42 protein-coding genes and 1 pseudogene are annotated in these 41,386 nt (G+C 69.4%); 17 read left to right on the top strand and 26 right to left on the bottom strand.

The window, feature by feature from the left end; all coding sequences use genetic code 11:
* The 3 genes from ACTJK8_RS27125 to ACTJK8_RS27115 form a co-directional block, all read right to left on the bottom strand.
* On the bottom strand, positions 1-203 hold a 203-nt coding region (locus ACTJK8_RS27125; RefSeq protein WP_440762823.1), incomplete at its 3' end, for an Hpt domain-containing protein.
* 929 nt (positions 204-1,132) lie between these two features.
* Positions 1,133-2,020: a VOC family protein gene (locus ACTJK8_RS27120; protein WP_012329513.1), complete on the bottom strand. Its 888-nt coding sequence runs from the start codon at positions 2,018-2,020 to the stop codon at positions 1,133-1,135.
* A 577-nt stretch (positions 2,021-2,597) separates the two neighbouring features.
* The gene (locus ACTJK8_RS27115) at positions 2,598-3,344 is read right to left on the bottom strand and encodes a glucose 1-dehydrogenase (RefSeq protein ID WP_012329512.1); all 747 of its coding nucleotides are present in this window, start codon (positions 3,342-3,344) and stop codon (positions 2,598-2,600) included.
* Positions 3,345-3,450: 106 nt separating this feature from the next.
* Here ACTJK8_RS27115 and ACTJK8_RS27110 point away from each other — a divergent pair, with 106 nt between their 5' ends.
* Positions 3,451-3,816, top strand: a complete 366-nt coding sequence (locus ACTJK8_RS27110; RefSeq protein ID WP_029359805.1) for an ArsR/SmtB family transcription factor — start codon at positions 3,451-3,453, stop codon at positions 3,814-3,816.
* Positions 3,817-4,469: 653 nt separating this feature from the next.
* Here the strand turns inward: ACTJK8_RS27110 and ACTJK8_RS27105 are convergent.
* Entirely contained in the window at positions 4,470-4,607 is a 138-nt protein-coding gene (locus ACTJK8_RS27105; RefSeq protein WP_164891414.1) for a hypothetical protein, read from the bottom strand.
* A gap of 353 nt (positions 4,608-4,960) precedes the next feature.
* On the opposite strand from ACTJK8_RS27105, the gene ACTJK8_RS27100 reads away from it, so the two are divergent.
* Together ACTJK8_RS27100 and ACTJK8_RS27095 are read left to right on the top strand one after the other, a co-directional pair.
* Positions 4,961-5,104: a hypothetical protein gene (locus ACTJK8_RS27100; protein ID WP_012330005.1), complete on the top strand. Its 144-nt coding sequence runs from the start codon at positions 4,961-4,963 to the stop codon at positions 5,102-5,104.
* Entirely contained in the window at positions 5,101-5,319 is a 219-nt protein-coding gene (locus ACTJK8_RS27095) for a hypothetical protein (protein WP_440762822.1), read from the top strand. Before ACTJK8_RS27100 ends, ACTJK8_RS27095 begins: the two co-directional genes overlap by 4 nt.
* 93 nt (positions 5,320-5,412) lie before the next feature.
* Here the strand turns inward: ACTJK8_RS27095 and ACTJK8_RS27090 are convergent, their stop codons facing one another.
* The gene (locus ACTJK8_RS27090) at positions 5,413-6,468 is read right to left on the bottom strand and encodes a YihY/virulence factor BrkB family protein (RefSeq protein ID WP_440762821.1); all 1,056 of its coding nucleotides are present in this window, start codon (positions 6,466-6,468) and stop codon (positions 5,413-5,415) included.
* Positions 6,469-6,804: 336 nt separating this feature from the next.
* On the bottom strand, positions 6,805-8,088 hold the full coding sequence (locus ACTJK8_RS27085; protein WP_440762820.1) for a family 16 glycosylhydrolase: 1,284 nt from the start codon (positions 8,086-8,088) through the stop codon (positions 6,805-6,807).
* Positions 8,089-8,595: 507 nt separating this feature from the next.
* Here ACTJK8_RS27085 and ACTJK8_RS27080 point away from each other — a divergent pair.
* The 3 genes from ACTJK8_RS27080 to ACTJK8_RS27070 all read left to right on the top strand — a co-directional run bounded on the left by ACTJK8_RS27080 (position 8,596) and on the right by ACTJK8_RS27070 (position 14,358).
* Entirely contained in the window at positions 8,596-11,205 is a 2,610-nt protein-coding gene (locus ACTJK8_RS27080; RefSeq protein ID WP_440762819.1) for a beta strand repeat-containing protein, read from the top strand.
* 103 nt (positions 11,206-11,308) lie between these two features.
* Complete coding sequence (locus ACTJK8_RS27075) at positions 11,309-13,033, top strand: type I secretion system permease/ATPase (RefSeq protein ID WP_440762818.1); 1,725 nt, start codon at positions 11,309-11,311, stop codon at positions 13,031-13,033.
* Complete coding sequence (locus ACTJK8_RS27070; protein ID WP_209651263.1) at positions 13,030-14,358, top strand: HlyD family type I secretion periplasmic adaptor subunit; 1,329 nt, start codon at positions 13,030-13,032, stop codon at positions 14,356-14,358. The genes ACTJK8_RS27075 and ACTJK8_RS27070 overlap by 4 nt, the downstream gene beginning before the upstream one ends.
* Before the next feature lie 751 nt (positions 14,359-15,109).
* Here the strand turns inward: ACTJK8_RS27070 and ACTJK8_RS27065 are convergent.
* From ACTJK8_RS27065 to ACTJK8_RS27050, 4 genes are all read right to left on the bottom strand, one after another.
* Positions 15,110-16,738 (bottom strand): ABC transporter permease, encoded by a 1,629-nt coding sequence (locus ACTJK8_RS27065; RefSeq protein ID WP_076728989.1) that lies wholly within the window; start codon positions 16,736-16,738, stop codon positions 15,110-15,112.
* Between the two features lie 16 nt (positions 16,739-16,754).
* Positions 16,755-17,780 carry an extracellular solute-binding protein gene (locus ACTJK8_RS27060; RefSeq protein ID WP_076728990.1) on the bottom strand — a complete coding sequence of 342 codons (1,026 nt, stop codon included), beginning with the start codon at positions 17,778-17,780 and terminating at the stop codon, positions 16,755-16,757.
* A gap of 83 nt (positions 17,781-17,863) precedes the next feature.
* Entirely contained in the window at positions 17,864-18,913 is a 1,050-nt protein-coding gene (locus ACTJK8_RS27055; RefSeq protein WP_440762825.1) for an ABC transporter ATP-binding protein, read from the bottom strand.
* Positions 18,914-19,608: 695 nt separating this feature from the next.
* A complete protein-coding gene (locus ACTJK8_RS27050; protein WP_440762824.1) occupies positions 19,609-20,112 on the bottom strand; it encodes a DUF2867 domain-containing protein in 504 nt (167 codons plus the stop codon).
* Between the two features lie 1,440 nt (positions 20,113-21,552).
* Between ACTJK8_RS27050 and ACTJK8_RS27045 the strand changes: the two genes are divergently transcribed.
* Positions 21,553-22,113, top strand: coding sequence for a PAS domain-containing protein (locus tag ACTJK8_RS27045; protein ID WP_058608123.1), 561 nt, complete (start codon positions 21,553-21,555; stop codon positions 22,111-22,113).
* On the opposite strand, the gene ACTJK8_RS27040 is transcribed toward ACTJK8_RS27045, so the two are convergent.
* A complete protein-coding gene (locus ACTJK8_RS27040) occupies positions 22,110-22,340 on the bottom strand; it encodes a hypothetical protein (protein ID WP_058608122.1) in 231 nt (76 codons plus the stop codon). The two genes, ACTJK8_RS27045 and ACTJK8_RS27040, sit on opposite strands and share 4 nt — an antisense overlap.
* A gap of 295 nt (positions 22,341-22,635) precedes the next feature.
* Positions 22,636-22,902, bottom strand: coding sequence for a hypothetical protein (locus ACTJK8_RS27035; protein WP_440762817.1), 267 nt, complete (start codon positions 22,900-22,902; stop codon positions 22,636-22,638).
* A 297-nt stretch (positions 22,903-23,199) separates the two neighbouring features.
* Between ACTJK8_RS27035 and ACTJK8_RS27030 the strand changes: the two genes are divergently transcribed.
* A complete protein-coding gene (locus tag ACTJK8_RS27030) occupies positions 23,200-23,484 on the top strand; it encodes a hypothetical protein (RefSeq protein WP_127993075.1) in 285 nt (94 codons plus the stop codon).
* 217 nt (positions 23,485-23,701) lie between these two features.
* Here ACTJK8_RS27030 and ACTJK8_RS27025 read toward each other — a convergent pair whose 3' ends face one another.
* Positions 23,702-24,085: a hypothetical protein gene (locus ACTJK8_RS27025; protein ID WP_012329990.1), complete on the bottom strand. Its 384-nt coding sequence runs from the start codon at positions 24,083-24,085 to the stop codon at positions 23,702-23,704.
* Between the two features lie 410 nt (positions 24,086-24,495).
* Here ACTJK8_RS27025 and ACTJK8_RS27020 point away from each other — a divergent pair, with 410 nt between their 5' ends.
* From ACTJK8_RS27020 to ACTJK8_RS27010, 3 genes are all read left to right on the top strand, one after another.
* Complete coding sequence (locus tag ACTJK8_RS27020; protein WP_440762816.1) at positions 24,496-24,684, top strand: hypothetical protein; 189 nt, start codon at positions 24,496-24,498, stop codon at positions 24,682-24,684.
* 285 nt (positions 24,685-24,969) lie between these two features.
* Positions 24,970-25,164, top strand: a complete 195-nt coding sequence (locus ACTJK8_RS27015; RefSeq protein WP_440762815.1) for a hypothetical protein — start codon at positions 24,970-24,972, stop codon at positions 25,162-25,164.
* A 390-nt stretch (positions 25,165-25,554) separates the two neighbouring features.
* Entirely contained in the window at positions 25,555-25,950 is a 396-nt protein-coding gene (locus ACTJK8_RS27010) for a TIGR02300 family protein (protein ID WP_012329987.1), read from the top strand.
* Between the two features lie 18 nt (positions 25,951-25,968).
* On the opposite strand, the gene ACTJK8_RS27005 is transcribed toward ACTJK8_RS27010, so the two are convergent.
* Positions 25,969-26,277: a hypothetical protein gene (locus ACTJK8_RS27005; protein ID WP_440762814.1), complete on the bottom strand. Its 309-nt coding sequence runs from the start codon at positions 26,275-26,277 to the stop codon at positions 25,969-25,971.
* Positions 26,278-26,667: 390 nt separating this feature from the next.
* Complete coding sequence (locus tag ACTJK8_RS27000) at positions 26,668-27,288, bottom strand: hypothetical protein (protein WP_409530703.1); 621 nt, start codon at positions 27,286-27,288, stop codon at positions 26,668-26,670.
* A 207-nt stretch (positions 27,289-27,495) separates the two neighbouring features.
* On the opposite strand from ACTJK8_RS27000, the gene ACTJK8_RS26995 reads away from it, so the two are divergent.
* Complete coding sequence (locus ACTJK8_RS26995) at positions 27,496-27,747, top strand: hypothetical protein (RefSeq protein ID WP_440762813.1); 252 nt, start codon at positions 27,496-27,498, stop codon at positions 27,745-27,747.
* Positions 27,748-27,784: 37 nt separating this feature from the next.
* Here ACTJK8_RS26995 and ACTJK8_RS26990 read toward each other — a convergent pair whose 3' ends face one another.
* Together ACTJK8_RS26990 and ACTJK8_RS26985 are read right to left on the bottom strand one after the other, a co-directional pair.
* Positions 27,785-27,994 carry a cold-shock protein gene (locus tag ACTJK8_RS26990; protein WP_012329983.1) on the bottom strand — a complete coding sequence of 70 codons (210 nt, stop codon included), beginning with the start codon at positions 27,992-27,994 and terminating at the stop codon, positions 27,785-27,787.
* A 92-nt stretch (positions 27,995-28,086) separates the two neighbouring features.
* Entirely contained in the window at positions 28,087-28,344 is a 258-nt protein-coding gene (locus tag ACTJK8_RS26985; RefSeq protein WP_024827420.1) for a hypothetical protein, read from the bottom strand.
* Positions 28,345-28,499: 155 nt separating this feature from the next.
* Here ACTJK8_RS26985 and ACTJK8_RS26980 point away from each other — a divergent pair, with 155 nt between their 5' ends.
* Positions 28,500-28,793, top strand: a complete 294-nt coding sequence (locus ACTJK8_RS26980) for a hypothetical protein (RefSeq protein WP_012329981.1) — start codon at positions 28,500-28,502, stop codon at positions 28,791-28,793.
* Positions 28,794-28,799: 6 nt separating this feature from the next.
* Here the strand turns inward: ACTJK8_RS26980 and ACTJK8_RS26975 are convergent, their stop codons facing one another.
* Together ACTJK8_RS26975 and ACTJK8_RS26970 are read right to left on the bottom strand one after the other, a co-directional pair.
* On the bottom strand, positions 28,800-28,973 hold the full coding sequence (locus ACTJK8_RS26975) for a hypothetical protein (RefSeq protein WP_012329980.1): 174 nt from the start codon (positions 28,971-28,973) through the stop codon (positions 28,800-28,802).
* A gap of 45 nt (positions 28,974-29,018) precedes the next feature.
* Positions 29,019-29,405 carry a hypothetical protein gene (locus ACTJK8_RS26970; protein WP_029359785.1) on the bottom strand — a complete coding sequence of 129 codons (387 nt, stop codon included), beginning with the start codon at positions 29,403-29,405 and terminating at the stop codon, positions 29,019-29,021.
* A 678-nt stretch (positions 29,406-30,083) separates the two neighbouring features.
* Between ACTJK8_RS26970 and ACTJK8_RS26965 the strand changes: the two genes are divergently transcribed.
* Entirely contained in the window at positions 30,084-30,722 is a 639-nt protein-coding gene (locus tag ACTJK8_RS26965; RefSeq protein ID WP_012329978.1) for a hemerythrin domain-containing protein, read from the top strand.
* Between the two features lie 377 nt (positions 30,723-31,099).
* Positions 31,100-31,648 (top strand): cytochrome o ubiquinol oxidase subunit IV, encoded by a 549-nt coding sequence (gene cyoD, locus ACTJK8_RS26960; RefSeq protein ID WP_012329977.1) that lies wholly within the window; start codon positions 31,100-31,102, stop codon positions 31,646-31,648.
* Between the two features lie 505 nt (positions 31,649-32,153).
* On the opposite strand, the gene ACTJK8_RS26955 is transcribed toward cyoD, so the two are convergent.
* Entirely contained in the window at positions 32,154-32,360 is a 207-nt protein-coding gene (locus tag ACTJK8_RS26955) for a hypothetical protein (protein ID WP_440762812.1), read from the bottom strand.
* An 838-nt stretch (positions 32,361-33,198) separates the two neighbouring features.
* On the opposite strand from ACTJK8_RS26955, the gene ACTJK8_RS26950 reads away from it, so the two are divergent.
* Entirely contained in the window at positions 33,199-33,429 is a 231-nt protein-coding gene (locus ACTJK8_RS26950; protein WP_012329975.1) for a DUF6894 family protein, read from the top strand.
* A gap of 250 nt (positions 33,430-33,679) precedes the next feature.
* Here the strand turns inward: ACTJK8_RS26950 and ACTJK8_RS26945 are convergent, their stop codons facing one another.
* From ACTJK8_RS26945 to ACTJK8_RS26920, 6 genes and pseudogenes are all read right to left on the bottom strand, one after another.
* On the bottom strand, positions 33,680-34,090 hold the full coding sequence (locus tag ACTJK8_RS26945) for a response regulator (RefSeq protein WP_012329974.1): 411 nt from the start codon (positions 34,088-34,090) through the stop codon (positions 33,680-33,682).
* Positions 34,091-34,107: 17 nt separating this feature from the next.
* Positions 34,108-37,599: a CheR family methyltransferase gene (locus ACTJK8_RS26940; protein WP_440762811.1), complete on the bottom strand. Its 3,492-nt coding sequence runs from the start codon at positions 37,597-37,599 to the stop codon at positions 34,108-34,110.
* A 119-nt stretch (positions 37,600-37,718) separates the two neighbouring features.
* Positions 37,719-38,741 carry a chemotaxis protein CheB gene (locus ACTJK8_RS26935; protein ID WP_012329972.1) on the bottom strand — a complete coding sequence of 341 codons (1,023 nt, stop codon included), beginning with the start codon at positions 38,739-38,741 and terminating at the stop codon, positions 37,719-37,721.
* A gap of 102 nt (positions 38,742-38,843) precedes the next feature.
* Positions 38,844-39,560: an HWE histidine kinase domain-containing protein gene (locus tag ACTJK8_RS26930; protein WP_012329971.1), complete on the bottom strand. Its 717-nt coding sequence runs from the start codon at positions 39,558-39,560 to the stop codon at positions 38,844-38,846.
* Positions 39,544-39,801: a hypothetical protein gene (locus ACTJK8_RS26925; protein WP_244413360.1), complete on the bottom strand. Its 258-nt coding sequence runs from the start codon at positions 39,799-39,801 to the stop codon at positions 39,544-39,546. The genes ACTJK8_RS26930 and ACTJK8_RS26925 overlap by 17 nt, the downstream gene beginning before the upstream one ends.
* Before the next feature lie 127 nt (positions 39,802-39,928).
* A pseudogene (locus ACTJK8_RS26920) lies at positions 39,929-40,066 on the bottom strand (IS3 family transposase); the annotation flags it as partial.
* Positions 40,067-40,123: 57 nt separating this feature from the next.
* On the opposite strand from ACTJK8_RS26920, the gene ACTJK8_RS26915 reads away from it, so the two are divergent.
* On the top strand, positions 40,124-41,344 hold the full coding sequence (locus tag ACTJK8_RS26915; protein ID WP_440762770.1) for an IS256 family transposase: 1,221 nt from the start codon (positions 40,124-40,126) through the stop codon (positions 41,342-41,344).
* Positions 41,345-41,386 lie beyond the last annotated feature (42 nt).

The raw sequence follows: 41,386 nt of genomic DNA, 5'->3' as shown, positions 1-41,386 counted from the left end.
TCGAAGTCGTGGGTGAAGGCGGCGACCTGCTCGAAGCCGAACATGGCGCCCGAGCCCTTGATGGTGTGCAGGGCGCGGAAGGCGGTGTCGATCAGGGTCCGGTCCTCGGGCCGGTCGCCGAGGTCGAGCAGGGTCGTCTCCAGGCAGGCGAGCAGCTCGGCGGCCTCGGCGCGGAAGATCTCCGCGGGATCCAGGGCAGTCATGGGACGATCGGACCCTCGCACGCGAAATGCACGGACAGAGCGGAGCGCGCGGACTGCAGCGAGCGGATGTCTCCGGTGCCGATCCGCGCGAACCTTGCCGAGACCGGGACACCCGCTGGACTGCCTTGGTCATCGTCTCCCGTCAAAGGGAGCAGAAAGCCACGCAGCTCAGAGTCACGATCTCTATAAACATCTATAAGCCGACCGCAAATTTTGAGTTAACGACATATATTGTGCGCTCTCGTCGATCGTCGCCGACGCAATGACTCGAATATATTCATGTTATACTGAGATATATGGAAAGGTGGATCACAGGATCGAGGGAGCGGCCGGCGATCTCGCGTGCCGGCCGGCGCATGGCGATCTCCGGGTTCGATGACGGACAGGCGGTCCACCGCGGATCGGCCCGATCCGCGGTGGGCGTGGATCACGGCCCGCGACGTCGGCACCGCCGGCGATGTCGGCAGTAGGCCCAGCGCCTTCTGAAGGTTGACCGCGGTGCCGGCGTCCGGCGGGAGATCCGAGGTGATCGCTCTCCGGGGCCGGACGCGCCGGTCCTCATATCTCCGACTGTTGCCCGAGCCGGCCCCGCGCTCCTCCCGCCGCTACATCTCGGCATGCCGATCCAGCATCGCGCCTTCGAGCCGAACGGTCGTGGCGCAAGCCTCTCGCGCGTTGCATGTCCGGCGCGGGACCGTGCCTCAACGCGACGGCGGCTTCGACGTCGACGAGACGGAGGACTCGGGCGTCTCGACGGGATGAACAGCGGCGATCTTCGACCAGTCAGTCACGATCAGGAAGGTTCCTGCGAAGAGGGCAGAGGCGCAGATCGCTAGACTATTGGGCTTCATCCTTTGGCGATCCTCAGGCGGCAAATATTGTTCAGATCGCGCGCCGCAGGTATCCGTCCGATCGCGCCAGCGGCGCCGTCAATCCGCGGGCACGAGCCGCACGGGGATGCCCCAAGGATCGCGGACGACGAGCGTGCCGCCGGCTCCGCCAAGCACCCCGGCGGCCTCGCGCAGCCGGTCTCTTGCCGATGCCAGGGTCGGTCCATCGACCAGCAGGGCCACCTCGGCGAGGCCCGTCAGCCCCTCGGATCGGACGGCCGCACCTCGGCTGTTCCAGACGTTGCCGGCGAGCTGGTGGTGATAGCCGCCGGAGCCGAGGAACAGGGCACCGGGATAGCGGCACATCACGTCGAAACCGAGCAGCTTCGCGTAGAAGCGCTCCGCAGCTTCGAGCGCGCCCACCTGGAGATGGACGTGCCCGACGCAGGCAGCGGCCGGCATCTCCGACCAGGGACGTGTCGCGGCCGCGACGAGCCCGGCCTGATCGAGCCGTTCGTTGCGCATCACGACCGTACCGTCCGAGGCGCGCTGCCACGCGGAGGCGGGGCGGTCGACGTAGATCTCCACGCCGTTGCCTTCCGGATCGTCGAGGTACACGGCCTCGCTCACGAGGTGGTCGGCGCCGCCGGTGAGCGCGATGCCGTGTTTCTCCGCGTGCAGGAGCCAAGCTCCGAGGTCGCCCCGGCCGGGGAGCAGGAACGCCGTGTGGAACAGGCCGGCCTCACGTGGCGCCCGTGGCCGCGCATCCGGGTCGTGCCGAAGGACGAGGAGCGTGGCGTCGCCCGTCCCGAGCTGCACGGCACCGTCGGCTTCCGAGAGGATGCGGAGCCCCAGGATGTCCCGGTAGAACCGCGTGAGCGCGCCGAGGTCGCGCACGACGAGGGTCACCGTACCGATCCGGTACGGCGCCTCGGCCAGGACGCGGTCCGGTCCGACCGGGGGCTGGCTTGAAGCTGGCGTCGCCATGGTCCGTCTCCAGAGTGCTCGGCCCGTTTGAGAGACGGGATTGCGGCCGGCCCTCAGCGGGTTCTCGTCTCCCCGGTGGCGGGCATCCGTGTCCCGGTCGGGGTCAGTTTGCTCGACGGCCTGCCGGTGCGGGCCCAGCGTCCTTGCCGCTCAACCTCTACGGCGGGTACGACCTGCCGCCGGGCCGCGTTCCAGGCCTGACGCTCACCGGCCGGGTGACCGACACGTCGGCGCAATACCACGACCGCGCCAAGAGCCAGAAGATCCCGGACGGGGCGACCCGCGATGTCGGTCTGCGCTGCGCTCCCACGTTCCGGGACCGGGCGCTGACCCTGCCGGCGAACGTCGTCAACGTGTCGGGCAACCCCACTGGGCGCCGACCGGCAAGGACGTCCTGGGCCAGGGCCCGCCGCGGACGGTCCTGCTGTCGGCCGCGATCGACTTCCGACGCCGTAGATCCGTCCGCGGCACGGTGCGGCTGAGGGCCGTCCTCGGCACCGGCCCGCTCATCGCCGCCCTGCCTCCGCCCCTGCGCGCAGTCTGCCTGGACCCTGCGCGCAGGTGTCGTCGTCGTGTATCAGCGGATGCCGCCGCTGGCGGTGATGTTCTCGCCGGTGAGCCAGCGCGCGTCGTCGGACGCGAGGAAGGCCACGACCGTGGCGATGTCGTCCGGCTGACCGGCACGGCCGAGCGGCGTCTGCGCGACGAGACCGGTTTCCATCTCGGAGCCGACGACGCCCGCTGTGTGCGTGCCCTCAGTGACCACGAAGCCCGGGCTGACGACGTTCACGCGTATCTTGCGCGGGGCCAGCTCGTTGGCGAGCACCCCCGATATGGCGTTCACCGCGCCCTTGGTGCCCGCGTACACCGCCGCCGTCGGCGTGTGCACGTGCGTGATCGCCGAGGAGATGTTCACGATGCTCGCGCCCGCGCCGAGATGCTTCGCGGCCGCCCGCGTCGCCAGCAGGATGCCGAGCACGTTGACGTCGAACTGGCGGCGATAGTGTTCCTCGGTGACCTCCTCGATCGCCGCGAACTCGTAGATGCCGGAATTGTTGACGAGCACGTCGAGCCGCCCGAATTCCCGCACCGCCGCCTCGATCACCCCCTGCGCCTCGGACGCTCTGGAGACGTCCCCCTGGACCGCGATGGCCCTGCCGCCGGCCGAGGTGATCGCCGCCACGACGGCGTCGGCCCCGGACTTGCTGGACGCGTAGTTCACCACCACAGCGGCGCCATCCTGTGCCAGCGCCTTGGCGATCCCCGCACCGATGCCCTTGGATGCCCCGGTCACCACGGCGACCTTGCCCGCAAGCTTCGACATGTGTGCTATCTCCGATATGGGCCGGCTCCGGTATGGCAGCCATCGACCCATAGTTCGGAACTTCGGAACTAACGGAGCGTCGTTCAAGACCCCATAGGGACGAAATATGAGACCGCTGTTTCACCCCGCTATCGAGGACGTGCGTCCGGAGGCGATCCTGCACGCGCTCGCCGACCCGAGCCGGGCAGCCATCTTCGCCAAGATCATGCAGGCGGGCTGTGTCGAGGCCTGCTCGGCCGTCTCGGCGGTCGGGGACCGGGTCATCCCGAAATCCTCGTTGTCCAACCACTTCAAGGTGCTGCGCGAGGCCGGTTTGATCCGCAGCGAACGCCACGGCGTCGAGGTGCGCAACCATTCCCGCTGGCTCGAGGTGGAGGCACGCTTTCCCGGTCTGCTGGCGGGGATCATCAACGCCTACGCCTCGGACGCGGGCTCCGAGCTGCAGGCCGCGAAGACCACCGCGTCGCGCTGAAGACGCGGCCTGGGTCCGCGTCGGGAACCGCTCCTGGCCCTGACCCGGCAGACCGGTCCGCGTTGAGGGCGAATTTTCGGGTGATCCCAGATCCCGATGGGGATGGATGCCGTGCCGCCCGACCACCTCGCGAGGCAGCCGATCGCTTCCGCCCTGCGGCAGGCGGGGAGCGGTGCGATGGCGGACGCGGTCTGCCGGAGATCCGGCGGCCCCGACGTGGTCTGGGTGATGGACTTCAGGTCCGCCCGTTCGACGGGCGTCCGCTCCGGATCCCGACGGTCGTCGATTGCCGCACGCGAGAAGCGCTCTCGCTCAATCCGAGAGCCGACTTCAGCCCCATTCCGGTGACGAGACTCTGGACGCGGTGGCGCACCTGCGTCCGGCGTGCCGGAAGGCCTCGCCGTTCCGACCCTGGCCGAGGGCCGTGAGGGCGCCCGGGACCGGAGGCACCCCGACAGCGACGATCGTGCCGATGCGGCTCAGGGCGGCTCGACGCCTCGCAAATTCTGACCCGGCCGCCACGGCTCGCGAGCGCGCGTCGGAGGTGGACCACTGACAGGAGCAACTCCGGGAAGTCCCGGAGGCTCCTTGACGCCCGGACCAGGTTCCGGGGGAGGCTAGATCTCACCCGCGTGAGGCGGGCTGGGCACAGCTCAGGCGAGGGTCGGGACCGCGCCGGGGAAGCCCGCGGCCGGCCGGTCGTCGTCGAACTGATTGGCCAGCGCCACCACGAGCGCGAAGTTGGCGATGGCGGCGAAGGGGAGAAGCGCGAGAGCGGTGAAGAGGGTCATCGGCGTCCTGTTGTGCAGTGCGTGAGGGCGATATCGCACTGCACACGCCGTCTTGGTATGCCACATTCCTCACGCCAGGCATGCGGCGCCTGCATGTGCGTGCCGGGATTAGGAGCGGCGGTCGCCGGTGCTCGGCCCGACGATCATTCGCGCGAGGACGGGGTGAGGGGGCTCGCCGACGCGAGGAGGCGGGCTCCCCGCTCGACGGGCCGAGATCGCGTAAGCCGTGTCGGGATCTGTCCGACCCGGCAGCGATGCATCGCGGCTACGTCACCGCCGGCCGCTTCACGAGAAGTGGCGCCCCACGACAAGGGACACGGCCGACCACGGCCAGCCCTTTATCCGCGCGGGCGATGCTCGACGTCGCCATTCCCAGCGCCAGCTACGCCCAGGACCGACTCCGCGACCCATCCCCGCTGGCGCTCATCGACCGGGTCACCGCGGCCGAGGAGGCCGCCCTGACGACCACGCAGCCGGAACGGTGCCGAACCGCGTGACCGCCGCACTGGCGGACGGGCGCGAGATCGTCCGTCAGGCCGACGATGGCCCGGGCTTCGTGGCACGGCCGATGACCCGGGACGCCGTCGAGCGCGAGGTTCGCATGGATGCCGGTGAGCGTCTCGGCACGCGCGCGGTTCGCCGTATCCTCGACGCCGTCTGGACGATCGAGGAGCGGCCCGACCTCACCGGCCCGCTCCCGTCTCTGTCCTGAGCAGCGAGAACGGGAGCGGCCGTTCCGCTCTCGGCCGGCCGGCGCAGCGGCTTCGCGTCCAGGCCGCGATCCCGTTGCCTCACCGACCCGCGTTCAGCCCTCTGGCGGGCCAACGGTATCGGCCGCATGGGCCTCGCGGGACCCGAGCGGCTTCGGCGGCCCGGTCGTGCTGTCGCGCGCGGTCTGACGTTCGATCTCGGCGTTCAACTTGGCCCCGAGAAGCACGATCACGACCGAGAACCAGATCCACGTCATGAATCCGATGCCCGCGCCGAGCGAGCCGTAGATCCTGTTGTAGCTGTCGAAGCTGGCCACGTACCACGAGAACGAGACCGAGGCGCAGACCCAGGAGACGGCCGCGGCGGCGCCGCCCCAACTCACCCAACGCCACTTGGCGTCGCGCCGACTGGGTCCGTACCGATACGTCACGGCCAGGCCCAGGCTCACGAGGATGAGCAGTCCCGGCCAGCGCACCAGACGCAGCAGAGCGTCCGTCAGGGCGCCCAGACCGAGCTGGTTGAGCGCGATCGGAAGGACGACGACCAAGCTGGTGGCTGTCAGGGCGAACAGGATGCCGCTGAGCGTGAACAGGAAGGTGGTGGCGTAGAAGCGCGTCAGCGAACGCTTCTCGCGCTCCCGGTAGATCACGTTGAGCGCGTCGAAGAGGGCGCTCACCCCCGAATTCGCGCTCCAGAAGGCGATCAAGACGCTCACCAGCGAGGCTGTGCTGAGCGCACCGGTGCTCTGCTGGGCAACGCGTATCAGCTGGTCGGACAGGAGGTCGAGGACGCCGCTCGGCAGCACGTCCGCGAGGAGGCTCACGTGCTGGCTGATGGCGTGCGGGTCGGCAAACAGACTGTAGACCGACACGACGGTCGCGAGGGCCGGGAAAGTCGCCAACAGCGCGAAGAAGGCGATGCCACCGGCCGTGGCGAGCACGCGATCGCGCGGGAACGAGTACACGACCCTGAAGAGGACGTCCTTCCATCCCACAGCCGGGATTTGGGCAGGATCATCTGCGGTTCGACCGCGCCCGGGTTCGCGCGCGCGGCTCTGGGCGAGGCTGAGGCTTCTCGGGTCGGGGCGGCGCGTGCTGACGGAGCGCCAATCGTCGCCCTCATCCTCGTCGTGGCTCTCGTCCGGGTTCACGCGGGATCCTGCGCGGCGGTCTACGCGGGCGCACGAGGCGCTGTCCGGGCGTGGTGCCAGCCGCGTCGGCCGTCTCGCCGCATCACGTGGCGCGGCTCGGCCTCGCGCCCATACCACCCGCTCCGGAGGCCTTTTGCAATCTCCGAGAGCGGCCATCCCCCGGGCGGCTCTCGTCCCGAGAACCGGCGCCGTTGCGGCTTCCGGCGCCACCGTGACCGATGCGCCGCGGTGATGGGAACCCCTGGCTGACGAGGCCGAGCGCGATTCGCGCCCCGAACGCGATCCCGCGTTGTCCGAGCCTGCGTTCTGAACCCGTCGAGCGTCGGGGATCGATCGTCACATGCCGAACATGCTCGTCGTCGGAGCATGCAGCGTGAAGGCATGGCCCTCATCGATCCAGCCGCTTCCGGCGTGACCTTGCTCGATGTAGCTGATCTCGTCGGCGCTGGAAGCGTAATAGTGGCGCCCGCTCTCGGTGTTGACGAACCGCTCGATGTTCAACGCGCCCGGTCCGGCGGCAGCCGAACTCGCGTAGGCGTCGAACGCAACGCCGTCATAGTGGTAGCCGGAGCCGTCCGAGAGAAGCCCGTCGCGCTCCGCGGTGCTGGTCGTGTAGAAGTGGTCGCCGGTCGTCGGGTTGGTGAATCGAAAGACGTCGTCGGTGGCCGACGACGACACCGGGGCGTCCCAGCCGACGCCCTGATAGGCATAACCCGACTGGGTGCTCTCCAGATGCGCGCGTTCTGCCGCGCTCGCCGTGTAGAAATGCTGCCCGGTGGCCGCGTCATAGAAGTGGAACACCGGCTCCAGCGCCGCGGGGGCGCCCGGATTAGCCTGATAGGCGCGCATGTAGTCGATGTTCATCTGCGCGGGAAACGGCGTCGTCGCGTCGGCGTCGCCCGGCCACGAGCCGCCGACGGCCAGGTTCGCGATCATGTACATGGGCTTGTCCAGACCGGCCGGCGTCGGTGTCCGGTAGATCTCCTGTCCGTCGAAGTAGAAGGTCAGCGTGTCCGGCTGCCAATCGACGCCGTACGTGTGGTAGCCGCCGCTCATGTCGGCGACGGCGGAGATACCCTGGCTCACGGTGTGGTTGCCGGGGGTCTGGCCGGGCGCCAGGCCGTGCACCGTGGTGTAGAGCGTGCCGGGATCGTGGCCGAGCATCTCCATCACGTCGATCTCGGGCGGCCAGGAACCGTCCTCCGGGAGCAACCAGAAGGCGGGCCAGAAGCCCTGACCGGCGGGTAGCTCGGCCCGCATCTCGAAGTAGCCGTAGGTCTGGCTGAAACTGTGGGAGGTATTGATCATCCCCGAGGTGTAGGGCTGCCCCCCCAACTCCTGGAGTCGAGACGGGTCGGACGGCGCGGCGGTGATGCTGAGGATGCCGTCGTGAACGCTGAACGGGCTCGCGAGCGCGCTGCCGGCGGGCTGATCGGCGCGGACATACCATTGCTGCTCTTGATTGAAGGGGAGCGTTCCGGTCGACGTGACGTGGATGCTCCATTGCGGACCGCCGGACGTGTCGAGACCCACGGTGCCGTCCCAGAGCGTCAGCCTGTCGAAGTCCTCGCTGTACGTGAGGGTCGCTGTCTGGGCGAGATTGCTCGGATCGATACCCACGGGTCACCTGCACAGTCGCCGCACGCACCGGAGCGGTCGTACCGAATTGTACAATCATAAGCTGTAATACGGGAACCGTGGGCCGGTTCCAGCCGTGATGGCGCGCACGATTTCGGGGACGGCACGGCACGCGGGGTGCCGCTGTCGCTGCGCGCGGAGCGACGGCGCGCGGGTTCCGTGCGGCGATACTCTGCGTTGGATGAGGCGCCGGCTCGGACCTCAGGGCGACAGGCGTCCTGCCCGGTTGAACCGAGCGCGCATATGACCCGGCCTTTCTCCAGTATCAGATCGCTTCGGAGACGGCTCGCAGGAGTCAAAGGCTTCGTTGAGGAGGCGGACAGTCTCGGGCTCGGGCCGAAAGTCGAGAGGGTCGGCCGGCTCCGTCCGTCGGCCTTCCGAAAGCCAGCGCGCAGCAACGGGAGGTCCCCGGCTCGGTAATCACTACGGACGCGCGCTTTTGCAACCCAAAATTGTACTGCCGGTTACGAATCAAAACCGGAGGTGCTCATGACGTCGTCCTCGCTCGCCGCGCTCAACCCGTCGTCACGCTCGCTCGAATGGCTCGTCGGGTCGAGCGCACTGTTGTCCTCCACCGCACTCTCGACCGGGCAGCTGACGAGCCTCGGCCCGATTGCCTCCCTCGTCGAGAGTGCCGTCGATGTCGGCGCCGCGGACGAGGGTGGGTCGCTGCTCCCCGACGCGCTGACGGACACCGCCAACCGGATCGTCCTCGACACGCATGCCCAACTCGAGGACACGGGTCATCAGATCGCAGCGTTGAACGGTCCGCTCCACGGGCTGACCCATCTCGGCGAGACGATCGGGCTCGGTCATATCGGCGAGCGCGGCAACCTGATCACGGATCTGTCCGGCGCCGTCGCCAACCCGACCGAGAGCGGCGCCGTCGTTCCGGTGCTGAGCGATGCCGGCCAGGCCGCCGAGGCTGCCGGAACCTTGCTGAATACCGTCACGGCACTGCCCGTGGCCGGCAACGGCCTCGTCGGCTCCGGCGGCACGCTGGCGCCGGTGACGGGGATCCTAAACCAAGCCGTCCTCGACCTGCACACGACGCTCGAGGATGCCGGCCACCAGATCCCGGTGCTCAACGCGCCGATTCACGCCCTCACCGGCCTCGGCGAGACGGTCGGCCTCGGTCACATCGGCGCGGCAGGCAATCTCCTGACGGACACGCTCGCCGTGCCGGGGTCGATTCTGAGTGGCGGCGGCCTCGCCTCGGCCAGTCCGGTCCTTACGGATCTCGGTCCCGTTCTCGGAGCGACCGACACGCTGATCACCGCCGTCACGGGCACCGCGACCGCCGGTGGCCTGCTCGCGCCGGGCGGCCTTCTTGCCCCGGTCACGAACCTCGCGAACACCGCCGTCCTCGACGTCCACATGACCCTCGAGAACCTCGGGCACGAGATCCCGCTGCTGAACGGGGCCGTCCACGGCCTGACCAATCTCGGCGAGACCCTCGGCCTCGGCCATCTGGGCGAGGCCGGAAACCTGCTGACCGACGCCGCGGCCCTGCCCGGTGCCCTCCTGGGCGGTCAGGGACTCGGGGCGCTGTCCCCTATCCTCGGCGATGTCGGCGCGGTGGCCGGCGCTGCCGGCGGCCTGCTCGGCGGCGTCACCGGCATCGTCGGCGACCTGGGTGGTGCGGGAGCGCCGGGCACGGGGAGTCTCCTCGCCCCCGTCACCGCCGCGGTCGACGGCCTGCTCGGCGGCGTGACCGGCGGCGCTCTGGACGGAACCGGGGCTCTGCTCGGGTCGAACGCACCGCTGCAGCCGGTGGGCAATGTCGCCAACACCGTGATCGACGCCGTTCACGCGACGCTGGAGCAGGTCGGACACGATGTTCCGATCCTCAACGACCCGCTCCATGCGGTGATCGCGCTGGGCAACACGGTCGGATTGGGTGAACTCGGCGACACCCACAATCTGCTCACCGACACCATCAACCTGCCCGGCGCGATCCTGACCGGAAACGGGCCTGGCGGCGTGGCTCAGGTCGCCGACGATCTCGGGCCCGTGGCGGACGCGCTGGGCGGCGTTGTCGGCTCGGCGACCGGTCTCCTCGACACGGCCGGCGGCGGTCTCGGAGCCGGCCTGCCGGGCGGTGGCCTCCTGGCACCGGTCACCTCCGCGCTCGGCGGCCTCACGGGTGGCCAGGGTACCGGTGCCGTCGACGGTCTGCTGGGCGGCCTGAACGGCGGCACGGGCTCCGGCGTGACCGGCGCGCTCCTCGGGACGAACGCGCCGCTGCAGCCGGTCGGGGATGTCGCCAATACGCTGATCGACGGCGTCCATGCCGGCGTGGAACAGGTCGGCCACGCTGTGCCGGCCCTGAACGACCCGCTCCACGCCGTGATCAACCTCGGAACCGCGGTCGGCTTGGGAGAACTCGGCGAGTCGAGCAATCTCGTGACCGATGTCGTCAACCTGCCGGGCGCGGTGCTGGCCGGCGACGGGGCACCCGCGGTGGCGCAGGTGGCGAGCGACGTCGGATCCGTGACCGGTGCGGCTGGCAGCGTGCTGGGTTCGGTCGCGGGGATCCTTCCTGCGGCCGGCGGGGACGGTCACCAGACCGGCACTCCGGTCGACGGCGTCGTCGCGGCCGTCACCACGGTCCTGGGCGGGGGCGATGCCGGTGCGGCGGGCGGCGCCGTCGGCAGCCTGCTCGGCGAACTCACCGGCGGCCCATCGGGTGAGGCGGGAGCCGGGACCCACCCATTGATCGACGCGTCGGCGGGGCCGACCACCGCGACCCCGGTCGCGGACGTCGCCGTGCTCACGCCCTCCGCCGATCCGGCGCACGCCGTCGAGGTGAGCGCGATCGCGGTGAGTGCCGATCAGCCGAGTTTGGCCACGGCGAACCTGCTCGGCAGCGACAGCATTCACCTGCCGCAGACCGGCGGCGGCGCCGATTCCCTCGTCGGCCACCTCGTGGACGCGGTGTCGGCGACATCCGCCGCGCCGGCCGGGGCGGGTGCCGCTCAGGGCGTCAGCGTCGATCTCGGCATCGCCACGATCGATCTCGGCGGCCACGCCGAGGTTCAGCACGCGGACCCGACTCCCCACACGGCCACGAGCGGCCTGCATCTGCTCGGCCTGTGAGATCCGGCCCCGCCGCTTCCGCGGCGGGGCCGTCCCGACGCTGCGGCCCGCGTCGCGTCGGCCTGAACCGCTTCGCTGACCTGCAAAGCCGAGGGATCGATCTGTGACCGACGAACGCGTGTTGCGTGTCGCGAGGCGCCGGGAGTTCTGGTCCGCGGTTCGGGCCGGACGCACGTGCCTGATCACCGTGATGATCATCAGCGGTTTCATCAACCTGCTGATGCTCACGGCCCCGATCTTCATGCTGCAGGTCTACGACCGGGTGCTGCCGAGCCGGAGCATCGCGACGCTCGTCGGTCTCGCCGGCATCACGCTGATGCTGCTCGTGATCCAGAGCATCTTCGAGATCTTCCGGGCCCGCATTCTGGCGCGCTTCGGTCGCCTCGTCGACGAGCGCCTGGGGCCGCGGATCTTCCGGGCCCTGCTGGCCCGCGGCGCCGAGATGCCGCGCGGCGACGACGGACCCCAGGCCCTGCGCGATCTCGATACCGTCCGCGGCTTCGTGTCGAGCATGGCGGTCAGCGCCTTCTTCGACCTGCCCTGGGTGCCGCTCTACGTCGCGGTCTGCTTCCTGTTCCATCCCTGGCTCGGCGCGGCGGTGGCCGGGGGCGCCCTGTTCCTGTGCGTGCTGACGGTCCTCACGGATTGGGCCTCGTCCGCCTCCACTCAGGAAGCCGTCCGGACGGCCGGTGAGCGCCGGTCCTTCACCGACATGGCGCACCGGACGGCACCGCTGCTCTCGGCCCTCGGGATGCGGTCCCGCATGGCGGAACTCTGGCAGGTCCGGGCCCGACGGAACCTCGACGTCGCGGCGTACGGGAACGATCTGGCCATCGGCTTCGGCACGACGGCACGCCTGCTGCGCACGGTGCTGCAATCCAGCATCCTCGGTCTGGGAGCCTTCCTGGTGGTGCGCGAGGAGGCGACGGCCGGCGTGATGCTGGCCGCCACGATCCTGTCCGCCCGCGCCCTCGCGCCGGTCGACCTGGCGATCGCCAACTGGAAGTCGTTCTCGGGCGCCCGACAGGCCTGGGGCCGCCTCGTCGCGTTCCTGCCCCGGCGGGAGCCCGCCGCCCTCACGCCGCTCCCGGCGCCGCGGGAGAGCGTCCGCGTGACGGCCCTGTCGATCGCGGCGCCCGGAACCGACACCCTGGTGCTCCACGACGTCAACGTCGCCCTCGCCCCCGGCAGCGCCCTCGGCGTGATCGGGGCCAGCGGCTCCGGCAAGTCCACCTTCGCCCGTGCCCTCGTCGGACTGGCGCGCCCGAGTCGCGGCGTGATCCGCCTCGACGGCGCGTTGATCGATCAGTGGGACCCCGATGCCCTCGGGCGCGCGGTCGGCTACCTGCCGCAGGACATCGAGATGTTCGACGGCACGATCGCCGAGAACATCACGCGCTTCGATCCCGAGCCCAACCCCGAGGCCCTGCTCGCGGCCGCCCAGGCCGCCGGCGTGCACGAGGTCGTCCTCCGCCTGCCGGGCGGCTACGATGCCCGCGTCGGTTCCGGCGGCCTGGGCCTCTCCGGCGGTCAGCGGCAGCGGATCGCGCTCGCGCGGGCGCTCTACGGCGATCCCTTCCTCGTGGTCCTCGATGAGCCGAACTCGAATCTCGACGTCGACGGCGACCGCGCCCTGTCGGCCGCCGTGCAGGGCGTGCGCGCCCGCGGCGGCATCGTGGTGGTGATCGCCCACCGGCCCAGTGCCCTGGCGGCGGTCGATCGCATCCTGGTCCTGGGGGAGGGGCGCGTGCAGCTGCACGGTCCGCGCGACGACGTTCTGTCGAAGCTCAATGCCCTGACGCGACGGACGCCCACGAGGGTTGCATGACGACGGGTCACACGCCCATCGGGCCGGGGGCGGATCCGACCCGCGAGACGCGGCGCTCCTTGCGGCGGCACGTCGCCGGCGTCGCCGCCGTGATCGTGGTCGCCACGGGCGCGGCAGCCTGGACGGCGGCGACCGAGTTGTCCGGCGCCATCATCGCCACGGGGTCGCTGGTCGTCGAGAGCAACATCAAGAAGGTCCAGCATCCGACCGGCGGCGTCGTCGCCGAACTGCCGATCCAGGAGGGTGCGCGCGTCCAGGCGGGCGACCTGCTGGTGCGCCTGGACGCGACCACCGCCCGGGCCACCTACGACAGCGTCACCAAGAGCCTGTGGGAGATCGCGGCGCGCAACGCCCGACTGGAGGCGGAACGCGACGGCCGCGACAGCCTCGCCATCGCCCCCGAGCTCGAGGGAGCCGGACCGGAAGTGGCCCGGATCGTCGACGGCGAGCGCAAGCTGTTCCGCTTCCGACGGGACGCGCTCCAGGGCCAGAAGGCGCAGCTTCGCGAGCGGATCGGTCAGCTGAACGAGGAGATCAAAGGTCTGGCCGAGCAGGCCGCCGCCAAGGAGCAGGAGACCGCGATCATCGGGCGGGAATACGAGGGCGTCGAGGATCTCTGGAAGAAGAACCTCATCCAGCTGACCCGGCTCACGAGCCTCCAGCGCGACATGTCCCGCCTGAAGGGTGAACGCGGCGTCCTCGTCGCGAACATCGCGCAGACCAAGGGCAAGGTCTCGGAGACCGAGCTTCAGATCATCCAGCTGGAGCAGAATCTGCGCAGCGACGTCGCCAAAGAACTGGCCGAGAACCGCGCGAAGGCCGCGACGCTGACCGAGCAGAGGATCACGGCCTTCGACCAGCTGCAGCGCATCGAGATCCGCGCGCCGCAGACCGGCTACGTGCACGAACTCGCGGTCCACACCCGTGGCGGCGTGATCTCCCCGGGCGAGCAGATCATGCTGATCGTGCCGAATGCGGACTCGCTCGTCGCGGAGGTTCGGGTCGCGCCGCAAGACATCGATCGGCTGCAGACCGGCCAAGCCGCCGGACTTCGCTTCCCGAGCTTCGACCAGCGCACAACGCCGGAACTGAACGGCCGGGTCGTCCGGATCGCCGCGGACGTGAGCGAAGACAAGCGGACCGGCAGCTTCTACTATCTTGTTCGCCTGGGCGTGACGAAGGAGGAGTTGAATCGGCTGGATGGGGCCAAGTTGATGCCCGGCATGCCGGTGGAGGCCTTCATCCGAACTGCCGACCGAACCGTTCTCTCCTACCTCACGAAGCCGCTCGTCGATCAGGCCCGACGCGCTTTTCGTGAGAAATGAGGCTCTCCGACTCCCCCGCGAAACGCGTGTCGTCGATCCGGTCGAAGGCTCGCGCCACGCCCTCCAGGATCAACTCCGTGCCGTAGCCCCGGCGCGTCGTCGCCTCCGGATTGATGGCGACACCGCTCTCGATCCAGCCCCAGGCCCGTCGCCGGCATCCGCGCCGGTCGAGGACGACTCCCAGGTCGCGTCGAGCCGGCCGGTCTCGACCGTCAGCGCACCGGACTCCACCGCATCGGTGGTCAGCTCGTGCAGGGCCGGGGCGAAGCTCTGGATCTGCCGCGCCTTCCGAGAGACTCGCGGTCCAGCAATCGTCGGTCGGTCCCGGGCTCCGCTCGCGTGCGCCGCCACCTCAGCCCTGATCAGCGCTCCGACCTCGACGGTATCACCCCCCGCATGGCTGAGCAGGGCCCGCGCCCGGCTGAGCGCCCGCAGCCCTCCTCGAACGCCACGACCGGACCGCCCTGCCTCACCGTGCGGCAAGGATTGGGCAGGCTGCTGCGGACGTCCTGATCCGACGGCGGCGACGGTTCGAGGCGTCGGAACGGGTGCCGCACCGGCGACGGCCGTCGTTGGGACACCGGCCGCCGCACCGAGGCGGAGGCGGCCGTCGCGAAGGTGACCATCGCCTCGACCCTGGCCTGCCCGCGCGCCATGCGCCCCGCGTCCAGCGCGTTGCCGGGACGGTCTCGCGAGCATGAAGCCGTGGATGGTCGCCCCGATCACGCGCCGCCGGTCCGCTGGAGACGACCTATCTCCGTCGCCACACCGCGTTCTGGTCGATCCTCAGGAGCAGCGTGACCGGCACGAGACCGATCATCACGATGAGAACTGCGGCGACGGCGCCATCCTCGTACGTGCCGCGCGCCGCCTCGCCGTAGAGATACGTGCTCAATGTCTCGACGTTGAGAGGGCGCAGGAGCAGCGTCACCGGCAGCTCCTTGGCGATGTCGACGAACGCCAGCAGCCCGCCGCTCAGCATCGCGGGCCAGGCCAGCGGGATCTGCACGGTGGCGAGCGTGGCGAGCCGCCCGCGCCCCAGGACCCGGGCCGCGTCCGATATGGTGTGCGGGATCCGCGCCAGGCCGGCCTCGCTGGCGCCCACCGTCACGGTCAGGAAGCGCAGAGCGTAGGCGATGACCAGGGCTGCGCCCGTCCCGAGCCCCACCGAGACGGTGGCGAAGCCCGCCTCGAGCAACCCGGAATCGATCAGCGCCAGGGGGCCGAGCAACCCCACCGCCAGCACGGTGCCGGGCATGGCATAGCCGAGCCCCGCCGCGCGAATCAGCGCGCGCCCGGCGCGGGCGCTCAACAGGAACGGCGCCGCCGCCACCAGCAGGCCGACCACCACCGTCACCCCCGTCGCGAGGCTCGCGTAGAGGATCGTGTTGCCGGTCTGGACCGCCAGCGTGTCGGGCCACCCCCCGCCCGCGACCCGCCGCCATGCCTCGCAGGCGAGGTGGCCCGCAGGCAGCAGAAAGCCGAGGACGACCGGCGTCGCGCCGAGAGCCACGGCGGTTCCGGCGCGCCAGCCGGAGAGCCGACGCCGCGTGACCGCCGCGTTCCGGCGGGCGCTGCCGGCATAGCCGCGCCCGCCCCGGGCCAGCCGCTCCAGGCCGACGAGGGCGACGACGCAGGCGAGCATCACCAGCGCGATCTGCGCCGCGCCGGGTAGATCGGAGCGGTTCACCCAAGTCGCGTAGACCTGTACGGTCAAGGTGCGCACGCCCAGGAACTCGGCAGCACCGACATCGTTCAGCGCCTCCATCAGGGCGAGGCCGGTGCCGAGCGCCACCGCCGGGCGGGCAAGCGGGAGGGCGACCCGCAGGAAGCTGCGGAACGGCCCGGCGCCGAGCACCCGCGCGGCCTCCAGCAACGTGCCCGCCTGCATCAGGAACAGCGCCCGCGTCGGCAGGTAGACGTACGGGTACAGGACGAAGCCGAGGAGCAGGATGCAGCCCGGTAGCGAGCGCAGGTCCGGCAGGGGCAGGTCGCGGGGGCTCGACAGGCCGAGCAGGCTCCGCAGCCCGGCCTGAAGCGGCCCGAGGGGATGCGACAGGTCGAGATAGGCGTAGGCCACGACATAGGTCGGCATCGCCAGCGGCAGAAGCAGCGCGCCTTCTAGGACGCGGCGGCCAGGAAAGTCGAAGGCCGAGACCAGCCACGCGGCCCCGGTCCCGAGCCCGATCACTAGGAGGCCGACGCCCGCCAGCAGGAGGGCGGTGTCCCGGATCGCCTGCGGCAACACGTAGGCGGCCAGATGCGGCCAGAGTTCGCTGCCGCCACCGAGGGCCGCGATCCCTAGGGAGATGACCGGCGAGAGCAGCAACGCCGCCAGCGCCGCCGCGCCCGCCCAGCCGAGACCGCGCGTCGCCGCCATCCTCGTCCGCACGGGCTCAGTTGTCGAAACCGACCTTGTCGACGAGCAGGCTCGCCGCCTTGCGGTTGCGGGCGATCTCCAGCAGCGGCGTCTGATCGATCGTCAGGGTGCCGAGGCTCGCGAGCAGCGGGTCGATCGCGGCGCCGGCCTTCACGGGATACTCGTAGTCGGCGTTGGCGTAGACCGCCTGCGCCTCGTCGGAGACGAGATATTCGAGGAGCTTCACCGCCTCCTCACGGTTTGGCGCCGCCTTGGCGACGACGGCGCCCGAGACGTTCACATGGGTCCCGCCGCCCTCGAAGGTCGGGAGCACGACCTTGATCGCCTTGCCCCATTTCTGCTGCTCCGGCCCGCCGCGCCCCGAGCGCATCAGCCCGACATAGTAGGAATTCCCGAGACCGACCTCGCAGAGGTCGGCGGCGATGTCCCGGGCCACGTCGCGGTCACCGCCCGCCGCCTTCCGGGCGAGATTGGCCTTCAGCCCGCGCAGCCACGCTTCGGTCTTCTCCGCGCCGTGGCGGACGAGGAAGGCCGAGATCAGGGCGGTGTTGTAGGGGTGCTGTCCCGAGCGCAGGCACACCTTTCCCGTCCACTGCGGATCGGCGAGGGACTCGTAGGTCGCGGCGGTGAGGCCCGAGAGAGTCTCGTCGGCGTAAAGCACGCGGGCGCGCATCGAGAGGGCGAACCACCGACCTTCGGCGTCGCGCAGGGGCGCAGGCACCGCCGCCTCCAGCGCGGGCGAGCGCACCGGCTGGGCGAGATCGCGGTCCACGAGTTCGATCAGGTTGCCGATATCGACCGTCATGAGGATGTCGGCGGAGGAGCGGGCACCCTCGGCGGCGACGCGCTCGGCGAGGCCCTTCTCCACGAAGACGGTGTTGACCTTGACGCCGCTCTTGGCGGTGTAGGCTTCGAGCAGGGGGCGGATCAGGCCCGGTTCCCGCGTCGTGTAGAGGTTCACCTCCGCCGCGTGGGCAGTCACGCCGAGGCCGAGCGAAAGGACGAGGCCAGACCAGGCGAACTTTCCGGAGAGAGACGACACGGCAAAACCCCCTTCATCAAACGATGCGTAGGGCGGTATACGTGTAATCATTGTATCGCAAGAAAGTTTTGTTTTTAAATATTCTAATTCAGCGCAGGCTCGTCTTCGCTGGCGCCTCCCGCAGGAAAGATGTGAGCCTGTTCCGGCAGAAGGTGAATGCCGACCTCGTCTCCGGGAACGGCCGCCGGCGGGAGGTGCAGGCGCAGCGGCGCGTCGAGTCCGGCCACCGCGAGATCCAGGCGCAGGCGCGGTCCCGCGAAGGTGCGGCCGAGGACGGAGGCGCGCACCCCGTTCCCTGCCGGTCCGCGCGAGGCCTCCAGACGGATCGCCTCCGGGCGAAGGCACACCGTCACATCCCCGTCCGGCAGGGCGGCAGGCCGGGGCAGCGGACCGAGCGGCGTCGCGATGCGGTCGGCCGCCGCCCGGCCCGGAATCTCGATGATCTCGCCGAGCGCCCTGGCGGCGAAGGGCGTCTCCGGCGCGCCGTAGATCGCCTCGGGCGTGCCGGATTGGACGATCCGGCCGCGGTGGATCAGGACGATGCGGTTCGCGAAGGCCACGGCCTCCGCAGCGTCGTGGGTCACGAGGAGCGCGCCGGTCCGGTCCCGGCGCAGGACGGCGAGGGTGTCGGCGCGAACGCGATCGCGGTTGCCGGCATCGAGGTTCGAGAACGGCTCGTCGAGGAGCAGGACCCGCGGGCGCGGTGCCAGGGCGCGGGCGAGCGCCACCCGCTGCGCCTCGCCGCCCGACAGGGTGCCTGGATAGCTGTCGGCCCGGTGCGCCAAGCCCACCTGCTCGAGCCGCTCGCGGGCGACGCGCTCCGCCTCCGCGCCACCGAGATGGGCGAGGCCGAAGCGAACATTGGCGAGCACGGTGAGATGGGGAAACAGCGCGTAGTCCTGGAACATGAGCCCGACGCCGCGGGTCGCGGGCGCCTCGTTGCGGCCGCGGCCGGCGACGCGCCGGCCGCCGATGGCGATCTCGCCCGCGTCCGGCGCGTCCAGGCCGGCGATGAGCCGCAGCAGCGTGCTCTTCCCGCAGCCGGAGGCGCCGAGCACCGCCACGATCTCGCCCGGCTCGAGGGTCAGCGAGACGCGGTCCAGGGCGAGCGTCCGGCCGAAGCGCCGGCTCACGCCCGAGACCACCAGCCGCGAGGCGGCGGGACGGGAGGCAGCGTCGGGCGTCGGAACCGTGCGTCGTCGAAACAAGGATGGGCAATCCCGGAGGCGGGCCTTGCAGGAGAACGGCCGACACCGTCCTTCTCATCCAGCAGTGGTCATGGCGCTCAGCTCGGGCTGACGAACCGCCTGCGACCACCTCTCCGGACAACGTCTCCGGAGCGGATGAGCCCCTTCCGGCAAGCTTCGACCGGCGCCGATGCGCCGCCGGGCGTCGCCGTCGGGTGGAGGTCGAGCCGACGGCTTCCGGGGTGCGGGACGCCGATCGCTGTCATCGTGGGCCGACGGACTCGTTCTCGAGAACGATGATGGATCGAGAACGCGACCGGCCTCTCGGCACCGGGGCTGGCGGGGGTTCACGGCCTGAGCCGGAACAGAGCCTCCGATCAGGAGGGGCTTCGGCCCACCCAGACCGGGCCAGCCATCGTCGACGCCGCGACGCGTGGCATCGACGCAGGGCAGGGCAGGGTAGGGCGCCGCGCGATCCCGATAGGATTCGAATATCGCGAAAGCCGTGCCGAGCCCGCGCGGAGGTCCTGGAAACGGCCGGGCGGGGTGGAGAGCGGTTCAGCAGCTCGCGGTGGGATCGGGATCCGCCGCCCCGCACACTCAGGAGCGGCCCTGGCGGTGCCGATGGGCTGCGATGTCCGTCAAACAGCCATCCGGCCGGCCTGGCATGCCGCAGCCCTTCTCAGCGCGGAGCGGACAACGAGGATGTGCCCGGGCATGATGGCCGCGAGATAGGCGTGTCCGAGGCGGTTACGGCAGCGGACGACCGTGGTGGCGACGAGGTCCTCCCGCCCGTCCGGGCGCTCGCTGAGAAGAAGCGACAGGCGAAAATCGAGGTGGCGGTCGTCCTCTCCCAGGACGATCTCGCGCTCAGACCGAGAGAGTACCGGAAAGAAGTCGATCCGGTCCCGGCCGTCGGCCTTGAGGCGGGCCCTCATCGCCCCCGACGTCCGAACCCCGAAGAGGCGCACAGCCGCGTCGCGCAGTGCCATGGCTGCCGTGATCCAGGGGGCCGGGTTCGAGAGCGCTTCTTGAGCCAGCCTTGACAGGTCATGCGGCCCCGGCCCGGGCAGCGTCACCGCGAAGGCGTCCACGAGATCCGCGCCCGGATACCGAGAGGCCACCGCGCACTCGGCCGGCGACATCATCGTGCGAACGTGGGACAAGCGCTCAGCTGGCCCGTGTCCTGACGCGCCCATCGCCGGCGAGACGGCGCAACGAGCGGCGCTGACAGCGGCGCAGCGCGACGGCAAAGTTGACTCCGACCCGTCCGCTTCTGGCCTCTGGCGCCCAGAAGCGAACGGGCAGCGTCCCACCCGGAGCAGTCGATCCAAGCGGTCCGGTGTGGGTGCGCGTTTCATGAACAGAGCCGCGCCCTCAGCCCGGTTGCGAAGGGCCGGGCCCGTCTTTCGAGACTACGCGACGGGGCCCGCCACCTTCAAGGCTCGTTGGCTACGGCTTGTTGGCCGGAGCCGGGTTCGTCGTCGTTGCCGGAGGCGCAGGGTTTGCCGGCGCCGTGCTGGCAGGAGGTGGCGGAGGCGGGGGGGCCTCGGCCTTCTTCTCGTCTTTGCAGGCCGTGAGCGTGAGCAAGCCGACGAGCGGCAGCAGATGGCGAATACGCATGACCGTTCCTCCTGTTTGGCCAGTCTAGGCGGTGAGGAACGTCGCCCGGTCGCTGTTCGATCCAGCGCGCCGTGATTCCGGCATCGAACCTGATGCCGGCTCATCGTGGGCATCGACGCGGCGAGCCAACGCCATCGGTCGGGTCCGGCTGTGCCGTGAGACCTCGCAAAGCGACGTTCTCGATCGAACCGGTCGTAGCAGGCCGACACGTCGGAACGACGCGAGGCGGACGTCGGGAGGGCCTGCTTCGGGTCGGGACAGGCGTGGCGACGACATCCGCCGCCCCGAAATTGTCGCGCGCAAGCGGACCGTCGCGTAACCACCCAGAGCGACCATCCTGCGTCCGACCCAACCTCTCTACAGAAGCGTCGGTGGGAGCTGCCCGAAAGCTCGCCTCCGGCCGGCGGAGAGCCGAGATGCTCTCCCGGGATCTGCCGCCGCGATGACGCAGCGCATGTCGGCCAGCCCTTCCCGGACAATCTCGGTCGGCGCGCGGATCATCGTGCCGGCATGGATGCGGCCGAGCGCGGTGCAGTCCTGCGGTTGGGCTCGCGGTCCGGCACCGCCAGGAAGCCGACCCGCTCGCACCCCGCCATTCGTCTGGCGCGGCCGATCCGCCGAGGTACAGGTCTCGGAGAACTGGCATCCGCTCCGGGTAGAGACGTCGCGTAAAATCCGTGAAGAGCGTGTCGACGGAGCCTGTGATCGAGATCGATGTCCTCATGGCGCGGCTTCAGGCCTGCAAGTGACGACATTGATGCTTGTGATCGACGGGCGGGATTGACGATAGCGGTCGCAATCCCGCGAGCAACGGCACTGTCGGGGCGATCGTGAAGACGTCTATCGCGACCATGACCTCATCCCGCTTCTGCGCGACTGTGCCGGGGGGAACGGATGGAGATCGCGGCTCGTTGAACCCTCAAGTTGCGTTGCTTGAACGAGAACAACCGGGGAGATCGCCCGTGACGCCGTCCCTGCAATCTGCCTTGGCCGCCTCCGGCTATGTCGGCTTCTGGGAAACGGACCTCGCCACACAGACCGTTGCGATGACGGGGGCTCTGCCCAACCTGCTCGGCCTCGACGAGCAGCGTGCCGCGGCGGGCGTCCCGGTGACGGCGTTTCTGGAAGGCGTTCATCCCGACGATCGCGAGCGGGTCGCGTATTTGGTGCACGAGGCACACCACACGGCAGGGCGCTTCGAAGCCGAGTTCCAGACCAACGATGGTCCCGGTGGCGTGCGTCGCGTCGCTGCACGAGGCCGGGTCGAGGTTGACGCGCGCGGCCAGGGGCAACGCTGCCTCGGCGTCGTCCTGGATCTCGGGGATGGCGGCCAGGACGACCTGACCGCTTCAGCCCAGCGGCTTCGAGCGATCGATCGGGTCGTCGACGCGTTGATCGCGGTCCGCCCGCTGGTTGCAGAAGTCGGTTCGCCTCTCCTGCGCACGCTGATCGACGCGACGCTCTTGGAGTTCGGAAAGCTTCTGGCCGGCCAGATGAAGCGAACCGCACGCCAACTGAATTAACAGTTTCCTCGATGCCTATCCTGCTGGGCGGCGACAGAACTTACGAAGTCAATACAGGAGCGGCGATCATCGCGATCGACGACGCGCTCGAAGGCGGTCAAAAGCGCGAGCGCTTCTTCCGCCGCTCTGACGCTTGCGGGCCTGTCCCGGAAGATCGCGACGTCGTCCCCGAGCGCTGCAGCGATGCGCCGCAGGATGCTGCCGCTTGTGGTTCGTTCTTCGGTCATTGCTGCGCTCCGGCCCCAGGTAAACGGTCGCAGGTACGCGACCGCTGGAGGAAGCGAAACGAACACCCGAACCTGCCCAAGGTATGTGGATGGACACCGCCCGGTATCCGGCGCCTGCAACCTGTGCGGGCGCGCCGCTGTGATAATGCGCCTGCGCGTGATCGGTTGCGACACGTCGGGCGGAGCACCCCAGCCGAGCCCGTGACCGTCACCGCGGGACCGCCAGCGAGGGCGCCGATCATCGCGCAGGACATGGCCTTGCGCATATGGCCTTGCGCATCATGACGCCCGGCGCTCAGCAGCGGTTGCCGCCCGCGGTCTGGCCGTACTGCTTGACTGGGAAGTTCTGCTGGTTGGCATTGCCCTCGGCAGCCGAGCTCTGCGGACAAGTCGAGGGGTCGCGGTCGAAGCGGCTGCCGAACGGGGCGTCGAACGAGCCCGTAGTTTCCACATTGTAGGGCGCGTAGCCCGTCCAGGCGGGACGGTCGTAGGACATCGCGGACGAGATCGGTGCTGCGGTGAGTGCGAGGGCAGTGACGGCAGCGGCGATGCGGGTCTTCATGAACTGATCCTTGCTCCTTTGCGCAGTACAGTCCGAGATGTTCGGTCTGCTCTCTCTTGCGTGATACCGAAATGGGGACGGCTGTCCCGTGGCGGCGTGCCGCTGCGCACGCAGCGTCCGGGATTAATCGGGGCGGAGGCGCTGCTGTGACCGCGCGCGAGCAGGCTGCCTCCGCCGCGGCTTCGAGACCGGGCGACAGATCGCGCTCACAGCGCCCGATCGTTGAACCAGACGCGTGCTTCAGGTTTTGCCTGAAAGCCGACGCGATCCAACTTCGCCGAGGCACGGAGGATCTCCATGCGTATTCCAGTTCTTGCCGCGCTCGCGGGTGTGAGCCTCGGCGTCCTGGCCGTCCCCGCCTCGGCCGTGCCAGCCGGTCCCGTGGCCGGCATCTCGTCGCCGTCCGACATGCTCACCGACGTTCGGATGAGGCGCCATCACGTGCGGCGCCATTCGATGTCGCGGATCCAGCGGCGCTATCCCGGTGCGAGCTTCGTCCGGAACAAGACGCCCGGCGCTCCGGGCGGCAGCAGCCGGGGCAACGGGGTCACCGGCAGCTACGCCGCGCCCAGCGGACGGTAGGCTCTCACGCGCGCGTATCTCAGCGCGCTCAGGCCGCCGCGGCGGGCTGCCACGTGCGACGTCTCCGCCACCGGATCCCTGCTCTGCGGCAACGTGCAGGACCGTGGGCGGCAGAGGGCGCAGGTGGAAGGGACCTCAGCTTCCGGCACTCTCACGGGATCTGATCCGGGCCGGGGCCTGACGATCGCACGGGCGAGGAGGCCGACACGTCGGCTTCTCAGCGAGCCAGCTTCGCGGGGAGCATTGTCGGCGCCGGGCGGGACGCGTTCGACGCCGCGAACGAGGCAACGAAGCCGGCCAGGGAACGTACATCGTCCGGTTGTCGCGGGTCTCGAGCGACCGCGGCGGCTTCCCGTTCCAGCCGAAGGTTGCAGGCCTTTGTCGGGAGGCCGACATCCGGCGTGCAGGCGTCGTGACGGGCGCAAGCGGCGTCCAGGGCGTCGACAGGCGGCAGAGGAGCGTTGTTGCCGGGGCCGCAGTAGTTGCCGTGGATGAGAAACTTCGGCCCGCCGTTCGCGGCTGGCTGTGCCGAGGACGGAGCGGCCCACGCGGTGGCGAGGAGGGCGGGGGCGGCGAGGCTGACGACGGTGCGAGTCAACATGGTGGAGACCCTCCAGCACCTCGCCGCACAGTCCCATCGGCGATGATGGTGCGAGACCTGTTTGAGTACCTTACATCACGTCGCGATGTGCTGCAGAACACTACCCCTATTCGGATGATGCTCTGCCTGGGTGGCGGACGGCTTGGCCGCCGGCTCACCGCGTCCGCGACATCGTGCTGAACCACGGGCGTCGGATGGCGAAGGCGGACGGGCGATACGGAACAGTGACTGCGCCCGTCCGGTTGGCCTGAAGCGACTGCCGCAGGCTCGCGGCCGTGGCCAGGAGAGAGCCCTTGTTCAAAGTACCCGCACTGACGGCTGGGTTGTTCGCAGCCAGCATGTTTCTCGCCCCCGCCCCGGCATCTGCGGCCCAGATCGGCATCGGAGCCGTTCCGGAGGCCGGTTCCGCGATGCGAGACGTCCAGTACGGCTACGGCGGCCCGCGCTTCGGACGGCACTTCGGTTACGGTCGCCGGGGCTACGGTGGCCCGCACTTCCGTGGGCGCGGCTACGGCTATGGGCGCGGGTATGGTCGCGGCTACGGCCGCGGATATGGGCCCGGCCATGGTTACGGCTACGGGCGCCGCGGCGGCTTCTGACACTCTCCGCTGAGCGGATCCTAGCAAGCCCGCCCGGTCCTCCGGCGCGGGCTTCTGCGTACGATGCTGCGCGTTACCGGTCGCGCAGGGAGAAGAACCAGATCAGGACAGGGATCGGCCCACCGAGAACCACAGAAGGCCGCCCGTCATCATGTCTTGCTCCGGGACCTGTCCGGGCAACCCCGTGGGCCTGTTCCGGCAGGCGGTCCTGCAACCGGGGTCGATCAACGTCTCATTAACCATCTGCGCGCAGACCTCCGGGCCGGCCGAGCCCGAAGGAAGCCGATGCCCCTGACTCATCCGTTCGTTGCCCAAGCGATCGTGGCCGAGACCGAAGCGATGAAGGCGGCGATCCTGGCCGAGAAGATGCGGGCCATGGAAGCGACGGGCGCCGCCAGGGCCTTCGCCGAGATGGCTGCTGCCCAGAGGGGACGGGCCGCGTGGGCCAGGGCTCAGATCGCACCTCGGCGTTCGGCCTGACGATGCTGCCTGCTCCGCGAAGTGAAGGTGGGCGGCGGGCAGCGCCCGTCCACCCTCGATGAGGCACGGCTGAACTGTCGAGACGCGACCGAGCACCGCCCGTCCCCTCGCGGTCGGGCGACCGTTCTCGGCACCTGCGGAATACGGCCCCGCCCAGCGCTTCCCCACGGCCCGTCGCAGGTCGGCTGCCCCGCGAACGCGCGACATGGTCGAGGCGCGCGGCGCCGCCATCCGGAGCCGGTGAGTCGATCCAGCGCGGCTCGACGCCTCCGACGCTCAGACACGCCTCGGCCGGCGTGAAGATGCCGGGCGGTGGGCCGCTGACTGTGGTAGACGTAACCGCATGCGCGCTGGCGATCCAGCGTCTCATGGCCCTCAGGGAGAGTTGCAGTGGCGCGTCCGGACCTCGGTACGAAGCGTGTTTGCCCGACGACGGGTAGGAAGTTCTACGACCTCGGCAAGAATCCTGTGATCTCGCCCTATTCAGGCGAGGTCGTGCCGATCGCTGCGGCGACATCGTACTCGCGGGGGAGCGCTCCCGTTGTCGCCCGCAAAGAGGCGCCGAGCGACGAAGAGGATGAGACGGAGGGCCCCGAGCTCGTATCGCTGGACGAGGTCGAGGCTGAAGAGGCCGAGAAAGACACGGACAGCAATGCTGAAGACGATGACGCTCTCGATATCGAAGACGACGGTGAGCAAGTCGACGATGACAACCTCGTCGTCGATGAGGACGATGACGACACCAGCGATCTCGTCGAAGTCAACGATGACGATGACGATCAATAGCCGCGCTTGCGCCGCCGGTCATTGGGTGGACAGCTGATCGTCGGTGCGGTCTTCGTCGCTGTTCGAGCGGGTGGTGGGGCGGCTCATGAGCAGGGCCGCCCGTACCGCCATGCGGCGCGACGGCTCGTTGGCCTCGGCGTCAACCACGATCGCGGGCGCGGAGGGGTGGGCCGCGACAGCCGCCGCAAGATCGAGCATGTGGTCTGGACCGATCGAGTGATCCTGGGTGGTCGGTTCGGCCAGATAGGCGTCGATTGCGGCGCCGACATCTTCAATGGCGATACGCTCGGCGGTCACCAGATCCCAGAGCGTGGCCTCGACTGACATCCGCGGCGTATCGCACCTCTCGCGAGGGCATGCAATAATGTAACAGGATCTTGCCCTCATCGCCGGCAGGCCAGCGCGTCCGCGGGCTCGAGGGCCATCGCGGGTTGGACGGATGCGATCTGCGACGGGGTGGCCGGCCGGTGCGAGGTGATCCAGAAGCCGATCCCCTGACCACAGCTCGGCCAGCAACCCTTCGGCCAGGCTGTCGGCCCGATCCCGTGCCTCCGCGTCGTCTCGGACCCGGATGAGGGCCGTGCCGCGGTCGCTGCCGTCCGCGGCGAACCGGTGCAGGCGGACGCGAAGGATCGCGTGCGGAAGACGCAGGCCCCCTGCCGAGGCCGTGCCGTCAGCGCCGCAATGCGCGCTCATTCAGGCGCAGAGGCGGAATGGTCAGGCTGTTGGGCCGACGGACGTCGCGATCCAAACCACGTGCCGCGGGCCGCTGTGCCCGTTCGCGTGGGGCCGAACCTCCTCGACGACGAAACCCGAGCGCTGGAGGCGCGCCTTGAACTTGCGGTCGGGCGTCGCCGACCAGACGCCGAGCACGCCGCCCGGTCGCAGCGCCCGCCGCGCCAACGCCAAGCCGGGGCCGCCATAGAGGCGATCGTTCTCCGGGCGCACGAATCCTTCTGGTCCGTTGTCGACGTCGAGCAGGATCGCGTCCCACGCGGCCGGACCGGACTGGATGAGGTCGTCGACATCGGCCTCGCGCAGGTCGACGCGCGCGTCGTCGAGGCAGCCGGCAAAGACGCCCGCGAGCGGTCCGCGTGCCCAAGCCGCTACCGTCGGCACCAGCTCGGCGACCGTGACGCTCGCCTCGGGCCCGAGGTTGCGCAGGGCCGCGCGCAGGGTGAACCCCATTCCGAGACCGCCGACCAGCACGCGCGCCGCACCCCGGCCGCGCACACGGCCGCAGGCGAGAATCGCCAGCGCCTCTTCGGAGGCGCCGCGGGTGCTGTTCATCAACTCGATCGTGTCGGCGACGATCGAGAACTCGTGGCCCCGCCGCATCAGGTGCAACGGCGTGCCGCCGGGAACGATGCCGGTGTCGATATGCATCCACGATGTCACGGGCGTCCCTCTATGGGCCGGCGCTTCGATTATTCCGGCAAACGGGAAGGATGAGTTATGAGACGCGCTCCTGACCGCGCGCCGCGCTCGCATCGAGCACGGGCCGCGACGGCGTTCGCCTCGTCCGAGAAGCCGGTATCACCTCCCATGGCCAAGCGTACCAAGTCTCTGCCGAAGGTGCAGGGGTTCGTGCTGTTCGACGTCACCTACGCCGACGGCAGCCGCGCCTCGAATCGACGCGTGCCGGCCGAGATCCTGGGTGGCCTCGACGGCGATGAGCCGGCGCGCGTCCTCATCGGCGAGCAGGAAGAGGAGATTGCCCGCAAATCGGGGAGGCCGAAGCGCGAGATCGAGCGCCTGATGCGGTCTCCGGCTCTCAGCTCGAAGCCCGATCTGTGACGAGCGGCCCCTGCACAGGCCACTCGTCGCGCGGTGATCAGCCCGCCTTCAGGTTGGCGGCGCTCTCCTTGCCGCTGCGGCGGTCCGCCTCGACGTCATAGGCGATTTTCTGACCCTCGTTGAGGGAGCGAAGGCCCGCACGCTCGACGGCCGAGATGTGAACGAACACGTCCTTGCCGCCATCGTCGGGTTGGATGAATCCGTAGCCCTTGGTCTCGTTGAACCACTTCACGGTGCCTGTAGCCATGGCTGTATCCTGGTCGTCACCGGCTCGCCCACGTGACGGGCCGTGACGCCTGAACGGGTCGCCGCGGCCGGCTGTTCCAGAGGCACCCGCGATCAGGAGCCGCGGGTCCGATCTCCGGGACGCTCGCCGGTGCCGAGCCACTCCAGCGCGGCCGCCCGCGATCTGAAGGTGTGCCCCTGTGATGTGAACGGCGCCGGCCGGTCTGCCTGTGGCACCTCATCGAGCAACTCGATCTGCCACGCATCGCTCGGCTCCGTGCCGGAGACGACCCGAACCAGCGCTGCGATCACGACGCCGTCCAGCAGCACGTCATAGCTGCCGGGCGCGAGTCGTTCGACGGTGTAGGTCATGGGCTTCACGCACGCTCTTCGAACTGGAAACCCGCGGGGCGGGCCTGAGGGTGCCGCTGCCGACGGCCCGCTTCACCGCCGGTCCGTTCAGCCAGCGTTGCATCGTGCCTCCGGTCAAGCTTAGGACCGGGCTTCCACGGGAGTTGGAGGCTTGGTTGAAAGAGCTCGAACAGGGTAGCGAGGCGGCGATCTACGTCTCCGCCATGGTCGGTGAGATGATGCAGCGCGTTCTGGAAGACGCCCTGGCAGATCTCGCCAGGACGCGCGGTGCAGCCTACCTCGACATGTTCGTGGAGCGCGAGCTGGCCCGCTACGCCGACCTCTTTCGCGAGCGGTCGGACGACACACCCGAAACCTCCAGCATGCTGCGCGCTTGGTTCGCTGTGGAAGGCAGCGCAGCGTTGCGGGCCGTGGTCGAACGCGCGAGCGCCGAGGCGAGGCGCGACTGACCGGGATCAGCGCACTCGCTGCGGTGGCCGGATCACCACCACCGCGGGCGGGCTGACAATCCACTTCTGCGCTGCCGCCTGGTGCGACGGGTCCGGCTGCGGAAGCGTGGCGTTCGCCGCGTACACGAGGTCGGGGCCGAAGCGAACGAGCATGATCAGGACGACGAGGGCTGTGCGCATCCGGGTGCAACGATCGGGCCCGCGGAGCGCTCCCTGCGTCGCGCGTTAGCGGCCCTTCTTCGCGAACTCCCAGACCGGAATGCCCCAGACCTGCCCCTGCTTGGTCCGGTAGGCCGAGCCGCGCTCGAACACCACCCGCGTCGGTTCGACAGCCTGAGCCCGGTTGCCGGTGATCATCATCACCCCGCAGACCTCGATCCGCAGCGTCCCGTGCTCGGGGTGAAGCGCGAACAGTTCGGCCGCCGTCCAGCCGAGCGCGTGCGCCTCGGCGCCGAGACGGTCGCAGAAATCGATGGCGGCCTCACGTATCGGCGCCCAGCGGGCCGGGACGAGATACCGGCACGGCGAGACGTGCGGAGACAGGTCCTCGATAGCGCTGCGCCACAGGGCGGCGGCGTCGGGGAGCATGGTGGGTGCGAAACTGGAAGCCATCCCACGGGCTACGGCAAGCGTGACCGTTGGGCCATGCGGCCAGAAGCGGGGTTGCCTTGCACGGGTGAGGGCGGTCTTGCACCCCCCCACCGGCGCTCGGACAAGCCGGGGCCGCCCTGCGGCCGCTCGCACGAGCGTCGAACGCCTCTGCCGCCCCTTCGGACAGGATGCGCCGGCAGGCAGCGGCGCCGCGCGGTCCGACGCGAGCTCGCCCTGCGGGACGTGTGGGAACGACCTCCGCGGATGACCTGAGCGCCGGCATTCCGTCGCGCCGGTTCGTACGATCGCGGGCTGGCGCAATCCGTCCCGGCCTGGCACCCCGCGAGCGTGGCGACGCTCGATGATCGGACCTGTGAAGCGAAGATCGCGGGTGTCTGGCGCCAGATCAGCGTCGCTGAGGCCGGGAGCGCCCCCCGTGATGGCGCCGACGCGCTGCCCGTCCTGCCCCAGCGCCTCGGTGCTCTCGGGATCGTACGCCGCGAACGGCAATCGGAAGTTCAGCCATCGCAGGGTGCATACCGGCTGTCCGCGGGACCCGAAGCGGTACTCCGGCACGCCGTCGCCCTATCCTCGGGCACGCATCTGAGGGGTGGCCTGGGTCGGTACGACCTCGATCAGGAACGCTCAGCGGGCACACGGTGTTCAGAACTGGTAGTTTCACCGGTGAGGAAGACGTGCATGGACGTTTGGCAACTCATTGAGCGCGACCACGAGAACATCGGTGGCCTGATCCGTGAGATACCATACGCTCTCAACGACCCCAGAGCGGTCGGCAGCCGCGAGCAGATGCTGGCTGACCTCATGGACGAGCTTGATCTGCACGCGACCGGGCTCGGTGCAAGCTTGTACGGACCCTTGAGCCGGGAGGGCCGGACGCGCACGCTGATCGAAGATTTGAACCGCGGCCACGCGGAGTTCAGGCGACAGCTCCAGCAACTCGCCCGTCGCCGCAAGACGGCCTCCGCCGGCTGGCTCGACACCTTCGAAGATGTCACGTTCCTGGTGGATCAGCACCTACACCGTCACGTGCATGAACTGATCCCCGCCGCGCAGATGCTTCTCGCGCCCGAGGAGGTTGCCGCTGCCACACGGGCGTTCGTGCGAGCCAAGACGAGCGCCCTTCAGTCGCGGCGGCGAGGCACCGTGGCGGGCGGCATGTCGAGCGAGTTCGCCCTTATCGCGACGCTCGCCGGAGTGGCCGCCGGTCTCGGCTATCTGGTCTGGAACGGCGGACGCTTCGGCCAGTCGCGATCGGGCCGAATGGCCGAGGCCGGAGAGCGCGTTCCGCAGCAGGCGGTCCGGTCGATGCCGCGGTGACGGCGGCCAGCCGCGGCGCCCGATCTGCCCGCGGGCCGACGGGGCTCGGTGCCGTGCGTTGCGGGCAGGGCCCGTACGCGACGCGGCCCGAGGCGCAGGATGCCGATCCCCCGTTGGCGGGATCCCGACGGTGCGGGGCGATGTTCAGCCCCGCCTGATCCGCTCCCGATGAGGTGGTCCGCCCCGACGTATGGCTTCCGAGCCGGGACGGGGGCGGACACGGGGGAACGAAGCGGCGCGAGCCAGAGGACGCCGTCGCCGAGCGGCGGCAGGTTGATGCTGGTCTCTCAAGGCCGGAGTGTGGGTGAGGGGATCGGCCCGACGCCGACGCGGCGGCGATCGTCGCGGCCGCGCGGGCGGCGGCCTGCGACGGTTTCGTGCGCCGGCTGCTGGACGGCTACGACACCATCGTGGGCGAGCGCGGCGCCCGCCTCTCGGGCGACCAGCGCCAGCGCATCGGCATCGCCCGGGCGCTGCGGGAGCGGGCGCCGATCCACCTCCGGGATCTCGATCGGCACCAGACCGAGGTCGCATCGGGGGAGGAGTTTGCCGAGGAGGATATCGGCAAGGGCATCCGGGGCTATCTCATCGGCCTCGCGCTCGCGACCCTGCTGACGGTCTGCTCCTTTGCCGTCGTGCACGCCAAGTTCGTGTGGGCGCCGGCGGTCCCCGTGGCCGTGATCGTCTTCGCCATCGCCCAGATGGGCGTGCATCTCGTGTTCTTCCTCCACATCACGACCGGGCCGGACAACATCAACAACGTCATGGCACTGGCCTTCGGCGTCCTGTTCGTGGTGCTGCTGATCGGCGGCTCGGTCTGGATCATGAGCAACATGAATTCCAACATGATGCCGGCGACGCCCCCGTCATCCAGTCCGCAATCGTCCCAGCCCGCGATGCCCATGACCCGGCCGATGCGGCACTGACGCGCCGCGCGATCGCGAGCCGCCTTTCGCGCGCCGATCGTGCGGCTACGGGTGGCCCCGGGGCGCCCGTCGGAGCGTGGCTCGAATCCCCGGTGAAGGGCCGGGCCCACAACTGGCCCAGCTTCGGTGGCTCGTGTCGCTCAAGTTCACGAACGCCCACGGTGGATGGATCGCGATGCCGCCGCCTCGATCATTCGTGCCCCATGCTTCTCCGCGATTGCGATGATCCGTGGGCCGCGATCCGGTTAAGAAGCCTCAGGTCGGATTTGGGCGCCGACGCGCTGTCGACCGACTCAAATCTCGCAGGCCACCCAGGGTTGATGTTCCGCTGGCCGCTTCCCTGGGCTCGCCGAGCGGGCGTCGCCGTCCCGGCCTCGCGAGCCCCCTTGCAGAACCCGGGAGCGTCCGCTCGCGGGAGGCTCGGTGAGGCAGGGTGGTGGAAACGGCGAGGTTTCTGCCCGTCCGCTCTCGGGCGGCAATGCTGAGAACCGGGCGAGACGGCGCGTCAGGCGTTTTGATCCGAGTCCGCGGGGGCTCGAAGACAAGGCGTCGGGCCGTCTCTCTCGGCGCGCGCGTCGTTGTCGAGCATCGCCTGGACGCTGTCGGGGTGTCCGGGCACCCGCAGCAACCGGGCTAACCCGTCGGCGACACCTCGACGGACCGCGTCCTCCAGATCGTGGTCGTCTCTGCCGTTCACAACAGTGAAGCTCATCCGACCGGTCCTACGCATTTCTTACCCAGGTTAAACTGACCAACGGTCAGCGGTTCCAACGGCCCCCGCCTGTGGCTTGTGAATGGTCCGGCGCCCGATCACGCAGGGTGGATTGCCGCCGTGACGGGCCGGTCCTGGACACCTGTGACCACGTCGCCTGCCGTATCGCGGGCTTCGCAATCCGGCATCACGGCCGAGGCGTCGAAGGGCGTCATTCAGCGGCCCCGAACCCGGCCCGCCGGTGCTCTCGTCCTCGCGCGATCGCGGATTGCTGCGGGTCGTACCGAGGTGCCGATCGTGGGCCCGCTCGGGAAGCTGCCCCATCCCGAGGATTGTCCCGGCGCTCCTGCGGGAGGCGCCTGGCCCGTCGTTGAGATAGACTCCATATGCTGTTCCGGCGCCGCGAAATACATCGGCGCTGGCTCGTTCCAGCGGGACTCGATCACCGAGCGGCGCCAGACGGAGGAAGCGCGGCGCGGGAGTGAGGAGCGCTTCCGTCAGTTCGCAGGCGCTTCGTCGAACGTTCTGTGGATCCGGGACGCCGAGACGCTGCGTCTCGCGTCCGTCGGTTCCGCTCTCGAGCGGATCGACGGCCTGCCCTCCGGCTACAGGCTACATCAGACGGCGACACGATCCGAAGCCGGCTCAGGCTGGTCCTGCCGGAGGAGCGTCGCGCCCCGACGATCTCCAGCGTTCTGCGGCATCGATCGAGATCGGTACGACTAGTCAGGTTGGGAAGCGTCATCACCGCCTCCAGGCCACATCAGCACAGACGGGGCGAACCATCCCTTCTAACCTCGGTTAGCTTGGAGAAGAGCATCCGATCAGGGAGGCGTGGGTGCCGCGCTACTTCATCGACACGTTCGACCACGTGGATGCGATCGACGAGGAGGGGACCGTGCTCCCGGACAGGGCGGCACTGCGCTGCCTGCTTCGCACCGCCCTGACGGAAATCCTCCGCGGCGAAGGCGAAGAGCGAGGTATCGACGAGTTCGCCGCGAGCGCGCGCGACGAGCTTGGGCGGCGCGTGATGTGTGCCCGCATCAGCATCACGATCACCGACCAGTGAGCCTCTCTCCTCCACGGGGAGGGCCGATGGAGACGACACGCGCCCGCTTACGTGATTTCGCCGGAACCAGCTGGGCGGCCGCGTTGGGCGCGAGCGGTCGTCCGCTTCACCCCATCCCTGTCCTGGCTCCAGTTCAGCTATCATCTCCCCTCGCCGGCATGTGCCGAGCGGTTTTGTGGAGATCTCGCGCGCGACAGGCAGGCTGACACGTTCGGAGCGGGCTGTGCCACCGCCAGGAACGCCGCTGCGCTCAGAGGAGCGCCCCTCGGCCCGTGTTGATCTCGTTCGACAAGACGTTCGCGAGGGCGGCCATCCCCACCGGCTTCTCACAGCGTTGAACGTGCGCGTAGCGCGCGGGAATACCGGTGCCCTCATAGCCCGTGGCGAAGACGAACGGCACGCCGCGGGTCTCCAGAGCGTCCGCGACGGGGAAGACCATCACGTCGCGCAGATTGATGTCGAGGACGGCCACGTCTATCTTGGAACTCGCCGCGATCAGCGCCAAGGCTCTATCGACCGTTGCCACGGGACCGAGCACCTCTGCGCCGGTCCTCGACAGCATCCGCCGCATCGCGTCGGCGATGAAGTAATCGTCCTCGACCAAGAGCACCTTGTGGCCTGACAGAGCGTCCAGATCATCGCTCGGTGTGCCCATCGTCATCTACGCCTCTGGAAGCCTCAGGCCAATGGAAGCTCGATCAGACAACGTACCTCAGCCTCCCCGAGTTCATAGCGCGTCGTGGCATCGAGCGCGTACGGAAGCGCGTTCTCGATCAGCTCCCGGCCGTAGCCGTTCTTCGGCGCACCGCTCCCTGTCCCGTGTCGGCGGTCAATGCCGGTCTCGACCCATTCGAGCACGAGCCGCGGCATCTGCCCGTCGCTCTCGCGGATCCGCCACCTCACGCTGAGCTGGCCATGTGCGTTGGAGAACGCGCCGTACTTGCGCGCGTTGGTGGCCAGTTCGTGCAGGGCCAGCGCGACGGTCTGCACCGCCCCCTTGCGGACGCGAACGTCGGGTCCGTCGAGCACGATCCGCTCCTGCAGGTTCGCGGCGGCGAGCGCGTCGAGTTCGCTCCGGATCAGTGCCGATAGCGTGATCGGCTCCTCGCCGGCGCGCGAGAGCAGTCCCTGAACGCGCGAGAGGGCGGCCAACCGCTCGTTGAACGCCGAATCGAACGCCTCTAGCGTGTCACTCGCCGCGACGGTCTGCTGCGCGATCGACTGCACCACGCCGAGCAGGTTCCGGGTGCGATGCTGCAACTCGGCGACCATGACGTGCTGCTGCTCCTGCATTCGGCGCAGATCGTCGATGTCGGTCGACGTGCCGAGCCACTCGACCACCTCCCCGCGCTCGCCGCGGACCGGCATCGCGCGCGTCTGGAACCACCGGTAGCTGCCATCGCCGGCGTTGCGCAGACGGCCTTCCATCTGCAGGACGCCGGTTCGCGTGGCATCGCGCCAAGCCTCGATAGCTGGACCACGGTCGTCCTGGTGCAGGGCGTCGAGCCAGCCGTGATTCCGGCTCTGCGCGTCCGTCTGTCCGGTATAGGCGTACCATTGCGGGCTCGCCCAAGTCCACTTTCCATCCTCTGCCGCCCGCCAGACCAGCTGCGGGATACCCTCGATCAGGGCGAGGAGCCGCCGCTCGCTCGCGCGCTGACGCTCCTCGGCCCGCTTGCGCTCGGTGATGTCGACGAAGGTGATCACGACACCGGCGATGAAGTTGTCGACGCTGCGGTAGGGCAGGACCCGGACGAGGTACTGCGCGCCCGTTGTCGAGTTGGTGATCTCGCGCTCGACCACGCTCAAGGTGCGAAGAACGCGTCGGGCATCGTCCTGCAATTTCTCATAGGCGATGCGCGACTTGATATGACCGATCGGGCGGCCAGCGTCCGTCTCGATGAGATGGAAGATCTCGGTGACGGCGGGCGTGTGCTTGGTCACCCGCAGCTCGTTGTCGAGGAAGATCGTCGCGATCTGCGTGCTCTCGAGAAAATTCTTCAGATCGCTGTTGGCTCGACCCAGCTCCTGAACCCGATGGCCGAGCTCGCCGTTGACCGTGGTCAGTTCTTCGTTGACGGATTGCTGCTCTTCCTTCGAGGTTTGCAGCTCCTCATTGGTCGATTGCAGCTCCTCGTTGAGGGACTGATACTCCTCGTTCGAGGATTTCAGCTCCTCGTTGGTGCTCTCCAGCTCCTCGATGGTGGCCTGCAGGCGCTCGCGCGTGGCTCCGAGCTCGGCCTCGAGGCGTCGGGTGTGCTCGAACGCGCCTGAGCCACCTGCGGCGCTGTCGCCGCCGGCGACCGCCTTCGGACCGCCCTCCTTGAACAGCACGAAGTAGCCGCGCGCGGCCGGATCGTCTCGCATGGGCTCGACGACGAGGTCGACCGACAGGCTCGCGCCGTTCCGGCCGATCTGCAAGCCATCGATCTGCACCCTCTGAGCGGTCTCATCGGCCTTCGCCAGCGCGGCGCGCAGGTGGAGGCGCAGGTCCGGATGAGCGAGCTGCAGCAGGTTCAGGCTGGCTGTGCCACCGGCGGGCTCGATGTAGCGCCCGCTCCGCCCGGAGAAGTGCAGAACGTTGTACGAGGCGTCGGTGATCACGTAGGCGGGGGCGTAGCGTTCCGCCAGCCGCTCCGCGCGCCGCGTCAGCGTCACCCCGTTCGGCCGGACCCGCTCCTCGGCGGTGGCGGACACGCCGATCCGGCGATCCGGCGCCGCGAACGGGAAGTCCGGCAAGATGCGGGAGCCGGTCTCCCGGCGACGGAAGATGCGCGAGCGACCGTCGATGGGCGCGAACAGCTCGGTGTGGCGCGAGACGTTCTCGGAGTTGCCCAGGAACAGGGCGCCCTCGGACTTCAGGGCGAAGTGGAACAGCGGGATGACCCGGCCCTGCAACTCCGCGTCGAGGTAGATGAGCAGGTTGCGGCACGAGATCAGGTCGAGTCGTGAGAACGGCGGGTCCTTGATGATCGAGTGCTGCGAGAAGATGCACATCTCGCGCAGCTCCTTCACGAGGCAGTAGGTGTTGCCCTCCTTCACGAACCAGCGGGCCAACCGCTCGGGCGACAGGGCCTCGCTGATCGTGCTGGCGAAGCGGGCGGCCCGTGCCGAAGCCAGGGCTCGACCGTCGAGATCGGTCGCGAAGATCTGGACCTGGGGAACGACGTCGAGGGTGGCCATGTGCTCGCGCAGCAGGATTGCCAGCGAGTACGCCTCCTCGCCGGTCGAGCAGCCGATCACCCAGACCCGGATCTGATCGTCCCGTCCCTTGTCGGCGAACAGCTTCGGGATCACGTCCCGCTCCAGGATCTCGAACTCCTTTGGGTCACGGAAGAACTGGGTGACGCCGATCAGGAGATCGTTGAAGAGCTCCTGGGCCTCGTCCGGCTGGTTGCGCAGCGCCTCGACGTAGCCCTCGACCGTCACCACCGAGAGAACCTGCATTCGGCGCTGGACCCGGCGCAGGAAGGTTCCCGGCTTGTAGCCGTGGAAGTCGTGACCGGTCCTGTTGCGCAGCACCCCTGCGATCGCCGTGAGCGCCGCCTTGGCGACGGCCGGGGTGGCAACGCCCTCGGCGGCGAGCTGGCGGGCGGCGGACGCCACGCGCTCGATGAGGTCGTCGAGGGACAGGACGGCGTCGGCCAGCGCCGCCGGGGTATCGCTCGAGGTCAGCTCGCCGGCCCTGGACTCGGCGGTCTCCTCGGCGAGCGTGAGGCCACCCGCCTCCTTGATCGCCTTGAAGCCGAGTGTCCCGTCCCCGGCAGTTCCCGCCAGCGCGACCGCGATGCTGCGGCCGTCCTCGTCGCGGGCGAGTGAGACGAGGAAGCTGTCGATGATGCCCCGTCCGCCGACCTCGTCCGCTGGACGCGTGCGGAAGCGTCCGTTCTGGACGTCCACGACGAGGTCGGCGCCGATCAGGTAGGTGCGTCCGGCCTCGATGAGGGCGTCGTCCCGGACATCCGCCAGTTCGAGCCCGGCCGCCGCCAGGGCGCGCCGGAACCCCTCCTCGTCGAGGGCGTCCCGGTGCTGCAGGGCCACGATCACCGCCACGCCATCCAGTCGCGGCATCCGGGTGAGAATGTGCTGCAGCGATCCGGTGCTCGCGGCCGACGCGCTCAGGGCGAGGTAGGCGGTCGTCCTCGGCGGGCTCACATCGGGTTCGGTCATGCTGGATCGCCGTGATGCGAGGCCCGGTGACAGCGGCGGTCCCGCTGCGAGCAGCTCGTGCGTGAAATGTCGGGCCCGTGTACCACGGCGGGGCCGCAACGTGACCGAGGCTGGATGCCTTACTCCTCCTGCGCGCCCTCGCTTCCGGACGATTCGGGCTCGGGTAGGGACAGCAGGGCCGCGCGCCGGATCGTCTCCGCGTAGCCTCGGTACTCGGCGGCGCGATCGTCGTACATATCCGCCACCGCCGGGCGTCCGGAATTTCGGCCATCCTGCGCCATGCGGGCGACGAGTTCGGCCCGCTCCTCGATGATGCGCAGCGCGACGCGCAGGGCCTCGTCGACGGCGTTCTCCTGCTCTTTGGCGACCACCTCCGCCGTGTAGGCGTGACCCACTTGGCAGCGGAAACGCAGCGGCTTGGCGTCGCGGACTTTGGACAGGACGCCGCTGCAGTGCGGACAGGTGAGCGCCGCGGGATCGGCGATCCGGCGCAGCACAGCGCTGTCGATGCGCTCGCCCGCGGCGATGTCGATTTCCAGGCGGATCTCGGGCGGCACCGGCAGCCGCGGTCCGGCCGGCTCCCGCACGAGTTCGGATAGAACGTCGCCGAGGCGGGCGCTCGGAAGGGCGAGGTCGACGCTGGCCGCAGCCATCCCGCTGAGCGGCATCTCGTCGGCGATCGCGTCCGCCGGGTCCTGCACGATCGCGATCCCGCCGCAGCGCTTGATCGCCTCCAGCCCGGCGGCGCCATCGTTGAGCAGTCCGCTGAGCAGCACGCCGATGACCCGCGAGCCGTAGGCCGCGGCGGCGGAGCGGAACAGCGGGTCGATGGATGGGCGGGCCATGTTCTCGCGGGGGCCGCGACCGAGCCTCATCTGGCCGTCGCGAACGATCAGGTGATGGTCGGGCACGCCGAGGTAGATGTTGCCGGGCGCGATAGCCATGCCGTCCCGCGCGGCGTGGACCGGCATATGCGCGGCCGCGGCTGTGACCGTCGCGAGCAGGCCGAGGCTGCGGGCCGGGATGTGCACGACGACGAAGACCGCCGCCGGCAGGTCTCCCGGTAGCGCCCCGAGGATCGCTTTGAGTGGTGCGGTCGCGCCGGAGGAGCCCCCGATGACGATGATGTCGCGGTTCATCATGACCGATCTCGTTGGAGCATCGAGGGCCGCGCTCGGCCCAGTTCGTCCGAGCACCGCGAGCGCGGTGCCGGGGGTGCCGGGGATGAAGTTCTCCGGGTGTTCTCAGTCGCGTCCATCGCCTGCATCCCGCCAGGCCTCCGTGATGACCATGCGTCCGACTTGGTCGGTGAACGGGATGAGCAGGCTGCAGTGCAGGCCATCCAATTCGTAATTGAGGGCCGACCGGGCTTCGAGTTCGTAGGCGAGCACGTCCTCGATCACGGTCGTGCCGAAGCCGCGACGTGTGGGCCGCGCCACCTCTCTCCCGCCCGTCTCGTTCCACATCAGCGCGAGGATCGGCTCCGGCTCACTCGGTCTGATCTGCCATGCCACCGTCACCCGCCCTTGCGGGAGCGCGAGGGATCCGTGTTCGATCCCGTTGCTCGTCAGCTCGTGCAGCGCCATCGCCAGCACCTGCGCTGCTTTAGGCCGAAGTCTTACAGGGGGGCCGGCGATCGTGGCCCGCTCGCCTTCGCGCACGAGGTGGACCATGAGCTCGTCCGAGACGAGCGTGTGCAGGCTGGCCTCGCCGAACGCATCCGTGATGGCGTGCACCCGGGCGATGGCGCCCAGGCGTCCGTCCAGGTGGGCGACGTAGGTGTCGATCTCCTCAGCGCTCTCCGCGGACCGATGCATGATCGTACGCAGCATCGCCATGGTGTTGCGCACGCCGTGGCGCAGGCTATCGGGCATACCCGCCTCATCGAGCAGCCGGCGCAGGCGCACATTGTCGGCGCGCAGGGCGGCGAGCTGGTCCGCCGCGTCATCGGGATCTGTCATGCCGCGCCTCCGTCGATGCCGGGTATCTCTGCCAAGTCAGAACGCGTGCGTGCGGTTCATGCGGGCCTTGGAACAGCAGGCTCAACGTGTGCCGCCAGGTGAAGAGAGGCCGATCGAAATGTGCGGGCCGAGCCGGGGACTCTGGATCGTGGATGGTCAGACGGCGACTGCGCAGGGTAATCGGACCTTGGCCGCGCAGCTCTTGGGGCGTGCGGTTGATGTGCACGCTGGTCTGGCCCATCGCGACCGCGAGATCGCTCCGCGTGATCGGCAACGGACAGCTCGCTGCGTCTGCGAGACCGACCGCCACCGGCCGCGCCAGCAGCGCACAGAACAAAGCGCGAGGCGCTCGATGGACTTGCTTCAGTTCAGTGGAGAGCAGCTTGGTGGTTGATACCCCTCTCGAACTGGGTGGGGCTTGTGAAGCCCAGCGCCGAGTGACGGCGGCAGGGATTGTAAAAGCCATCGATGTAACGGGCCAGCGCGATGGTGGCCTCGGCTCGCGTGGGACTGTCAGGAATTTCGTGTGCGGGCGGCCATAGTGGATCCGAAGGAGGTTCCCGATGGCACGACGCAAAGCACCCCGCATCCCTGACGCAATCCTGGACCAGCTCCTGGCCGGGGCCGATCCGAAGACGGCCTTCGAGGCCGATGGCCTGCTGGACGAGCTGAAGAAGGCCCTGGCCGAGCGGGCGCTCAACGCCGAGATGGACCACCATCTGGCAGGCGAGGACGCCGGCAACACGCGCAACGGCTATGGCCGCAAGACGGTCACCACCGAGACCGGCCGGATCGAGCTTTCGATCCCGCGCGACCGGCAGGCGACGTTCGATCCGCAGCTGATCGCCCGGTATCAGCGCCGCTTTCCCGGCTTCGACGACAAGATCGTGTCGATGTACGCCCGTGGCATGAGCACCCGGGAGATCGCCGCGCACCTGCGCGAGCTCTACGGCATCGAGGTCTCACCCGACCTGATCAGCGCGGTGACCGACGCGGTGCTGGAGGAGGTCGCCGCCTGGCAGGCCCGGCCGCTCGAGCCGGTCTACCCGATCGTGTTCTTCGACGCCTTGCGGATCAAGGTGCGTGACGAGGGCGTCGTCCGCAACAAGGCCGTCCACATCGCGCTGGGCGTGCGCGCCGACGGCGCCAAGGAGATCCTCGGCCTCTGGCTGGAGCAGAACGAGGGCGCCAAGTTCTGGCTACGGGTCATGAACGAGCTCAGGAACCGCGGCGTCGAGGACGTGCTGCTGGCCGTGGTCGATGGCCTGAAGGGCTTCCCCGACGCGATCCGGGCGGTGTTCCCCGAGGCGCTGGTCCAAACCTGCATCGTCCACCTGCTACGCCATAGCCTCGACTTCGTGTCCTACAAGGACCGCAAGCTCGTGGCGGGTGCGCTGAAGGACATCTACCGCGCGCTCGATGCCGCGGCTGGCGAGGCGGCGTTGGCGGCCTTCGAGACGAGCGAATGGGGTCGGCGCTATCCGGCTATCGCCCAGAGCTGGCGACGGGCCTGGGGCGAGGTGGTCCCGTTCTACGCCTTCCCCGGCGAGGTTCGCCGGATCCTGTACACGACCAACGCCATCGAGACCCTGAACGCCACGCTGCGCCGGGCTGTGCGCGCCCGCGGGCACTTCCCGACCGACGAGGCGGCGCTGAAGCTGCTCTACCTGGTCTTGAACCGCTCCGAGAAGGCGTGGAAGATGGGGCCGCGTGAGTGGGTCATGGCCAAGGCGCAGTTCGCCGTCATCTTCGGCGAGCGCTTCACCCGGGCCATGGCGGCCTGATGTTCAACCCGCCGCCCGCACACGGAATTCCTGACAGTCCCG

It is taken from the genome of Methylobacterium sp. 22177 (genome assembly GCF_052045615.1).
GTDB lineage: Bacteria > Pseudomonadota > Alphaproteobacteria > Rhizobiales > Beijerinckiaceae > Methylobacterium > Methylobacterium radiotolerans.
Note: the sequence above shows the minus strand (reverse complement) of the source record. Positions and strands in the feature narration are given on the sequence as shown.

Bases quoted from the DNA above. Each gene is read 5' to 3' on its own strand.
- ACTJK8_RS27120 (WP_012329513.1), bottom strand. From the start codon at position 2,020: ATGGCGACGCCAGCTTCAAGCCAGCCCCCGGTCGGACCGGACCGCGTC.
- ACTJK8_RS27115 (WP_012329512.1), bottom strand. From the start codon at position 3,344: ATGTCGAAGCTTGCGGGCAAGGTCGCCGTGGTGACCGGGGCATCCAAG.
- ACTJK8_RS27110 (WP_029359805.1), top strand. From the start codon at position 3,451: ATGAGACCGCTGTTTCACCCCGCTATCGAGGACGTGCGTCCGGAGGCG.
- ACTJK8_RS27105 (WP_164891414.1), bottom strand. From the start codon at position 4,607: ATGACCCTCTTCACCGCTCTCGCGCTTCTCCCCTTCGCCGCCATCGCC.
- ACTJK8_RS27100 (WP_012330005.1), top strand. From the start codon at position 4,961: ATGCTCGACGTCGCCATTCCCAGCGCCAGCTACGCCCAGGACCGACTC.
- ACTJK8_RS27080 (WP_440762819.1), top strand. From the start codon at position 8,596: ATGACGTCGTCCTCGCTCGCCGCGCTCAACCCGTCGTCACGCTCGCTC.
- ACTJK8_RS27070 (WP_209651263.1), top strand. From the start codon at position 13,030: ATGACGACGGGTCACACGCCCATCGGGCCGGGGGCGGATCCGACCCGC.
- ACTJK8_RS27065 (WP_076728989.1), bottom strand. From the start codon at position 16,738: ATGGCGGCGACGCGCGGTCTCGGCTGGGCGGGCGCGGCGGCGCTGGCG.
- ACTJK8_RS27050 (WP_440762824.1), bottom strand. From the start codon at position 20,112: ATGTCGCCGGCCGAGTGCGCGGTGGCCTCTCGGTATCCGGGCGCGGAT.
- ACTJK8_RS27040 (WP_058608122.1), bottom strand. From the start codon at position 22,340: ATGACCGAAGAACGAACCACAAGCGGCAGCATCCTGCGGCGCATCGCT.
- ACTJK8_RS27035 (WP_440762817.1), bottom strand. From the start codon at position 22,902: ATGAAGACCCGCATCGCCGCTGCCGTCACTGCCCTCGCACTCACCGCA.
- ACTJK8_RS27030 (WP_127993075.1), top strand. From the start codon at position 23,200: ATGCGTATTCCAGTTCTTGCCGCGCTCGCGGGTGTGAGCCTCGGCGTC.
- ACTJK8_RS27025 (WP_012329990.1), bottom strand. From the start codon at position 24,085: ATGTTGACTCGCACCGTCGTCAGCCTCGCCGCCCCCGCCCTCCTCGCC.
- ACTJK8_RS27020 (WP_440762816.1), top strand. From the start codon at position 24,496: ATGCGAGACGTCCAGTACGGCTACGGCGGCCCGCGCTTCGGACGGCAC.
- ACTJK8_RS27015 (WP_440762815.1), top strand. From the start codon at position 24,970: ATGCCCCTGACTCATCCGTTCGTTGCCCAAGCGATCGTGGCCGAGACC.
- ACTJK8_RS27005 (WP_440762814.1), bottom strand. From the start codon at position 26,277: ATGTCAGTCGAGGCCACGCTCTGGGATCTGGTGACCGCCGAGCGTATC.
- ACTJK8_RS27000 (WP_409530703.1), bottom strand. From the start codon at position 27,288: ATGCGGCGGGGCCACGAGTTCTCGATCGTCGCCGACACGATCGAGTTG.
- ACTJK8_RS26995 (WP_440762813.1), top strand. From the start codon at position 27,496: ATGGCCAAGCGTACCAAGTCTCTGCCGAAGGTGCAGGGGTTCGTGCTG.
- ACTJK8_RS26990 (WP_012329983.1), bottom strand. From the start codon at position 27,994: ATGGCTACAGGCACCGTGAAGTGGTTCAACGAGACCAAGGGCTACGGA.
- ACTJK8_RS26985 (WP_024827420.1), bottom strand. From the start codon at position 28,344: ATGACCTACACCGTCGAACGACTCGCGCCCGGCAGCTATGACGTGCTG.
- ACTJK8_RS26975 (WP_012329980.1), bottom strand. From the start codon at position 28,973: ATGCGCACAGCCCTCGTCGTCCTGATCATGCTCGTTCGCTTCGGCCCC.
- ACTJK8_RS26970 (WP_029359785.1), bottom strand. From the start codon at position 29,405: ATGGCTTCCAGTTTCGCACCCACCATGCTCCCCGACGCCGCCGCCCTG.
- ACTJK8_RS26965 (WP_012329978.1), top strand. From the start codon at position 30,084: ATGGACGTTTGGCAACTCATTGAGCGCGACCACGAGAACATCGGTGGC.
- ACTJK8_RS26955 (WP_440762812.1), bottom strand. From the start codon at position 32,360: ATGAGCTTCACTGTTGTGAACGGCAGAGACGACCACGATCTGGAGGAC.
- ACTJK8_RS26945 (WP_012329974.1), bottom strand. From the start codon at position 34,090: ATGACGATGGGCACACCGAGCGATGATCTGGACGCTCTGTCAGGCCAC.
- ACTJK8_RS26940 (WP_440762811.1), bottom strand. From the start codon at position 37,599: ATGACCGAACCCGATGTGAGCCCGCCGAGGACGACCGCCTACCTCGCC.
- ACTJK8_RS26935 (WP_012329972.1), bottom strand. From the start codon at position 38,741: ATGATGAACCGCGACATCATCGTCATCGGGGGCTCCTCCGGCGCGACC.
- ACTJK8_RS26930 (WP_012329971.1), bottom strand. From the start codon at position 39,560: ATGACAGATCCCGATGACGCGGCGGACCAGCTCGCCGCCCTGCGCGCC.
- ACTJK8_RS26925 (WP_244413360.1), bottom strand. From the start codon at position 39,801: ATGGGCCAGACCAGCGTGCACATCAACCGCACGCCCCAAGAGCTGCGC.
- ACTJK8_RS26915 (WP_440762770.1), top strand. From the start codon at position 40,124: ATGGCACGACGCAAAGCACCCCGCATCCCTGACGCAATCCTGGACCAG.